Source organism: Spirochaetota bacterium (assembly GCA_017999915.1).
In the GTDB taxonomy this organism is placed as follows: Bacteria; Spirochaetota; UBA4802; order UBA4802; family UBA5550; genus RBG-16-49-21.
Map to the genome: position 1 here is coordinate 115,343 of JAGNKX010000001.1, position 57,671 is coordinate 173,013.

Below are 57,671 nucleotides of genomic sequence, written 5' to 3' on the forward strand. Positions count from 1 at the left end.
ATAGTTTTACCTGGTTCGTCAGTGCGAGGGAAGCGAACAATCCTGTCATTATTCAGGTAAAAAACCGCTATCTCATGATCCATTGCTTTGAGCATGGTCGAGATCGCTTCGTCGTGGAATTTATCCCGAGCCTGTCGAGGGACTCCTCGCGATGACCGTGGAGAGTAAAATTTAAGTCAGCGTCGTTTTTCTTCTTGCCACAATACCGGCAAAAGAAGAATCTGCTTTAAATTCATAAAGGAACCGCAATGTCCATTCTCGAAAACCTTAACGAAAACCAGAAAAAAGCCGTTTTGCATACCGAAGGCCCCCTCCTTATTCTTGCCGGTGCCGGCTCCGGCAAGACCAGGGTCATAACCCACCGGATCGCCTACCTGGTGGGAGAAAAGCGTGTTCCCCCCACCGCCATATTCGCCGTCACCTTCACCAACAAGGCAACGGAGGAGATGAAGAACCGCATCATCAGGCTCATCGGCCCCCAGGGGGCCAGCGTGTTCATCAAGACCTTTCACGCCGCATCCGTGTACATCCTGCGGCGCTACGGGGAGCGGATCGGCATCCCGTCTTCATTTTCCATTTACGACACGTCCGACCAGGCGACGCTGGTGAAGGAGATCCTTCTCCAGATGCGACTGGACCCGAAAAAGATCCGGCCCGAGTCGATCGTGTCAAAAATATCTGAGGTGAAGGACAAGGCCGAGCTGATCGACGGCGCCGACCCCGGTCTCCTGGCGCAGAAAACGCATTTCTATGATTTCCAGGAGATCTATGACGAGTACCACCGGCTGATGGCCAAGAACAACGCCCTTGACTTCAACGATCTCCTTATCAAGACCGTGCAGCTCCTCCGCTCGGACGCCGATGCCCTCGGGCGTCTCCAGCGCCAGTGGTCGTACTTCATGGTCGACGAATACCAGGACACCAACTACGCCCAGTACCTGATCGCCAAGCACCTGGCCTCGGCGAGCAGGAACATCTGCGTCGTCGGCGACGACGACCAGTCGATCTACTCGTGGCGCGGCGCCGATATCCGCAACATCCTGAACTTCGAAAAGGATTACCTGGGCGCCGCCGTCGTCACCCTTGACAAAAACTACCGGTCGCGACAGCCGATACTCTCCGCTGCGGCATCGGTGATCAGGAACAACGTGAACCGGAAGGAGAAGAACCTGAACGCGCACAAGGGCGAGGGAGAAGCGGTGGTGTGGTGCAAGACAAACAACGAGTACGGCGAGGCGGAATACGTGGTGAACACCATCATGTCGCTGAAGCACCGGGAAAACCTTTCCAGCGGCGACTTCGCCATCTTCTACCGCACCAACGCCCAGTCCCGCGTGTTCGAAGATCGCCTCAGAAAAGAGAACATTCCCTACCGCGTCGTGGGAGGCATGAAGTTCTACGAACGCAAGGAGATCAAGGACATCCTTGCCTACCTGAAATTCATCGTGAACCCCCTCGACCTGATATCCATGCTCCGCATCATCAACACCCCGGCCCGGGGCATCGGCAGGGTGACCATCGACAAGATCCGCGACCACGCCGCACGGGACGGCGAGCCGGAATGGAACGTGATTCGGGATAACCGGCTCGGCGAGAAGCTCCCCAAGGGGCTTGTCGACTTCAGAAGCCTCATGCTGAAATGCCAGGAATCGGCCCGGGAGATACCGCGGACCAAGCTGTCCGATTTCGTGAGCCAGGTCCTGGAGCTCTCCGGCTATGTCAAGACCCTCGAGGAGGATGACTCGATGGAGAGCCGCTCCCGCCTGGAGAACATAAGCGAGCTCGTGAACAGCATCTACGATTACGAGCAGGTGTACCCCGAGGCGACCCTCGACCAGTTCTTGCAGGACATCTCCCTGTACACGTCCGAGGAAAACCCGGAGGAAGACCCCGACAGCAGGACCGCCATGGTCACCCTGATGACCGTGCACAACGCCAAGGGCCTCGAGTACCCGGTGGTGTTCCTCACGGGGATGGAGGAGGACATCTTCCCCCACCGCCTTTCATCGGACACCGAGGAGGGGATCGAGGAGGAGCGGCGCCTCTGCTACGTGGGGATCACCCGGGCCATGGAGCGCGTCTACATCACCTGCGCCGAGCTGCGGCGGACCTTCCACGAGATATTCCACAAGGAGCCGTCGCGGTTCATCTTCGAGATACCCCCCGACCTCCTCAATATGCAGGAATTCTATTCCAGCAGCTACCAGAACGGCGCTTCCTTCCGCAATCCCTACGGCGTGAAGAAGACCTACGCCGAATCCCACTTTGACGCCGATGACGGCACCGGCGACGAAGCGGCTGAAGAGCCGGCAGCGGAGGACTCCGCGGCCGGACGAAGCGATTCGAAGTTCAGGATCAGGGACAGCGTGCTCCATCCGAAGTACGGCATCGGCCGGGTCCTCAGCATCGAGGGCTCCGGCGACAACGTGAAGCTCACCATCCTCTTCGGCAAGTCGAGCAAGACCTTCCTGGAGAAATACACTCCCCTGGAGAAGGCGGATTGATCGATGCAAGGATTAAGGCCTTGCTACAATACCCGCCACCCCGCAATAACCGAAAGAGACAATGACTGCAGCGGCTTACGGGCCGTTGAGACAATGCTGTAGCTCAGGTCGATTCCCACCAGGAAGCCCTTCCACGCATCGTAGTAACAGCCGGCGGAAACCCCGAAGACATTGAGGTTCTCGATGATGTTCCTTTTGAAAATGGGAAGATACGGGTCCCGGGACGTGTAATAAATCCGGGAAAGTCCGTCCCAGATGCGGCCGTACACGGTAAGGGTGTTGCGGGGAAGCTTGAATGGATACCGGTAAACTATCGCCGGATATACCTGCACCTGGGAAAGCCTCGCACGGTACCGCATCGGGTCATCCTTGTAATCCATTGCAGCGTACCGGCAATGAACTTCCGGAGAGAGGCCAAATAAATTAATATAATACACGCCGGCGGTGAAGGAAACCAGGTGGCCGGGTTTGTATGCACTTCCGTAATCGGCCACGGGAAAATAACCGCCGTAGCCCGCGAAAAGAGCGACATACTCCCTGCTTGTCGGATCGAAGAAGGCAGGGCTCCTCTTGGCGATTTTATTTTTCACGGGTCGTTGATCGGCATCTTCGGAAGTTTTATCTTGCCGCGCCGGTTCATTGGTCAATGGATCGTCAGGCTTTTTATCGTTCTTTTGCGGTTCGGCACCGTTCGTTTTTTCTTCCGCATCGTCGGCAACGCTCTTCACCTCCGGATCTTTTGCATGAGAACCCGGCAGCGCCATAATGACCGCGGCATTCAGCACAAGAAAGGAAATCAGCACCATGCCGCAAAGGCCTTTTTGTAAATTCATTTTTATCATGGTTCGGAGCACTTGAATAATCCTTATTTTTACATTGAAAAACGCCCACAGGTCCCTTTTCATATGAAAATATATGAAGGTTACGGGACAAATTTTGTTTTTCTAGGATGCCATAATAACGTATGCATCCATTAATTACTTATAATCCGATCCTTTCAAGCCGAAAATTAATGACAGAGATATTGATCCCATGATGCCAATGAAAAAACCATTATCCATCATCTTCATTTTATTATTAGGCGCCTCCTGCGGGACCGTGCAGTCGCCCGGGCCTGCCGGTGTTTCTCCATTGAAGAGCCTCTTTGAGCTGTGCGAATCCGACCTGGAAAAAGCGAAAAAAGTCATCATAGAACGGGACCTGGTCAAGATGCTTACTCACCTCCAGCTCATGGACAACGGCGGCGACAAGTACTATCTCCTTGAACGAGACAGCATCACCTCGATGATCAAGGCTGTCACCGCAGGGGTATATTCCGACTTCATCCTTATAAATAAGGAAGGGACCGTTGTGTATACCATGGAAAACAACGGGATCTTCGCCAAGAACGTCAGGACCAGCCTGGGCCGCACCGCCCTCCGCTCCTGCTACGTGAACCGCGATATTAAGCCGTTTATCGCCAGTGTCGCCTCGGCTCCATTCTACTGGGACGGCTATTATATAGCGATCTCATCCGAGGTAAACGCGCCGGGGACTCTGGCGGGGACCTTCATCCTCCTGATCGACATGGAGAAGGTGCAAAAGCTGGTCGGAGAAAAGTCGGTCATTGTCGGGTCCACGGGGACTTACGAGGTCGCCGGGGACCGGAATAAAATTCACACCGCCTATGTTGATTTTGACAGGATCGACCTTTCATCGCCGTGCAGCGACCTCGCCGTGCGCCGCTTCTCCCGCTCCACCGGCGGAAGCGCCGCGTACCGTCTCTTCAACTACAGCAACCTGCGGTGGATTATTATTACCGAGTAATCATTGTTTATTGCCCCGGACCGGGGCGAGGATTTTTGCGAGAGGAAGAGGGTGGCATCCCTCTTCCTCTCGCGCTCTTCATCACCCCGCTCGCTCAGGCGCCGCGAGGGGCTAGGCGATTAACTCAGCCGCATTCACTTCGCTGCGCTTCGTTCGGTGCGGCTTCAGACAACAATCGCCTATCAGAATCCGCCCTTCGGGCGGATGTTTTGATTGCCTAGATATTGTTAGTAAAAGAAAATTGTAAACCCGTAGCCTTAATACTGCAGGTATTCATAGTAACATCTATAACGAGTCGCCGGGCACGAGGACCGGCGTCGCGAGGATGCCCCAGGATGGGGCTTCCGGAGCGAAAGGAGCGAGACTCTTATAGACATCGCCTTAAAACGAACATTCACCGAAAGCATTCAAGAGCCGATAGAACTGAAAGTTATAAACAACATCAAGCCATAGCCCCCGCCGGCATTGAGGCGGCGCGGGGGGTGGGATCGAAAGGGCCACCTTTTTCTCGACATCCTGTCGAGTGGCGGCAGGCGGGCATCCTGCCCGCTCGATGTTGTGTCCGCGCTGACACCCCCTCCCTTTTATAGTACGCCGACCCGCCTCCGGGTCAAGACTTGGATTTGTCTTGAGAGACAATTTTATAAACTTTTTCATGGATATCGCTGAAGAGATGGGGAAACTCGAAGGAGTCGGAGAGGAGGACCACAAGCTTTTTCGCGTACTCCACAAGCTTCGCGTCGTTGATGCTCCTGATGTTCCCGTCGATGATGCCGCGCAGCACGCCGGGAAACAGCGCGGCCAGATCGGCAATGTTTTTTCGCACGAATTCGCGCACGCCCTTGCCCGATATCTCGTCCATATCCGGTTCCTCATCCTCCATGAAGGAGATGACGAACTGGCCGGGCCGGATCTTCCGGTATTCCTCGATGGTGAAGTTGTTTTTGAGCAGCACGGTGACGTCGGCGTTGCCGAAGATATTCTCCGCGGTGGTCGCCAGCCCCCCCTGGTTCTCCAGGGCCAGCATCGCCTTTTCGCTATTGTCGAACCCGAGGATCCTCCGGAAGCCGATCTTGTCCAGCACCCGGGCCAGGCGCACCGCGCTCAGGTCGATGCCGATGAAGCCGACGGTCGTTTCCTCGGCCTTGATGCGGTACTTCATCATGACCTTTATGATGAGAGCCAGCAGGAACAGCGGGATGTCGTCATGCTCCAGGGAAATCACCGGCACGGTGATGTCCGAAAAGAGCATGTCGTAGAGCATGATCGAGGCCTCGTCAATGCGGGTGACGCGGAGGGCGGAATAGTTCTGCTCGATTTTCTTCAGCACCTGGATCACGTCTTCCGGGTGCTCGAAGCGCACCGCCAGGGGAAACCCGTTCAGGCCCGCGAACCTGTTGATGATCACGGCATCCCGTTCGGCGCCGACAAATTCATGGAGGAGATGCACCCGGGAGCCTTCGTCGGTCGCCTTGATGCCTGAAATCAGGCCGACGTTCCGCACGATGCTGGTGTAGCGCCGTCCGTCCTCGCCCTTGATCTTCTCCTGCATCAGGTCGGCGGCGCCCAGCACCGAGGTGTTGAAATCGGTGACGTTCTCAACGGGCATCTTCCCGGAGACCGAGAGAAGGCCGCCCACGATCCTCTCCTCGATCACGTTCCTGACCGATATGAAGCGGTACTTGTCGCCGGCGCTGCTTATGATGGTGATGAACTCCTCGAACCGCTTCAGACTGTCTGAGGCGATGCGGAGGCTGTAGAGGTAGCCGTCGTCCGACTCCTCGATGTGCTGGAGCTCGAGGAGGTCGCATTCCCGCTTGTAGAGCTCGTCAACGAAGCTGGGAAAGCTCTTCTTCTTTATGATGACCGTGATCTCGTTGATCAATCGCATGGGCGGCGCCCCGTCGCTTTCAGTATTCTTTCAGCCTGGTGAAAATCATCCGCCCCGCCGTCGTCTGCAGCACCGAAGTGACCGTTACATCGACCTCGTCGTTCAGCCGCTTCCGTCCGTTCTCGACAACGACCATGGTGCCGTCGTCGAGGTAGCCGATGGCCTGGTTCTGGTCCTTCCCCTCCTTGATGAGCGCGACCCGCATCTCCTCGCCGGGAAGCACCACTGGCTTCAGGGAATTGGAGAGCTGGTTGATGTTCAGGACCGGAACCCCGTGGAACTCGGCCACCTTGTTCAGGTTGAAGTCGTTGGTGATGACCTTGGCGTTCATGATCTTGGCCAGCTTCACGAGCTTCGCGTCCACCTCGTTGATGTCCGCGAAATCCATGTCCGTGATCTTCACCATGATCGACTGGTCCTTCTGCATCTTGTTCAGTATGTCCAGGCCGCGCCGGCCGCGGTTCCTCTTGATCGAGTCCGCCGAGTCGGCGATCATCTGGAGCTCGTTCAGGACGAAGTTGGGGATCACCAGGATGCCCTCGATGAAGCCGGTGTCGCAGATGTCGGCGATCCGTCCGTCGATGATGACGCTGGTATCGAGGATCTTGTAGGCGATCTTTTCGTCCGAGTTCTCCTCGTCGGAGGACACGATCTTGTCCAGGAAGGATATCTCGTCGAAATTGATCACGAAGTACATCATCACGAAAAAGCCCGTCAGGTGATAGATGAGGGGCGTGATGATGTGCGAATACTCGTCGAGGGCCGTGATGTGCAGCGCCCCGTAGGCGAGGTTCAGGAGATGCCCCAGGGTGAAGCCGACGATCAGGCCGATGATCGCGGCGGCGAACATCCGCGCCGAAAAGGTATGGAGCACGTATTCCACGAGGATGAGCACGAGAAGCGAAACGACGCCGGCCACCGCCGCAGCGGCCATGATGATATAAAAGGCCTTATCGACAAAATAGAGCGAGGAAAAGAGCATTGATAATACGATAAATAATATCCGCAAAATAATAATCATGATGGACTCCTTGCATGACGAAATCTGATGCAGGATGCGCGATCCGCATCCATCGCCTCGCCGGGTCGACCAGGCCTCGTCTCGCGAAGACGCGACGCCGGCATGGGATGTACCCGGGAAATGCGGCACCTGAATCCGTTATAATAGTAATAACTGACTGCGGGCAGCTCGGCACCATTCGACTGATATGACCCGGCGCAAACCCGGAGGAAGGGTGTCGCAGGGGCATGGAGCAGGCTTGAACGGTGCGTTGTGCCCGGAAGGGAGCATCCTTGTATAGTGATGAACGGCTCCCTTATTTTTTCGGATGATGAGATGAGAGGGCCTCGGAAACCAGGTTACCGGCTTCCTCCAGGTCGACATTTTTAGACAGGGCAACTTCATGAGTGACAAGCTGATACGCGTTTTCGTAGAGCTTCCGTTCCATTATGGAAAGCTCCTTCTCGCGTCCCCGGCGGTACAGGTCCCGGGCCACCTCGGAAACCTCGTAGATGGAACCGCTTTTCACCTTGTCAATATTGTTCTGGTACCGTTCCTTCCAATCGTCCACCGAGCTTATTTCATTTTTAGTCAGAACGCCGAGAACCTTTTTAATATCCTTTTTCGGTATGATGCTACGTATTCCAATTTGTTCAGCGTTCTTTACCGGGATCATCACCTTCATGCCGCTGTTCAGGATTGTAATAATATAGTATTCGCTTCTCTTGCCTAAAATGACTTTTTTTTCGATGGCCTCTATTCTCCCCACGCCGTGCATGGGATAGACAATATTGTCACCGACCTTGAACATATGAATTCCCTATACCTCACCCTCTCAAATTAAGAGAATTATATCATAAAATTTAATAATTTCAAGAATAATTCTGCAGAAAACAGGTTACAATGCAAAAAATGATGATAAAATAAGAATACTATTGCCTGTACCTCCTTATTACACCGGTTTTTCAGCGTTTTAAGATGGCTTCTGTATACGGTTCCAACCTCCTGTTAAATTTATAGCAAACATGGTTCCCTCCCATGGGAGGGAGGGGCGATTATTAATAGTGTACGTATAAATAATAAAAAATCAAACGAAAATCTCCAAAAAAAGAAGATCAGCGGTCCTGAAACCGGTCACTGACTGCGGAATTTCCTTTCTTCTATGAATCCTTCAATTTCCATGTAGCGTTCCAGGACCGATTTCATGATATCATTGCCGTCGGTGCTGTAGTACTGCGACTGTGCGCCCTCCAGGCCGTACCCGGCCCCGATCTTGCACACGCCCGGTGGCATATCGGGAAACTGCGGGTCCGGCTTCCCTTTATAGAAGCCGTCCATGAAGCGCCCCCAGACAGGAGCCGCCACTTCCGACGCGGCCTGGTGAGTTCCCAGGGAAAGGAACGACTGGTCATAGCCGACCCATACAACAGCCGCGACATCGGGCGTGAAACCGCAGAACCACGCGTCCGACCAGTTGGAGGTGGAGCCGGTTTTGCCGGCGCCCTTCTTGGCATAGCCGCCCTTGATGCGGATCCCCTCGGTGGCTGTACCGCTATCCACGACCTTCATCATGAGCTGCGTCATGATCCAGGCGACGTCCTCGCTGATGACCTGTATCGTGCCGTTCTTGGCTTTCCGGGCGAGGATCTCTCCCACCTCCCGCTCGATATTCGCCACCTCGTTGCCGTCCCGGTCGACCACATAGCGCACGGCAAAGGGAATGACGTCCTTGCCCCGGTTGGCGTAAATTGCGTAGCCGGTGGCCATCTCGAAGGGCGTCAGCTCGGACGTTCCCAGTGCAATAGTCGGGTTCGCGCCGAATTCCGTGGGCGGCACCTTGGTCATCTTCGAGGCGTAGTCTATGATCCTGTCGGGCCCCAGCAGGTCGTAGAGCCTGATCGATATGACATTGATGGAGGCGGACAGGGCGTTGCTCACCGGCACCATGCCGCGGTACTCGCCCTCGTAGTTGCCCGGTGTCCAGGTGTTGCCGATGGCGTCCACATCGAGGATGGGCGCGTCGGGAAGGTTAGTCTCCGTGGTCACCAGCCTGTTCTCGATGGCGGCGCCGTACACGAAGGGCTTGAAGGACGAGCCGGGCTGCCGCCTGGCCTGGACGGAGCGATTGTACTGGTTCTGGACCTCGAACTTGGAGCCTCCCACCATGGCCTTGATGTAGCTGCTGAAGGGCTCGATGGCGATAATGGCCCCCTCGACGTTCATGACGGAGGAGAGTCCCGTGATCTGGGAATGGTACGCCTCCAGGGACTTGCTGCATCCCGGCGCCTCCGTGAAGAGGGACAGTATCTCCGCCGCGTCGAGGAGATCGTCGGCCATCGTCTGCTTGAAGGCGCCCTCGCCGTCACGGCTGATCGCAACCGACGGGAGAGGGAAAATCATCCGCAGGCCCTCGAAGGAGTCGATCATGCCCGTTTCCATGGCGATGGTCTTGGTCACCGCGCCTTTTACCGAAACCGAGTTCTGCTTCTTCAGGGCGTCTTTTAAAACCCTCTCGGCGATCTTCTGCTCGCGCAGGTTGAGGGTCGTGTACACGCTCAGTCCGTCGTTGTAGACCATCTCATTGCCGAAGCGCGACACGAGGATCTGCCGCACGTAGTCGGTGAAGTACGGGGCCTTGTCCTGAAACTTCGACCGCGCCGTCTTGGTCGGATAATCCATGATGATCGATTCGACGAAGGCGGGCCAGAACTCCTCGTAGATGTGGTCCGCCTTTTTCCTGTCGAGGTAACCCTGGTCAACCATGCGGTTCAGGGTGTCGCGGTTCTTGGCCATGGCCCGCCGCGGGTACTTGATGGGCGACAGGCCGTTGGGACGCGTCGGCAGGCCGGCCAGCACGGAGCTCTCGATGGCGTTGATATACTTGACGTTCTTGTGAAAGAAGAAGCGCGAGGCGGCGGCGACGCCATGGCACCCGTGGCCGAAATAGATCTGGTTGAAATACATCTCCAGGATCTCTTCCTTCGTGAAGCGCTTCTCTATCTGGAGCGCCAGGATCGCCTCCAGGGCCTTGCGGCCGAAGGTTCGCTCCCCCGAGGTAAAGAGCCGCTTGGCCAGCTGCTGGGTGATGGTGGAGCCGCCCTGGGAAATCACCGGCCTGAAGGATTTGATCGAGGCGATGATATTCTTGCCCATGGCCCGCGCAATGGCAGGCGGTGAAATGCCGAAGTGGTCGTAAAAGTCCTGGTCCTCCGCCGACAGGAAGGCGTTCACCAGGCAGGGGGGAAGGTCCTCGAAGGACACGGGATAGCGCCGCTGCTGGAACAGCTCAGCGATCACCTCGCCGTTTACGTCATAGATCCGCGTAGGGATGCTGGGCTGAAAGGCCTTCAGGTTCTCGATGCCGGAGTAGTTTTTGATCTCGGCGGTGACAAAGCCGAACATGAGCCCCCCCAGGAGGCAGAGGCCCATGAACACCTTCAGTGCGATCGTTTCTATCTTGAGTAAATCAATCTTTTCCATTAGACGCAATTCCTGAAAACACGATTCTTCACAAGCATCCGATTCAAATCAACACAAGACCCTATCAGGGCCATTCTAATCGGGATGATCACACTTCCTTCCTGATTATCTTTACCAGATGGGCCACCAGGAACAGGATCACGAAGGCTACGGCCACCCATATGAAAATATAAAACAGGACATGTAAAATGACACCGAGTACTTTTACGACAAAGGGTAATACGTAGAAAAATAACAGAAATAATGACGCCACAATCCCTATATAATAGAAGATCTTCTTAACTGAGTCATCCATAACAACGACCTCTGCAACAGATAAAATATGCACCACTAATTAATTTCACGCCAATAAATCAAATATTTTTTATAAATATTGATTTTTTCTTGATTTAATAGCTTAAAAACAAGGCAATCTTGATAACCTTTAAGGTCTCATTATAGCTATAGTAAAAAATGATGCATAAATCCGCCAATCCCTTCCCCTGGATCATAATCCACCTGGGGTGCGCCATTCTTATCACTCTCTTCCTCATAGCGGCAATAAACCATGTCGGATATGATATCATTGCCATATACCTCCGGACGTCCCGCCGATCCTACCCTGTTCTGTTCTTCTCCCTCTGCGGCGTGTTCATCATTCTGAACATCCTGCTGTCGGCCCGAGCAGCCGGAGCCTATATAAAAAAGAAACGATACATGAGTTTTCGGGCCGCGGCGGCGGTCACTGTCGCCATGGCGGTGATGTTCCTTTCCCTGGCCGAACCATTTCTCAGGATGCAGCGTCGGCCGGCGAATGCCGCTGAGTCATCGGCACGGGAGCGATTCTGGGCGGCCCTAGGGCCGGTGGTCCAGTTCGGCCCCTTTGTCGACCGGAGGACAGATTCGTCCTCCTCCATGGTGATCTGGTACTTTGACCCCTTGAGAAAAGAAGAGCCGGCGATACTGCGCTACGGCAGAAACCCCCTGCCGGCCGCCATGGTGTCATTGCCCGAGGCGGCCGGCGACGGAAAGCGCCACGAGTTCCATCTCACCGGGTTGTCGCCGGCCACCCGCTACTACTACCGGGTCCCCGCCTTCGGTGATACTGTACACTCCTTCATAACGGGCCCGCCTCCCGGGTCCGGCGCTCCCTTCAGTTTCATTGCCGTTGGCGATACCGACAGCTCACGGAAAGGCGGTTACGGCTACTCCTATCTTGAAAACGTGATGAAGGCGGCAGCCGCAACATACCGGGATCGCGGCCAGGAGCCTGCATTTCTGATACACGCCGGAGACATGGTGCGCACCGGGGCAGATATTGACGCGTGGCATCACTTTTTTTCAACGCTCCCCCTGATCGACTCGATACCCATGGCGGTGACCCCGGGAAACCATGACTACCTGGTGGACCGGGGCGCCAACTTCCATTACTTCTTCGGACAGCCGGATTATTTTACCGTCGATTACGGCGACGCGCGACTGTTCTTCATCCATCCCTTTGACGGCCCGGGAACCACCCTGGACGGGCCCGTCATCACCACCGGGAAGGAACAGTACCGCTGGCTGCGCCGGGAGCTGGCCCGCGGCTCCGGCAGGAAGTGGACCATCGTCGTCATCCACACCCCGATCCTTTCAACGGGAGATTACGGCGTGAACGAGCTCCTGGCGGCCCAGTATCTCCAGCTCTTCAGAGAGCACCGGGTCGACCTGGTCATCTCCGGCCATGACCACAACTTCGATTCGTATCACGTTGACGAAAGGGCCGATTGGGGAGGCACCCTTTACATTGTAACGGGAACCGGTGGGTCCACCGTCGACTCATACATCATGGATCGTCCGTCACGGCGCTGGCTCCACTGGCGCCATGACAGGAATTCGCCCCATGGCCTGTACCAGCGCGATCCTTACACCAGGGCCTATCACCGCTACGGTGAGCTTTCCTGGGGTTATACCGACGTTGAAGTTCGAAGCAACGCCCTGTCCGTGTCCTATTACCGGTGGCTCGATTTGGAATCATTCATAGGAATCACCGGCCAGGACAGACACCGGTGGGACATGGTCTATTTGAGCAATGACGAACTGGCACGGAACAACCTGCTTCAGGCGACCAGGGTAAAACAAATTGACAAGAAAAAATAAACCTGTCACTGAAACATCATACTGCAAGGAAGAGCCATAATGGAGCTGAAAACCATAACCGGCACCCCGGGACGGTGCCGCCAATTTATCCGTGACCGGCTCCCTCTCGACTTCGGATTCATGAGCGGCCTGACAGCCGCGCTCATGGCCTATTTCCTGTTCATGTTCCAGAGGCGCTACGGTATCAGGCCCTTCGATCTATCCTTTACGTCGGCATTCTACATATGTTACAGCTTCTTCACCGCATTCATAGCCGCACAGCTGATCAACCTGGCTTCGCACCGCCTGAGGCCGCTGCGCCTTGCCATGAACATCCTGTTCATGGCCCTCTTCGTGCTGATTCATTCCTACCATCTTATCACCCACATACCCCTGGACTCCGGCCTCATCATCGACAACTTTACCCTCGGCTTCTACGGAGAGTCCTGGTATACCATCATCGGGGTCTTTCCGCCGGCACTCTTCATCGGCCTCGGCATATTCATTGTTATCCTCCTTATAATCCACTGGAGGAAGGGAATCCTCTGGTCGCCCCGGCACTACCGCAATGGCGGTGTAAAAACCGCTGTCGCCGCCGCCCTCTATGCCCTGGTCCTGATCCTGCCCCTGCGGACCCATGACGAATTCACCGGCCTGCTGCGGGGTCTCGTGCGCTATCCCTTCCAGGACCCGATGTCCCATGTCAGCGTCACCGGTTATCCTTATTTGAAGAACTTCACGGCGACGCCGGGATTGCAAAGGGGTGCGGCCAAACCGAACATCATCCTGGTGATGGTCGAATCGTATAACGCCAATGTTATCATGAAAAAAACCCCGGACGGCAGGGAGATAACGCCGGTCTTCAACTCCCTTATCCGCAGCGGCGTGTACGCCGAGCGTTTTTACGGCAATTCCGTCCAAACCTGCAAGGGCCAGGCCGCAACGCTCCTTTCGGTCATTCCCAGCATCCGCGGAAAGATATTCACTTCCTTTCCGGAACTCTCCTTCAAGGCCCTTCCCGCGATTCTCGGTGATGCCGGGTATGAAACCCTGTTCATGCAGGGGGCGGAAAGCCTCGCCTTCGATAACACCGAGGCCGTCATGAGAAAGGCCGGCTTCAACGATATTCATTCAGCCTATGAATTCATTACCGATGGGGACAAGGGCCAGGTCTGGGGTTGGGGCCCCGAAGACAGCCTTTTTTACCGGATATGCCTCAGGCGCATGGATGAGATCCACGGGAAGAACGGCGGGAAGCCGATCTTCGCAACCCTGGCTACAACATCCAACCACATGTGGTTCGACCATGTGCCAAAAGACAAGCGCAAGATGTATCCCGATCCCCGGGACATTGCCCAGCGCTACGCCAATTCGATACATCTCTCCGACCAGGGCCTGCAGGAACTATTGAAGGGCATTGCCGCGCGTCCCTGGCTGGCGGACACGGTCCTGATCATTACGGGGGACCACAGCTTTCCCCTGGATGAGCATGGCATTTCGCATAATGAGATCGGCTTCTACGAGGAGCTCTTCCGCACTCCCTTGCTGATCCTCTGGAAGGACCGGCTCCGACCGCGGGTAATCAACGGGCCCTTTTCCCAGCTTAACATAGCTCCCACGGTCCTGGATATGGCGGGCATAGCCGGAGTAAAGACACATTTTCTCGGCCAGTCACTGCTTTCCCCCGGAGCTGTACCAAAACCGGTGTACCTTGTCCAGCCCTATAACGGTCAGTACCTTGGCGTGGTGGCCTATCCATTCAAGTATGTACGCCATACCGAAACAGGCAAAGAATACCTTTTCAATCTACAGCTTGATCCCAATGAAGAGAACAACCTTGTTGGCCGATCAAGCCGGAAGGTATTGGCATTATTACGCAGGGGACTCCGCGATATTTACGTGAACCAGAAGGTGCTTACCTCGAACAGGCTGTGGCCGCCAGGGAAAGGGGAATAAAACTGCACATTCCTTCTACTTAAGAACCAGCTTCACCTTTGTCCCTGCGGTAAGATGCTCCACTTTCTTACCATTGACCACCATAGAGCTCTTTTCCTCCGTCACCTGTACCACGGCAACGGAGCCTTTCAGGCTCTTGAGCTTGCCTTCAGCGGCATGAAGCCACCCGGTGGTTTCCATCCCGAATAAATTTTTAGTGAAAAACTTATAGACGCCGAGCGCCGCCCCTCCATCAATCACAGGCGCGCTGTCAAGCCGGACCGTCACGACCCGGCCAGCTTTCCCGACCACCGTGCCGGTATATTCAATAACCTGTGCGGCACTATTCGATCCTATAAGTAAAATGGTAATGATAGATGCTCCGATCAATCCAGATATCATTCTCATACTATTTCTCCTATGGGTTTTCATCATGGGTCCCGACCGATAAATCAAAAAGGGCTGTCTTAAAACCACACTCTGGAATGTGATATAAGACAGCCCGGAGTTCTCGTGAACTATCGCGCGATAGTCTACAGGTTCTTCTCCACATTGTTCTCGCGGTAAACGATCTTGTCGGGATAAATCTGTATATATTCAAAGGCCTTGAATTTCTTTCCCTTGATGACGGTGTCTTCGCCTAACTGGGCCTGAATGAACAAGACCGAGTACGTAGGCTTACCGCCCATGGTGCCGCTGGCCACACCGGGCTCTATGCGGGTCATGGCGGGAAGCTCCACTCCCATGACCTTATGCTTTTCATTTATGGTTATGACCGAGGGCATTTCAGGCTTTTCAAAAATGATGCTGTCATTATATTGCAGCAGCGTCCCCTTCTTAAAAACATAGGGGAAGGCCTTGCCGTAATTGATGTCCGCGACGGGCTGGTCCGCCCCCAGCGTAACAGTGGCCAGGAGACCCTTATCCTTCGTCTTAATTGCAGACCCGGCGGTAAAGGTGGTGCCCTGAATCACTTCACTTTTAGATAAAACACGTTCATCTCCCTGCTGGCCCCCTTTCTTGCAGGCCATAGCGGCAACCAAGACAACAATCGATAAAAGGAATAAACGTTTCAATACAAGCCTCCTTAATAATGTAGTATTATTTCTTAATTATCCATTTTGCACTATTTTATTAATAATTCAACAACTTTATAGGATGCATAACACAGATAGTCCCTTGAGATCATAGGGCCGGCATTTCGCGTGTGACGCCTGAAACATCCGCGATGTTACCAAACCGTCATGATTACAGAAGTTAGCTTGACTGAAAATTAAAAATCTGATATATTACATATAAAAGCACAGTTACAGACCGTGGAGGTATGATCATGCAATCGGCAGAAAAGAGCGCCTTTAAGATAAAAACCCCCAGCGGCCTGTCAGGGCGGGTCCAGTGGCTCCGGGACTATTATTTCCGCGGGGCGGACCGGCCCTGGACCAACGAACAGACCTCCTGGACCACCGGCGCGCCCTGGGACACGGTGTACAACGAGATGACCTATTACATCGTGCCGGAGACCTACATGCTCCAGCAGACCCTCCGCTCCTCCTTCAAGCTGGCGGCCCGCGAGGTGAGGCTCGTCCCCGAATTCTGGTCATGGAGCCTGCCGGAGCGCCGGGCCTGGTTCACCAGGGAGGTGATGGTGAATTATCTGCCGCAAGAGATACTCCCCGGCGACCTCATCGCCGGCGGCCGCTTCAACGTCCAATGCTCTCTCTGCCTCACAAAAGAAGAAAGCGACGAATTCGACTCGATGATCCTCGGGAAAAAAGGGGCCCGCGCCCTGGTTCAGTGGTTCCATGACCACGGCTACGGCAACGCCGGGGCCACGAGCGGCCACCTCATTCCGGGGTACGAGCGCGCCCTTCACCTCGGGTGGAAGGGAATCCACGCTGACCTGGTTTCCCGGTTCAACGCCCTGCCGGCGGAAGAGCACCGGGGCCCCAGGGGAGCCCAGCTCCGGGCCATGATGACGGCAGCCACCATGCCCCGGGACCTGGCCGCGAAATACGCCGCCCTCTGCCGGGACCTGGCGGCGAAGGAGACAGAGTCGGCTAGGAAACGTGAGCTTGGCCAGATAGCTGAGAATCTCGGCCGCGTTCCCTGGGAGCCGCCGGTCACGTTCTGGGAGGCGGTGCAGGCCCTGTGGCTTACCCACATGCTCGTCATGAGCGACGAGAACTATCCAGGTCCGGGCGTCTCCTTCGGAAGGATCGACCAGTACCTCCTCCCCTACTGGGAGCGCTCCCTTGCCGAAGGAATGGACCGGGAATTCGGCAAGGAGATCCTCAGGTGCTTCTGGATCAAGTGCAACCACGCCTACGACGCCATGATTCGGACCGGCAACAACGGGATCACGGCCGGCTACGGACAGCTCATAACGCTTTCCGGCATGGGGCGGGACGGGAAGGACACGACCAACGATCTCACCTACGCCATGCTTGAGGTGATCGACGAGCTCTCGCCAATCCTTGAGCCGAAGCCGAACGTGCGCCTCCACAGGCAAAGCCCCGATGACCTGCTCGACAAGGTCATCGATATGATCTCCTCAAGCCAGGGGGCGCCCTTTCTCCTGAACTTCGACGAGCGGTCCATGGCGGGCATGATGCTGGAAGGCCGCAGGGGCGGCCTCGGGCACCTCATCAACGAGCACGACGTCGCGGACTATGCCCCCGTGGGGTGCCTTGAAAACACCATGGCGGGCAACGACCGCTCCGGCACCGTGGACAACAACATCAATCTCCTGAAGGCCGTCGAGCTGGCCCTGACCGGCGGAAAGGACCTGCTCCCCCACGTGGATATCATGACCGGCAAGGTCGAAAAGATCCGCAGGGACGGACCCGATACCGGCGACGCGACACGCTTCACATCCTGGGAGCAGTTCTGGAAGGCCTATCTGCGGCAGACGGCCTATATCATACAAAAATGCGTGGAGGTCCAGGAAGCGTCCGAATCGGCGCGGGCGAAATTCTTCCGCACCCCCTATCTCTCCTGCCTGGTGAAGGGCTGCGCGGACAAGGGGAAGGACGTGACCCAGGGCGGCGCCGAGATCAGCTTCACCACCATGGAGGCGGTCACCTTCGCCACCACCGTTGACTCCCTCCTAGCGATCAGGCACCTCGTGTTCGAAGAAAAAAAATGCACTATAGCAGAGCTGATACAGGCCCTGAAGGACAACTGGGAAGGCCATGAAGTGCTGCAGGCCCTGGCAAAGAACCGGGCCCCCAAGTACGGCAGGGACGACGACAACGCCGACCGCCTGGCCCTCGATGTGATGAAGGCCTGGACCGATGAGACCTGGAAGCATAAGACAAAATCGACGGGACGGCAGTTCAGGCCCGGCATGCTCTCGTGGAACTACTGGGCCGGCGACGGCTACATCATGGCGGCGAGCCCCGACGGAAGGCCCCGGGGAAAGTTCCTCTCCAACGCCATCTGCCCTTCCAACGGCGCGGACATCAACGGCCCGTCGGCCAATGCCAATTCCGTGGGCAAGGCCCTGGGGGGAAAAGCCACCGGCGGAGCCGGCGACTGGGGCGGCTACCTGAACCTGCTCCCCAACGGAGCGAGCCACACCATCACCTTCAATCCCTCCATGGTGCGCGACCCGGAGCACCGCGGCAAGTTCAGGGCCTTTCTCCGGGGATACATTGAAAACGGCGGCACCGCCCTGCAGGTGAACATGCTTGACCCGGACGTCCTTCGCGACGCCCAGAAGCACCCCCAGGATTACCGGCACCTGCTGGTGCGCATCACCGGCTACAACGCCTACTTCGTAACCGTGGGCAAAGAGCTCCAGGACGAGGTGATCGCCCGGCTCAGCCACGCGCGGATGTGAACCGCGTGAAATTACCATTCGCGGTTTGGCGATGATGGGCCTCATTTCAACGAAGAGGTTATCCGGCACATGAAAAAAACACTCAGGCAGAGAATCCTGCTGACGCTGATGAACAGGTATATGCTGATTTTCATCAATGTCATACTTGTCAGCATCGTCCTGGCAATCATCATCAATGTGACGGCCATGGTGCTGACCCCGGAGAATGATACTGACGAAATGATCCACATGTGCAACGGCATAGCGGTCATTCTCTACGGCTTCGGCGTTGCCATCGAGTTCAGGGGGACCCTGATGAGGATATTCAACCTCTACCCGGCCTTTGCCTCACCCCTGCAGGAAGAGACCGACAGGATATGCAATTCCTACGGCATCTATTTTCTCCTGCTTGGCCTTGTCCAGGAAATACTGGTCCATCTCGTTGTCATGCCGCATCGTCTTTTTCATCTGCACGGCAGAGAGGAATACGTTTTTACAATCTGTGTCTTCATACAAACCATCGTGACCGTTCTCCTGATAATCCTGACCTGCCGGCTGATCTTGATTTCCAGGATGATCCGGCTTCGGGAAGAACGCGAGACTGAGCCGGAGGAGAGCCAGGACTGATGAAACCCGAAAAATCCGACAAGACTCTGACCGGCACCATCCTCGAGATACAGCGCATGTCCACCGAGGACGGCCCGGGACTGCGGACCACGGTCTTTTTCAAGGGATGCTCCCTCCGCTGTCTCTGGTGCCATAACCCGGAAAGCATTGACATGAAACCGCAGCTTCACTGGGTGGAACCGCGCTGCATCGGGTGCAAGCTCTGCATCGAGTTCTGCCCCCACGGGGCCCTGTCCTTTTCGGAGCGGGGCATCGTCATCGACCGCGAAATCTGCAGGGGATGCGGAGCCTGCGCGGACCAGTGCCCCTCCACGGCGCTGGAGCTTCTCGGCCGAACCTGGACCGTCGAGGCCCTGGCGGCGGAAGTCATCAAGGACGCTTCCTATTTCGGATCGACCGGGGGCGTCACCGTTTCAGGGGGAGAAGCCGCCCTGCAGGCGCCCTTCGTGTCGGCATTGCTAAAAGAGCTGAAGGCCCGGGGCATCCATACGGCCCTGGACACGAGCGGCCAGTGCAGCCGTGCTTACCTCGACATGGTGCTCCCGTACACCGACCTCGTCCTCTACGATATCAAGGAAATCGACCCGGAGAGGCACCGCCGGTTCACCGGCAGCGGCAACGAAACGATACTGGAGAACCTCATTCACGTGGCGGGATATATCGGCGCCCGCGTGCTGCCGCGGGAGCTGTGGATCCGCACCCCCGTCATCCCCGGCGCCACGGACAACGTGGAGACCGTCACCGCCATCGGCTCTTTCATCGCCCGCGCCCTCGGCGGGTCCGTGTCGCGGTGGGAGCTATGCGCCTTCAACAACCTCTGCAGGGACAAGTACCGGCGCCTCGGCATGGAGTGGACCTACGGCGGTGCCGGCCTCATCGACCGCGAGACAATGGAGCGGCTGGCCGGCGCTGCCAGGGCGTCCGGCGTCGATCCCGGCATCGTCCTCTGGACCGGGTCTACCTCTCTGGATGACACGGACAATGACGGCGGAAAAAACAGGAAGACCGTACGGGCTTGCTGATTCAACTAATTCAGACAGGGAGATAGCCATGGCTATGATCAAGGGAGAATTCAACCGGGAAGATATGGCGGCGCTGGAGCCGAACGAAAAGGTGGCCCTGGTGGCCACGGTCAATCCCGAGGGCCTTCCACACGTGTCTCTACTCACGTCGCTCCAGGCCAATGGTCCGAAGCAACTGATCCTGGGCGAGTTCTCCCGGGGGCTCAGCAAGGAGTTCATGCAGGAGAACCGCAACATCGGCTTCCTTGTCATGACCCTGGACCGCCGCCTCTGGCGCGGCACGGCGCGGTGGACGCACCTCATGAAGGAAGGCCCGGAGTACCGGATGATGAACGAAAAGCCGATGTTCCGCTACAACACCTATTTCGGCATCAACACGGTCCACTACTTCGACCTGGTGGAGACGACGGAGCGTGATGGGCTCCCCCTGGGATCCATCGCCCTGGCGGTCATAAAAACCGCCCTTGGACGGGGCGGCGCCCGCCGGGCAATCAGCCCGATCCTCAAGCCCTTTGCCCTGTCCATCGTGGACCGCATCGATTCGCTTAAATTTCTCTCATACATCGACGGGGACGGGTTCCCGCGCCTGGTTCCCCTGATCCAGTGCAGGGCCGCCGACAGCGGAAGGCTCGTCTTCTCCACCGGACCCTACGGCGCCGAGCTCGCCGCAATTCCGAAAGGATCGACGGTGGCCGTCTTCGCCATGACCATGAAGATGGAGGACATTCTGGTGCGGGGCGTCTACAACGGAACAAGGAGGCACCGCGGCATCCGCCTCGGTACCATTGACATCACCTGGGCGTACAATTCCATGCCGCCGGTCCACGGACAGATCTATCCTGAAACGGAGCTCAGGCCGGTAACGAGTTTCTGACATGGTGCGCATGGCCCTGATCATTGCCCTTCTTGGAGGAAGCGCCGGGTATGTTCCCAAAAACGATCTGGTCCTGACCATCACCATCTACGCCATCGACAGCCGGAAGCTCTGGACCTATGTTCTTGACACGCGGAGGATTTCCGTGACCCGTCATTTCACCCGGGGCGAGCCTGACCGGGTACTCCTTGAGCGTCCGCTGACCCTGCAAGAGATCAAAAAACTGGACCGTTTCCTCGGCCGCTATCCCTTCGACAGCCTGGAAAAATATTATATCAATGAACGCATTCACGGATCCACCGGAACGGTCTACCATATCAGGATCAACAGGAAAGGGAAGGATTCCTATGTCTTTTACGCCAGGCCCGAATCCCTCCTGGAGCTGAACCGGTTCATCAACAGGCTCCTGCCCAGGCAGTTCCATCTCTGGGATGACGTGCAATAGATTAGAATCCCAGGTAACCCGCCGCCTTGCAGATAAAGTACCCGATCAGGATGATGAACAGGACGATCAGCACAAGGTTCATCCCGCGAAACACCCTGTCCGGTATGTTGTGGTGGATCCGGTGGATTATCATGGCCAGGATGACAAGGTATCCCACAAGGCCCGTCACGCCGGAAACGACAAAGACCAGCCTGAGGATGAACGTCGCCTCGGAAAAAAGACCCAGGTCGATAAAGACCTTGAACCCCACGATCCACCAGAGGACGATGCTCGGGTTGGTGATGGCGAGGGTGAACCCTGTCATGAACCCGTAGGCATGGTTGTTCTTTTTCGCGTCAGGGCCGCCTTCGACCGCCGATGGATGGCCCCGGTACTCCAGGACCGACCGGTAGAGAAGGAACGAAAGGACGGCGGCCCCGAGCAGGTAAAAAACAAGCTGGAACCGGTCCGACATGAGAACGCCCCCCAGGCCGAAGAGGGTGAGAATTCCGTAAACCATGTCCGACGTGCCCGATCCCAGGGCGATCATGACGGCCGGTTTCCTGAGACCCTGCATCGCCTTCTTGACGACCTGGAGCTGCACCGCGCCGATGGGAATGGCGGAGAAGAAGCCGAGGACGATCCCGAAGAGAAGGACGATGGCGTAGCTGATCAGGATATTGTACTTCATCTTTTACTCCGACACCATATAATCCTATTGCCACCTGTCCCCCGGAGGGGGCATGCAGGAATAATTTATAGGCAGCAAAATTTTCAACTATCGCTGCATGGTTAATCAATTGTCGTAATACATGCCGATTAGTAGTTACAAAACGGATCTTATGGAAAGATCAACATCAGAATTATCATGCAAATAATAATTGTAATAAAATCATACTGATTTAGATTCCAGTGATAGATTAGACTTGTTGCGAAACTGCGTCTCGCGCTCGCAGGGGACCCCCTGCGGGGGGCTTTTAAGGGGCTACGCCCCTTAGACCCTTTAAAAAACTTAGTTTTGCAACAACTCTATTATATTACCTCTCAGAATTATACCACATGCCCCCTCCGGGGGACAGGGGGGTCTTCAGGATAAGTCAATGCGTATGGCGCCAGCGACATTCGAGCGGATGGTCCGCACCATTCACACCGGGGTGATGGAGGCCCTGGACCCCGACCTCCGCGCCAGGGCCGAAAAGGTGACCATCGTCATCGCCGACCGGCCTCCCCGGGGCGACGATGACCTCCTCGGCCTCTACGAGGGCATATCCCTTCCGGACCGACATATCGACGACATGGAGGCCGTCGCCGACCGGATCACGCTGTTCCGCCGGTCCCTCCTTGACGCGTGTGAAAGCATTGAGGAGCTGCGTGAAGAAATTCGTATTACCCTGCTCCACGAGCTGGGCCACTATTTTGGATTCGATGAGGACGAGCTCCTCAAACGCGGGTTATGATCGCAGAGGCGCCCGGTCAATCGGGCCGCTCGACCACTTTCACAAAGAGATTTATCGTTTTCCGCTGCCGCCACACGGTCAGCTTCAGGGTCTGACCGGGGGTCATCTCGCCCACTATCTTCAGGAGGTCCATGTACGTTGAGATGTCCCTGTCGTTGATCTTCAGGATGATGTCGCCGACCCTGACGCCGCCTCTCTCCGCCGGGCTTCCCTGGATCACCTCTCCGATGAAGGCGCCCTGGTTCGATTTGAGCCCCAGCTCCTGCGCGTATTCCTCGGTGATCTGGGCTATGCTCACGCCGATGTAGCCGCGCTTGATCTTCTTGTGCGTCTTCAGCTGCTCCAGGATCGAGCGGGCCGTATTGATGGGGATGGCGAAGCCGATGCCCATGTAGCCGCCGGTCTGGGAATAGATCATGCGGTTGATGCCGATCACCTCGCCGTAGATATTGATGAGGGGACCGCCGCTGTTCCCCGGGTTGATGGACGCGTCGGTCTGGATATGGGAGCCTCCCATCATGTCAACGTCCCGGCGGCCGATGGCGCTCACGACCCCGACGGTGAAGGTCCGGTCAAGGCCGAAGGGATTGCCGATGGCGACGGCCCAGTCGCCCACCTGCACCCGGTCCGAATCTCCCAGGTACACGGGCTTCAGTTTCGTCGGCGCGTTTATTTTCAGCAGGGCCAGGTCGGTTCGCTCGTCCGAACCGACGATGGTGGCCTTGTAGGTCTTTTCATTGATACCCACCGTGACCGTGTCGACGCCGGCCACGACATGATGATTGGTACAGACATATCCGTCCTCGGATATGATGAAGCCGGAGCCGAGGCCGCGGCGCCGCTCGGTGCGGGGACGGTTGGCACCGCCGCCGAAAAACTCCCTCATGAAGGGATCGTCGAAAAAGGGATTGGGCTGGACCCGCACCACCTGTTCCGTAGTGATAAACACGACCCGCTCCTTGTAGAGGTTGAAGATCTTCCGGAACGTGTCCTGTATTTCCACCGCCCCCGCGGATTCGGCTTCCTTGCGGAGGGGGGACTGTCCGATGTCGCCGAAGAGGGTTGAATCGCCCGATTTAAAACAGGAGAACTGGTACAGCGCGAACATGACGGTCAGGACCGCCAGGGGGACAATAAGCTTAAGTTTTTCCTTCATCATCTTCCTCTCCTCTGGTATCAGATAAACATTCGGTGCTCTATAGATGATGTTCCCGGCGGCTTGTCGGGACCATTCGGGCTTCCCTTAAAATTCTTTTTTCCTCTGTTTGTTCTCCCGCTCCCTGTCTTTCTCGATTTCCTCACGAAAGATATAACGGTAATCGTTTGAATCATCGGGATTGATCTGTTCCATCTCGACCTTATTTACCTCGGTCTTTTTCTTGCAGGCGTCAAAACCGAGGATCAGCACCCCGATCATCGCTATCTGGATAATACGCATGGCACCCCTTTTCCCTGTCACTTGGTATTGATTGATTGAGGTATTTATTCAAGTATTTTTTGGCATAGAGCAAAAAAATGGAGCCATAAAATTGTAATGCTTCAATATATTACATTTCATATAAAAATGTCATTGCAAGGAGCGAAGCGACAAAGCAATCATGTCATTATTATCACAAATATGCGAGAAAAGGTATAGTATTTTTCACAATTAAATGCACGATCGCTTCGCTTTGCTCGCGATGACAAAAGTAAGAAATAATTCTGATTAAAATTACATACACCAACAATAACAGGAGAGATTATATGATCACACGGATCGACCATGTTGCCATTGCGGTGCGGGACTACGATAGGGCCTATCGTTTTTTTTCAACCCTTCTCGGCGCGGTGCCCGGCACCAGCAGCCGCGTCGACTCCATGAAGTACCTGTGGCAGAACTTTTCCCTGGGAGACCTGAGCAGGCTCGAACTCCTGACCGCGACCGGGTCCGGCAGTTTCCTCGACGGCTTCCTTGCAAAAAAGGACGGGGGAGTCCATCATATCACCATGCAGACGCCGGACATAAAAAAAGCCGCGGCGGAGCTTGAGCGGAACGGCATTCCCTACTTCGGATACCAGGAGTACGGGGACGCGTGGAAAGAGCTCTTCATACACCCGAACCACGCCTTCGGCGTCCTGATCCAGATAGCGGAATTTACCGCCGATGACTGGCTCGCGCCGTCCGTGAAGATGCAGGAAGGGAAAAAATTCAAGGTCACCGGGAAAAAAGGCGGCTGCGACCTGTCTTTTTCCCATCCCGGGGGCGGAACCGTGACCATCACCCTGAGCGCGGAAGAAATGGACCGTTTAGGCAAAGAACTCGTTGACAAATCGTCTATTTCGTGATACTTTTTAATCAGCAGTGCAGGGAGGGGCGGGCCATGATCATCAAAACGGACGTAAAAAATCTATCTCTGGACAAGGCCGCGTATACCCGGAAAACCCCCGATATACCTTTGTACAGGAATATTCATGAGAACACTCCCCCGTCCACGAAGAGCATATCGGACAGGCTCAGCGTAGAACGCTCCCTCGGGGACGCCCTGAGCATAGCCCAGATGTCTCAGAATGTCATACAAAAAGCCCTTTCCATTTCCTCACGTCTCAAGGGGATTGCCGCCGCTGCGATGGCAACCGGGAGCGTCAACACGCAGGCGTTGAATGAAGCCCTTAATGATATACGCTCCACCATGGAAGTCTACGGCGAAAAGGTGCCGAGTCCGATGCAGCCCGGCGCAGCGCCATCGGCAAAAATCATAGAGATCCCCGACATGAGAGGAGCTCTTTCATCGGTCCGCGACATTGCCGGGACCCTGGAAAAAGGCGGCTACAATCAGTCTGACAGGATCGATGCCGCCGCCAGAAATCTGAACGAGCTTCTTACAAAATACAGAATTGCCGAGAACAGGATAACGGACATCATGAGGGAAACAGCCGCCGGGTATGCTCCTGCAACGCCTGCCAGATCCAGAGAACTGCTCGGGCAGATTACTGCCGCGATCACAAGCAATCCGGACTACGCTCTTTCAGTCCAGGGAAACATAAATCACACCGTGGCAGAACGGCTCATGGCCTGAAATGTAATAAGGATCGCCGGGAGATCGCGTTTATTCTAAATCATGCCAAACTGTTCGTTCATCACCGCAGATCATATCAAAATTCGGGATGCAACCTTCTGGGAATCCGGATTTGCAACAATTACGGGATCGATGTTCCTCATGAGCGTGAACGCGGTCTGCGAGACGCACTCCATATAAAAATTTTAAAAAAAAATAGATTTATCTTGACTTTAAATTAATTTTAATTTACATGATCATAATATAAGGTATTTTTTCTCACCTGATAATTCTTGTTACATAAAAAAAGAGATCGTGTAAAACTTGATTGAGTGTTGAAATAATTTCGAGGCAAATTAGGAGCTTCGTTAATTAATACGATGCATTTTATTACCGGATCATTGATATATCACAAATACGATTGAACCATAGCGATGACGAGCAAACAGGGAACACAACCAAACAGACCGCTTCACGATGAATATCCCCCTATTCATTCTAAAAACAGCAAATCATGCCTCAAAAATAGAGAAATCTCCCCGGACGGAACATCCAGCAGAGCACAGCTTGAATCAATAAGCCGGTATTATAATTACCTCGGCGCCACGAAGGATGATCCTTCGCCGCACAAAGACGTAAACGGCTGCTTCGCAGTCCGCCTGGCCCTGTTCTTGATTGAAACAATATCGAGCAGGCGTTACGCCCTCGATGATGAAGGCTGTTTGGGCGGCGATTTTTACCGTCACTGCATGAAGTCAGACCGGGACCTGGCGATGGAAATCAACGATCCCGACCTGCTCATCATATACATAAAACAGTGTCTCCGCATGATGGATTCCTGCGGCATACTGCTGAGGGACGGAAGTTTCGCGCGGATAAGCGCCCCTGAGGCATCGGCGGCGACGATATTCCACAGGCTCTTCAACTCCTTCTGGAACAGCACACCGTGGGAAGACCTGTTTCCTTCGGATACGGAATCAGCCCGGGAACTCAACGCGGTCAGGGCCATTCTCAAGGACCTGCTCCTTCGCCGGCACGCTTCCGTATCCATCGGCACACTGGCAAACGAATTCTTCGAGATGACCGGTTTCTCCAGCCGGAACAACCTGTTCATGATATCCTTCCTTGATTTCTACTTTTTTACATGGCTCAAACACTTCGGCATGATACGGTATTCGGGCGGAAAGGACCATGCACCGGTGCGCATTACCGTTACCGACCTTGGAAGAAACTCCCTGAAAACATTTTGATCTTGACTCCGGATGAACATTTCCATAATCATACCAGCGGCGGTCTTTAATCAGTCTACTTGAGGTACCATATGAAAAAATATTGGGTATTTGCAGTGGCTTTACTGTTCGCGGTCTCCTGCGGGAAGTACCACGTGAAAAATGAAATTAACAATGGATCCGCCCTGGGGAAACTGAAAAAAACCGGCATTATCATCCGCAAGACCCATAACACTCCCATTGCTTTCAAGCTCATTAAAAAAAACGTGTCCCAGTGGCTTGAGCCGTACAAGAAGGTCAATCAACTGGTGCTCATTGAAAAAACCAGCAAGGCCCTTGACACCGCGATGACGGAATCGGAACGATTTCTGCAATTTTCCGGGAAAGGCGACTTCCAGTTTTATCAGACCATCGGCATATTGACTCATTACTTGAATAAAAACAAGGATGAGCTGGATAAAATAAAGGCCGAAAACGATCTTGACAGTCTCCTCATATATGAATTGGACGCGGGATATTCGCTGGAACTGCAGTATACCGACTTCGGCTCCATGATCATTATCGTCGATAATAACAACAAGATTCTAAGCATGGACCGCCAGTATGATAAATACGAGACCTTTGAGATCGACAAGGATATAATGAAGGAAGAGCTTCTGGATCTGATAAGCAACCGGCTTATTGATCAAATAACGAAGCTCAAATACGTTAAGGAAAAGTGAGCAACTGTGGAGACGGCGGGAGTCGAACCCGCGTCCTACAATCCAGCCCTACAGCCTCTACATGCTTATCCTGTTCATTTAATTTAAGATATCCCACCGGGACCAGGCACCGTTAGAAATATCCGAGTTCCCTGTTGTTTCGCCCTCATTCCGGGATCCGAGAAATCGGACTATCCTCTGTTTATGACACTTTCAGCTGCCCCAGAGGAGCAGACCCTCTGAAAGCGTGACAGTTAATTAAGCTGCCAATGCAAAATTATCGTTTGCACTTACGTTAGATCTGCCATGTTTAACGAGTTGACAGCACACTCGGCATGCAACTGTAAAACTGATAATGCAGTCGAAACCAAAATCGTCCCCTGCAGGGATAATATATATAAAAACCTAATAAACGTCAATACTTTGTTCAGTTTTTATTGGATGTAAATCATTATAAAAAAGAAAATTTGTAAGACAAGTGGCCCAAAGGAATACAACCGAATTCGATTTTTCAAGGTTCTCTTGCATAAATAATGAATTTTTCTTTACACTGACCGGTCCAGACAATAATAATCATCCTATGAAAAACTTTACAATAATCGCCCTCACAATCGTCATATTCACTCTATTTTCATATCATGGTGGCGGCAGTAATTCCATGGCACCTGCCATAATGGCCGTCGCTGCCGACGCAGCAGAAGGAGAGATGCCCCTCTCATTCAAAAATGTCATCGGCACATGGAGCCTGATGTATTCGGGAAACTATGGCTATGCCTTCAGCCTCAGCCATAGTTACCGGGCAACGGTTATTCTCTACCTGAACATGGAAATTCTTACATTCAGGGGGGTATATACCATTGAAGAAGGGAACAAACTGCGCATCAACATCAACGAGATGAGGGAAGAACACCGTGGCGGCGGAAAGAACAGGGGCTTTGTAAAGGCCAAGTCTTCCTATTTCCTTTTCGGAGGATACAAAACCAAGAAAGGCGGGCGGGAAACGCTCTATCTCAAGCCCCTTGCCATCATTATCGACGGCAACAATTCCGAAGGGTATTTCGAGCCCCTCATCAAGCTGGCAAAAAGCTGATGATTTCAGTAGAAAGCATAACATTCAGCAACAATGTCGGCCGGCGCCTCGCCGGCAGGATATACCGTGACGACAAAGCCGGAGATACCGGCATCATATTCAGCCACGGACTTTTTTCCAGTAAGGACGGATATAAAATAACCAGGATGGCCGATGACCTCGCCGCGACGAGCCATCCCCTCATGACCTTCGATTTTTCCTGCGCCGGCGAGTCGGGAGGACCGATATCGGACCTTTCGATCCTCCAGGAAGTCGAGGACCTCGCCTCGGCCGTGAGCTATTTCAAAGAGCGGGGAATCAAACGCATCCACCTGATGGGCTCCAGCATGGGCGCCGCCGTCTCAATGCTGTACGCGTCACGGAAAGATCCCGCGATCGAATCCCTTATGCTCATCGCCGCGCCCGTCGATATTCTGGCCATATTCACCGGCGCCACCGGCATAACCGATCCGTCGACGCTGCCCCCCGACGGCATGACCTCCGTGGAGGGGATCGGCATCAAAAACGCCTTCTTCCTCGAAATACCGACGATCAACATGGTGGAAGCCATCCGGATGATCGGCGTTCCGGTCCTTGCCATACACGGCGGCCGTGACGCGGTGGTTGACCCGAAGAATATCGAAATTCTCGAGGACAATCTGGCCACATTCACAAAGACGGTCGTCATCGACGACGGCGACCACGAGCTTACGCGGGACAAGGATATACGGTTCATCAGGGACACGGTCGTCGCCTGGCTCGCGGAAGAATACAGTGCCTATGCTTGATATTGAACGAGGTGCGTCACTGACATGGTTACGGTTTATTTTCTTATCCTGGGGATCATCCTCGTCTGCATCGGCTCCGTCGAGATGATAGCCCCCCTGAGGGCCTTCGATTTCTGGAAGGCCTGGGTATCCAGACAGCAGTTTTTCCTGCACGGCGCGCTCCTCATCATCGCCGGCTTTCCCCTCACCATTTACCAGGGCCCCCTGTCAACGGTCCTTTTCATTTTCGGACTTCTTGCGGTCCTGGCCGGCCCCTTCGTGCTCATCTATCCCGATAAATTCAGGCAGATGTTCCTGGCCATGGCTGAGGAGATGAAGGATGGCGATCTAAAAAAGATAATCTACGCCGAGGGTTTGCTGAGAATGGCCGTGGGGGCCGTCTGCATCGCCAGTTACCTGATACGGTAACGGCCCGGATCCGGACCGGCCAAAAATAACGAAGGCGCGGCTCCGGCGCCGCGCCTTCCGGTTCTTTCATCCGCGACGGCTCTTACCAGAGCTTGATCTTCCCGGCCTTTTTCAAGAGCTGCTTGCCGCCGTCTTCGATCACCTTCTTGCCCGCTTCTTTTCCCGCTTCCAGCAGAACATCGCCGGCCACCTGCTTGATGATATCATCGAGCGACCCCAGCGCAGGATGGGTGAGGGTTGCCGTGGGCTTGCCCGTGGTGCCGGCCACCTTGAATTTCATGTAAACCATCCCATTCTTGTTCAGGAGGGGCTTCATCGCGGCATCTGCTATCTTATCGGGATTGGCGTATTTCTTTGCGCCCAGCTTCTTCAGGCCTGATTCAACCTGTTTACGAATGCCGACCTTCACGGCGCTGTTGCGCTCCTTCAGCAATTCAAGCTCGAGGTTCACGTCCAGTTTCTTGGACGCGGTGTTGTAGGCGCCGTCAAAGAGGAGGCGGCACTCCTTGAGCTTGAGGTTCCCGTTGGAAAGCTTTGCCAGGTTGTTTTTATACCACACGTCCACGTAGGCGAGCTTGGATCCCTTCCACGACTGTTTTCCCTTCAGGAAATTGAGGGAATCCCCGATGTACTTGCCCAGGATGTTGTTGCCGGCGATGGTGTTGAAAATCTGAAGCCCCGTGATCACCCCTTCCGGAGAGCCGGCATGGAGGGATACCTCCGGATCGAGCTTCCGCGTTTTCAGGTCGAAGGGCCGCACGTTGCCGTTCACATCCAGCGTGATATCGAAGGACTCGACGCTTCCCGACTTGACCGGGCCCATGGTACGTATCCCCATGAAGAGGGTGATCTTGGCGTTGTCTTTTTTATTCAGCTCCTTCGGATCTATGGCTATGTTGGATACCAGGGCCGTCATTTTGTATATCTGGAACCGCTGGTCAAGCTTTCCGTCGTAGTAGTTGATGGTCCCGTTCTTGAAGCCCACCTCGCCGATATTGATCGCGACGGGAATATCATCCGCCGTCAACGGTTTTGCGGGCTCTTTCGCCTCTTCGGCCTTCTTTTTCTCCAGCTCTTTCTGCTCCTCCCTGGTCAGCTTCTTCGGCCTGGTGAGGTCGTCAAAATTGAAGGCGCCGGCCTTGCTCTTCGCGACGTTGACCACCGGCGTGTACAGCACGCACTCCTTCAGCTGGAACTGCTTTTTCAGCAGCGGCATGAATTTGAGCTTCAGCCGGAGGGCCTCCATGCTGACGAAAACGTCATTGGCCGGGACCGGTTTCCCTTTCAGCGCTTCAAGCTGTTTTTCAGTCTTGTAGTTGGAAATCGATACCTTTTTCACCTCGATCCCCGATACCACTGAAAGAATGCCCACGTTGATGTCCTGGATCTGTACATGACGGTTTAAAGCCTTGATCATCTGGTTCTGCACGAGCTCCTTATTGACGATAAGAATGATTGCAACACTCGCGGCAACGATGAGCAGTATGATGAAAGCAACGAGTCCGCCCAGTATCTTGAAGATTTTTTTAACCATACAGCGCTCCTTACCATGTAGAATCTGGCAGAAAGAATTGTATATCTCCCTCCAGTGTGAGACGACTTTGTTTATATTTCACGCTGCGCGCCGGGAAATGGTATCCCGGCCCGCGCATTTCTCTCAATTCCAATTCGGCCGTTTCAACGCCGGCCGCCGCTACCATACCACGCCGAAGGTCACACCAGCATTGAACCCGTTATTGAAATAATAGGTGAAGGGGATGTCGATGATGACAGGACCGAAGTTAAGACCCGGCCCGCAGAATACTTTGGGCAGAAATTTGGTCGGCCCTTTTCCTCCCTGTCTTCCATAGGCGTAGGCCAGCCCCGACCCTGCCAGTGAGCCGTTCGTGACAAGTCCCGACGCAGAGTAGTTCATGCGGGAAGACCCGAAGGCGAAGTCGATCCCCACCCCGGCGTGTATGTTAAGGACCCAGAAGAGACGGACGGCCGTGGACATCTCCAGCGGTATCACATACGATTCCGTCTTCACGAAAAGGGTGAACTCCGGCCTCATGGTATAGCCATTGGACGACATCGAAGGCGCTTTGTAGTGGAACCTGGTATTGTTACGCTGCCAGTTCAATCCGGCGCCGATGGAGAGACCGCGCCACAGGACAAACTTGACCGGGGGAGACTTCGGCTGAACTATCTGGTAGTTGAGCATACCGCCGGCGGTGATACCGTTGAATTTAAAATACAGATACGAGTATTTCAGCATGCCGAACTTGGCAGAGATGGTGAAGTCGGCCGGAAGCTTGATTCCCACATTCAGGGCCCAGGCATTCCAGGCGACCCCGATATACACATCGCCCTCCTTGCGCAGCTGCTTGACCAGTCCCTTGTAATACCCCAGGTTCGTCGTGGTGGCCGGGACCTGCGCCGCTCCCATGGTGCCCAGCGTAACCGAGACCTTGTCAAATCCCTGGTAGCCCCGCTGGGTCGCCACCGCCGAGGAATAGGCGCTCGCGTTGGCAAAGCCCTTGACCAGTTTCGCCTGGCGCTGATACGGCAGGAGCGTCTGGTTTATAAACTGCTGAGCGGCTGCATTGTTGAGTGATGTGGTGCCGTAAATCCATGCCCGCGCATCATTGACGCAAAACATGGTCATGACAGCCGCGGCCATGATGATGATATATCTGTTTTTCATCTTCAAAAATCCTCCGTTTCTGAATTTGTTTAATCACGAAATCGATATATATAGTATACTAATATGGAAAAATATAATTCAATAATTTTTTACCGCCATATCTAAAAATTGGAATTTTCATAATAATTGCAATGAAAAATTCAAATTTTTTCAATGAAAGCGACTCCCATCTTTAAACCCCGCCAATGGCGACCTTTTCTTCGCTGCAGATTCGCATAAACTGAACGATGCGAATTATTACCGGGCACAAACAAAAGGGGCGGCGCCTTGCGGCGCCGCCCCCGTTATCTGCCAAATGCGATGCAATGCTATTTCAGGTTTTCTATCAGCACCGCGGCTCCCATGCCGCCGCCGACGCAGAGGGTCGCAATGCCCCACTGGACATCACGGCGCTTCATCTCATTGATGAGGGAGATGGTGATCCGCGCGCCGGTGCAGCCCACCGGATGGCCCAGGGCGATGCCGGAGCCGTTCACGTTGACGATGGAGCGGTCCAGTCCGAGGCCGCGCTCTACCGATACATACTGGGCGGCGAAGGCCTCGTTGCACTCGAAGAGGCCGATGTCGTCGAGCTTCTTGCCGGTCTTCTTCAGCAGCTTCTGCACCGCCGGCACCGGGCCGTAGCCCATCAGGTGCGGCTCGCACCCGGCAATGGCGTTGCCGGCTATGCGGGCCATCGGTTTTTTGCCGAGCTGCTTCGCCTTTTCCATTGAAGTGATGATCATTGCCGCCGCCCCGTCGTTCAGACCGGAGGAATTCCCCGCGGTAACCGTGCCGGCCTTCTTGTCAAAGGCAGGCTTCAGCGCTGCCAGGCTTTCCATGGTGATATCCCGGCGGGCGTGCTCATCGGTGGTGAACATCTTGGGTTCGCCTTTCCTCTGGGGTATGGGCACCGGAATGATCTCGTCCTTGAATTTTCCGCCGTCGATGGCGGCGATCGCCTTCTTGTGGCTCTCGAAAGCCACCTGGTCCTGGTCCTGGCGGGTTATATTGTATTTCTTCGCCAGGTTCTCGGCGGTCTGGCCCATGATGAAGGCCTCACCGAGGAGCTGGCTTCCGGAGTGGAGGAGCTCCCACATGGAGTCGGTGAATTCGCCGTGGGTGAGGCGCAGGCCCCACCGGGCGTTGTGGACCACGTAGGGCGCGTTGCTCATCGACTCGCATCCGCCGGCGAGGACGATGTCGGAGTCTCCGGCGATGATCTGCTGGGACGCGAAGATGGCGGCCTGCATGCCGGAGGCGCACTGGCGCTGGATCGTGGTCGCCGGCACTTCCATGGGGATGCCCGCCTTGAGCGCGGCGGTGCGCGCCGTGTTGGCCTCCATGCTCGTCTGTACACAGTCACCGAAGATGACATCATCGAGCATGTCCCCGGTAACGCCCGCCCTTTTCATCGCCTCCCCCATGACGAGGGCTGCCAGCTGGTATGCCCTGATATCCTTGAGCGATTGGCCGAAGCTCGCGATGGGTGTTCTGCACCCTGATAAGATAACAACCTCTTTGTTCGACATAACAATTCTCCTGAATGATGATGTGCGTTGAAGATTAACAGAGCCGATAGAGTATTTCTACCCGCCACGGTAACGATATGGCATGATATGCCGCTTATCCCCTGTTAAATCCAAACAAGCATCATGGGAGTTATATGTCAAGACAGATAGGAGCCCCGGCCGAGGTATTTGCCGGAACCTGACAGGATGTTCTATGACCCTGCACGCCCTGGTCTTAGCGCAGACATTTGGACGAAAGCCAGCAGGATCCCAATGATATGGGGGAAACCATCGCGGCCCCCGCCGGAGACGGCGGGGCTGCTGCGGCGATCACTTGCCGTAGGTGAGCTTCTTCCCGTCGGAATCGACCTTGACCTTCTGGTCCCCGAGGGATTCGCCGGAAAGGAGCCGCACGGAGAGCGGATCCAGGAGGTGCTTCTGGATCGCCCGCTTGAGGGGACGGGCCCCGAACTGCGGATCGAACCCTTCCTCGACCAGGAACTCCAGCGCCTTCTTCGTGAGCTCCAGGGAAATGCCCCGCTCCCTGAGGCGCGCCGCGACCTGGGCCAGCTGCAGCTTGACGATCTCCCCGATGTTGTTCCGGGAGAGCGGGTTGAATATGATGATCTCGTCCACCCGGTTCAGGAACTCCGGCTTGAAGTGGCCCTTGAGTTCCTGCTCGACGCCGAGCTTCCGCTTTTCGTACGGTATCGACGCGTCGCTGATATAGGACGTCCCGATATTGGAAGTCATGATGATGAGGGTGTTCTTGAAGTCGACCACCCGCCCCTTGGAATCGGTGAGGCGTCCCTCGTCGAGGATCTGCAGAAAGATGTTGAACACGTCGGGGTGCGCCTTCTCGATCTCGTCGAAGAGGACAACCGCGTAGGGACGGCGCCGCACCGCCTCGGTGAGCTGGCCCCCCTCCTCGTATCCGACGTAGCCCGGAGGAGCTCCGATGAGACGCGCCACCGCGTGCTTCTCCATGTACTCGGACATGTCTATGCGGACGATCGCCTTTTCGTCGTTGAACATGAACTGCGCCACCGCCTTGGCGGTCTCGGTCTTGCCCACGCCGGTGGGGCCCAGGAAAATGAAGGAGCCGATGGGCCGGTCCGGGTCCTGGATGCCGGAGCGGGACCGCCTCACGGCGTTCGATATGGCCGTTATCGCCTCATCCTGTCCCACGACGCGCTTCTCCAGAAGCGCTTCCATTTTCAAGAGCTTCTCCTTTTCCCCTTCGAGCATCCGCGACACCGGTATGCCGGTCCACCGGGACACCACGGCCGCGATCTCCTGTTCGGTCACCTCCTCCTTGAGGAGGGTCTTGCCGCCCTGCATCGACTTGAGCTTTTCATTGGCGGCCCCGAGCTGCTTTTCTAAATCTCCGATCTTGCCGTAGCGAATCTCGGCGACAAGGTTAAGGTTGCCCTCCCGCTCGGCCCGCTGCTCCTCCATGCGGAGATGCTCGATCTGCTCCTTGATCTTGCGTATCTGGGTGATCACTTCCTTTTCGTTCTTCCACTGCGCCACCAGGCCGCTCTTGCTCTCGTTCAGGTTCGCCAGCATCTCCTTGATCTTCTCAAGGCGCTCCCGCGACGCCTTGTCCTTTTCCTTCTTGAGGGCCTCGGTTTCAATCGTGAGCTGGCGCACCTTCCGCTCGATCTCGTCGATCTCGATCGGCATGGAGTCTATCTCCATCTTGATGCGCGAGGCCGCCTCGTCCACCAGGTCGATGGCCTTGTCCGGGAGGAAGCGGTCAGTGATGTAGCGCTCGGAAAGGACCGCGGCCGCCACGCAGGCCGAGTCGGAGATACGCACACCGTGGTGCACCTCGTACTTTTCCTTCAGTCCCCGGAGGATCGCGATGGTGTCGTCCACCGTGGGCTCTTTGCACAGTACCGGCTGGAAGCGCCGCTCCAGGGCTTTATCCTTTTCTATATATTTCTGGTATTCGTTGATCGTGGTGGCGCCGATGCAGCGCAGGTCGCCGCGGGCCAGGGCCGGCTTCAGCATGTTGGAGGCGTCGACGGCCCCCTCGGCGGCCCCGGCACCCACCAGGGTGTGGAGCTCGTCGATGAAGAGGATCACGTCGCCGGCCGATTCCTCCACCTCGGTGATAACGGCCTTCAGGCGCTCCTCGAACTCCCCACGGTACTTGGCGCCGGCGATGAGGGCCCCCATGTCGAGGGCGACCAGGCGCTTGTTTTTTAAATTCTCCGGCACGTCCCCCTCGACCATGCGGCGCGCCAGGCCCTCCACGATGGCGGTCTTGCCCACGCCGGGCTCGCCGATCAGGACCGGGTTGTTCTTCGTGCGCCGCGTCAGCACCTGCATGACCCGCCGGATCTCCTCGTTCCTGCCGATCACCGGGTCGAGCTTGTTCATGCGGGCGAGCTTGGTCAGGTCGCGGCTGAACCGCTCCAGGGCGTTGTACTTGTCCTCGGCGCTCTCGTCGTCGGCGCGCTTCGATCCCCGGATGTCCTTGAGGACCTTCAGGATGTTCTCCCTGATGAAGCCGTGCTCGTTCAGGATCTTCCGGGCCTTGCCGCTCCCCTTGGAGGAGAGGGCCAGGATCATGTGCTCGGTGCTCAGGTAGTCGTCCTTCAGGCCGACCGCCTCGTTCCACGCCTCGTTCAGCACGTCCCTCATCGACGCCGACAGGGCGCCGCCGCCGGGACCCGCCCCGACCTGCCGCGGCAGGCCCTTGACGGCCTCATCGGCCTCGTTTCTCAAATCGTTCAGGCGCACGCCGATCTTCTGCGCGATGGAGCCGAAGATGCCGCCTTCCTGGTCGATGAGGGCCAGAAGCAGATGCTCCGGCTGTATCTCGTAATGATTCATATCGGTGGCTATATTCTGGGCCGTGTTCACGGCCTCCTGGGCCTTCAATGTCAATTTGTCCATTCTCATCTCAATTACTCTCCAATAAAAATATCCGCTCCCGATAGGCGCGCAAGCGCTTGCGCGCCTATCGGGAGCGACGCGCCTATGGCACACCTTTTCAATTAATAATGCAAGGATTAAAAAGCAACAGGAAAGAAACACATACAGGATAGAATAAAAATAAAGAAAATTGTTCGGATCGTCAAGGGGATGTGATAAAAAAACCGACGCCCATAAAGGCGGCGCCCATGGCCGACGCCTTTATAGGTTCTTCAAACGCTCTTCAATCATTTTCGCCAGGTTCTGTATATAATGGAAATTCTCGATATCATCGACGAAAAGGATGACGCCCAGGTTGTCCTTGGTGAGAACCAGGGCCCTGTCGTTGTTATAACCGGCGAATTCCGTCATCTTTCGGATCTCCCCCTGGGCGTCCTTCATGGTATTATAAAGGATCATATAGCAGACGATATCATCCCCCAGGGGCGTCTTCTTATTGGTAATGATGGAAACATAGATGCCGGCGATCTTGCTGTAATCCCCGCCTGGATATATCTTATCGGCTAGGCGCTTGATGGCGGCCCTGTCCATCATCCAGGGATTGTCCTTCAGCGTGCTCCGGTAGGGGCCGGGGATTGTGCCGTACATGAAGCCTTCCAGTATATCGGAGTTGGTGATTTTTATCATGTCGATGACGTCCAATTTCAACTGGGAGCTCCCCTTCGATTCGGTTATCAATATCAACGACAGGAGAATACAGGTGGATAATATGGCTTTTTTCATGGCGGGTCTCCCGATTCTGAATAATTCCGCAGGCCGCAAGATAACGCACTGCTTCATCTAGTATATCGGAATATCCGGGCGAAGTCTAAAGAATTTTTTTCATGATGCCCCCGGACCGGATAGCCGGGGAGTCGGTCCTGTTCTCATTGATAGTTATTGACTTTTTCATCAGCGCCGCGCACACTTCACACACTACTTTTCCGGTTGCCGGAGTAATGGCCCTATGGACAGCACGGATTTCACCCTGATGAAAAAAAAGTACCGCCTCAATTACATCGCCCGCATCGTATGGAGCGCGGTGATGCTGGCCTTCGTCTATTATAACTTCGGCGGACCGCTCCTTGTCTTCACCATTACCCATCTTGCCCTCAGCGCCGTCTGGATCGCCCTGGTGGAGTTCGAGTCGCCCCTCATCCTCAACGAGGACCTGCGGTACGTCCGCATCGCCATGGACGCCTTCCTGTACACCCTGGCCATCTATATCACCGGAGGGGCCTACTCTTTCTGCCTGTTGAGCTACATCATCTTCATCATGCTCACTTCGCTCTACATCACGAACCGCTACGGGATATTCGCCATCGTGGCGTGCGTGTCATTCTACAACGCCATGCTTTTGTCGATCCACCTGGGGTATCTCCCCCCGGTGAACATACTTTCCGGCGAGGGCGACGTCCCCGTGAAGACCACCCGCGCCGCCATGCTTATCTCCAATTTCCTGCTGGTTCTCGTGTCGGTCATCATGAACAGGGTCGCCCATACGCTCTATGCGAACCTCATGGAGAGGACCGAAGAGCTCCAGACCGAGCGAAATCACCTGCGCAACCGCAACGAGGTCATAGAGAACGATATGAGGCTCGCGCGCAGGATCCAGGAACAGCTCATTCCCCAGGCGAGTCCCTATCCGTTCATCCGCGCCCTCTACAGGCCAACGGAAGCGGTGGGCGGCGACTTTTTCGATTTCATCGGATTCCGCAACTCGTCGCGGCTGGGAATATTCGTGAGCGACGTGTCGGGCCACGGGGTCCCGGCCGCCTTCATCACCTCCATGATCAAGACCATGATCCTTCAGTCGGGAATGCTGCGAGAGGATCCGGCAGGCCTCCTGATGTACCTCAACGATTTCCTCTTCGGGAAGACGGCTGATAATTTCATAACCGCATTTTACGGTATTTACGATCCCGACGCCCGCTCCATGATATACTCCAACGCGGGACACAATCTTCCCTACCTTCTCTCGGCAAACGGCGTGGGGATGCTGGAGGGAGGGCGATCCATGCCGCTGGCAATCGCCGACAACACCTTCCTCCGCGCCGGCGCCAGTGAGTATCGAAACGCGTCACTTGACATGCAGAGGGGCGACCGCGTGATCTTTTACACCGACGGGCTCACCGAGGAGCGCGGTTCAGACGATTCTCCGGACGTTTTTGAGGAGCCGATGGTGACCCGGCTGCTTCCGGGGGTGCGGGGCTTCTCATGCGGCGCCATCGTCGACAGGATCTACGAGGGCCTGAAGGAATGGAGAGGCTCGGATCGATTCAGGGATGACGTGTGCATCATCTGCATGGAGGTTGACTGAAGGGACCCACGGCCGAGGTTATCCCGGCGCGATACCGCGGTAGAATTCCCCATCTCCACCATCCGACTCCCGGCATCTCATGGTCAAAGACTCTGGACGCTCTGATATTCAATGGCCGATGCCCGGAGCAGCCTTTCGATATCCCCGGCGTTTTCACTCTTGATTCGCACGCAATAGCCGCAATCCGAGCTGAGGTGGCTGGGGACCGGGATCATGGCGTGGGGGAATCCTTTTTTCTTCAGAAGATTTGCAGTCCAGATGGCGTGATTTGTCGAATGAAAAAGAATGACCGAGTACTCCATCGCTCCGTGCCCCTTGAGACAGGATACCTTCATGAATGCGCATCGATACGGCCGCCGCGTCTCCCGCCGGATGCCCGATGGAAGACACGGCGCGTCGTCACTCGTTGCAGCCTAAATTTTTTCAATAAACGCCTCGATCCTGGTCTTCAGCTGCTCCATGTCGCCGGAAGAATAATCGGTCTCGATGGCCAGGAACTGCATGTTCCTGCTGTCGCACAGGTCCTTCACTTTCTTGGACTCCACGAGGTAGGGAGTGCAGAACTGGAGCGAATAGTGGATCACCCCGTCGGCTCCGGATGATGCATAGAGGGCGCTTATGTCCTCGATCCGCTCCTTGTTGGGGGTGAAACAGGCGCAGTTGATCTTCATGTAGCGGTCGACGATATTGTCAAGAAGCTGATCGACACTGCTCCCCGAGTCTTTCACCGCATTCCTCGTGTTGCGCTCGCCCACGCAGGATTCCTCGGCCACTATGGTGGCGCCGCTCGTTTCGACGACAAAGGGAACCTTCCAGTTGGGCACCGCCATGGGGCATCCGGAAACGAGGATTTTTTTCGCGCCGGCCTCTCCGATGGATATCTTTTTCTTGCCGCGCTCTTCCAGCTCATCGCAAAGCTTGGCAACCGAATCGGTGAAGCGCTCGGGATTATCATAAAAAGAGACCTGGTTGACCAGGAGGGCGTCCCGTCCTGAAATGACGAAGGGGTATTTATACCTGATCGCCGCCAGGCGCTGCAGGACGGCGCGCTTTTTGTTCACTGTCTGTATTCCCTTTTTAAGCGACTCGGCGGTGATTTTTCTCCCGGACCTTTTTTCAAGCTCCGCCGTGAACCGCCCGATCTCTTTTTTCCAGAGGGCGCGGTCTGCATCGTTTTTCATCTGGGGGATTTCCATCACATAGACGTCCTTCATTTCGCCGAAGATCTCGTAGGCCTTTTTCTTGCCGTCACAGGTGGTCTCTCCCACGACGAAATCGGCCGCCTGGGTATAGGGGCAGAGCCTCCCGAGCCTGAAGCCCAGGGACGACTTGATCAGTGCGCAGGTGTTGCGGGGAAGGTATTCCTCGACCTTTTCGAAGGCGATCTCGGCGCCGGCGCAGAGTCCGATCTGGACGCCGCCGACGGCGAGGACCAGCTCCTCGGGAACGTACACGCAGAAGGTTCCCACGATGATGTTCCCCTTCGCCTTTTCCTCCATTATTTCCCGTATCCTGAGGCCGTGGACTTCCGATACGACAAAATCGAAATATTTCATGCCTTCGGGCCTGTTTTTCTGCGAAAGAAAAATATCACCGTAGGCCTGGCCAAGAACCGAAAGAAGCTGGTCATGGGATTCGAGGTCCAGTCCCAGTTCCTTCCACATATTTACATATTCACCGCTCATGGTTCCTCCTTTTTTTTCGAAGTAGTATATTATTTTAAGGCTTTAATGATGAAATCATCGCCTGCGCTTCGCACTTCAGCCTTCATGCCGCTCTTATTCAGGGTCCGCAGCACATTTTCCCGCGCCACATCGCTGCTGACCATTATCTCAAATGAAGAAAGGCCCTCGCTGATCGCCTTGCGGGCCAGCACAACCGGCTGGGGACATGACAGTCCCCGTGCATCGATCATATGTTCCGACATGATTTTCTCCTTGGGTTTTAATGATGCGGACAAATCCGCTCAGGATTGCTCATTTTTTTCAGGCTTTCACCGTCATTTTTTCGCGCATGGTGAATCCTATGATTAGGCAGAATATGATCCCGACAATCACGGCCGCCTGCCCGTAGAACCCCGGCCCGCCCACTGTCAGGACTTCTTCGATCATGGCGTCAGGTTTGGCAGCAAAGGCCAGGTTATGGGCAAAGGCGGCGCCTGTCACCATGCCCATTACGAAAACGCCGGCGTCCGCGTCACCTTCGCCGGAAAGAATGAGCTGCCGCCCGGGACAGCCGCCGGCCAGGGCGAAGGCAAGGCCGGCAAGGGTCATGCCGAGAAAATTCCAGAGATGGTTGCTGTGCGCAACGGGCTGGCCTGTAAAGCCGGGTTTAAACGTGCCGAGAAGGAGGTTCCCGACAAAGGCCGTTACGAGTAGGGCCGCCACGCCGCTCATGAGGTGGAAGTCCCTGGCGAGGACAATGTCGCGGATCGAGCCCATGGTGCAGAAGCGGCTGCGCTGCGCTATGACGCCGAATACGAGACCGGCCGCGAGGCTTATCCAGAGGCTTGCATGCATGGAACCCGGGCCCTTGGTGCTGGAGAATATGGGCCCGCCCTCGGAGAAGGATATGCCGAAGGCATTGAACAGCACCAGGGCCGCCATGAAGGCCGGAAATACCCATCCACTGGCCGAGCGGTTCCCGTAAGACCGTCCCAGGCTGTATCCCTTGTTCAGGAACAGAACGCCAACGGAGACGCCGCAGGCAAGACCGAGAAGGCCCAGCAACGAGTTGAGATCGCCGCCGGCCAGGCGGAGCAGGGCCCGCCAGGGACAACCGAGGAACGCCAGGGCTCCGATCATGGCGAAGATGCCGAGGAAGAACCGTATCAGCGTCGATGATCCGGACCTCGGCCTGTATTCCTTCATGACAAGGGAAACAATGAAAGAGCCGAGGACGATCGCCGGAATTTCCGGCCGCAGATACTGAACGACATCGGCCCGGTGCAGGCCGAGGGCCCCGGCTATGTCACGCTCGAAGCAGGCGACGCAGATCCCCATGTTGGGCGGATTGCCGGCCGCCTGCAGCAATACCGCAATAATGCCGATAACAGAGCCGCTAATTATTATGCCGATTTTCGAGGACAGAAAGTTTTTCATGCAGTGCTCCTTTGATGAACAATTAATCAAGGATTCACGCATCCTATTTTTATGTCAATAATTAATAATATGCATAATAAGCATTTATTTTATAGATAATTATGAGCGGGCATTTCCCCTGGAATATTGGATTCGGCCGGAGGATCATCATAGATTCATGGAGATATGCTTTTGCTGTCCCTGCTGCTGCATCGCCTTTCGAAATTTCATGCAAATGCCGCGGGAAGTCACAAGGCGCTTCAGGCACACAGGATGGACTGCCTGCGAAGTGATCGAGTGCGCCCTGTGCGGGAAATGCCTGAAGGTCTGCCCCGTACGGGCGCGGAGCATTGAGAACGACTCTGTCCGGGTCAATGAAGGTTGCATCGGCTGCGGCATATGCGCTGTTCAGTGCCCACAGAAAGCTATAGCCATGAGGCAGATAGCCCAGATGAAAAATGATATTAAAGACTATTTTGAGGGATTGAGCCTGGAATTATGACAGGCAATTCAATGCATCCTCAGCTCGGACCCGGCGGAGGCTGAAGTTCCTGGATGCCTACATGAAACGCTCAAAACGGTCTTTGTCTGCCTTGCAGATGGGGCAGACGCCGGGAGGCTCCTCCCGGGCGCAGAGATAACCGCAGACCTTGCAGCGCCACACCGGCAGGCTCAATTCACGGGCAGGGCCAGCGGCGCCGGCCGATTCCTTTTTCGCCGCCCGTTCCTCCTCCGTCGGTCTCCGCTCCGGTATGGGGGCCAGCTTTTTTTCGCCCCTCGCGATCCTCTGCGATACGTAGAGGCCGCAGTAACACGCGTCATACTCCTCGAGGTCGCTGTCCCGATAGTCGCAGGGGCAGATGATATCGAGATCATCGGGCTTCCGGCCGGAGGCGAGGCGGCAGGGGCAGGCACGGTATCCGTATCTCATCTCATTGACAATGAGGCTCCTCACCAGGTCCCTGGTGAATTCCTCATCTGGTCCGAGGTGGTATCCCGAGGCCTCTGCTTCTTTACGGAGCCTCTGGTAGAGCCTGTCAACGTCTTCGTCGGTGATATTCAGTACCTGCGTCATTTAAGGAGCCCCCGGATCTTTTCCTCGTCAAATCCAACTATGCACTTTTCATTGTTTATTACCAGGGTCGGAAAAGAACACTGGGGATTCCATTGTCGGATGTCATCCTTCACCAGGGCGTTTTCACCACTCTCCAGGAGATCGACATAAACATAGGAATATTCAATTTTTAACTCATCCAGGAGTGTTCTCGCTTTTTTGCACCAGATGCAGGTGCTGAGGGCGTACAGAACTATGGAACCTATGTTTTTTCCTTCAACATGGATCAGTTGGGCCATGAAATGGCTCCTCCTTTTTAGTGTTATATTATCTTTAATAAATAAGAATTTTAATATAATCTGTCTACTATAGTAAACTCTTATAAGATATCAATTATTATATCACACACTGCTTTAATTCTTTTAATAGTTTTGCTGCAATGCTTAATAATCAACGATATTTACCGCCGTCACCGAAGGCGGAGGGGTAAACGTGAGTAATTACAAGTTGTTGTAAAATGTCAAATATTTAACACAGGTTTATTTTTTGATCAGATCTGTCATCATCGCCATGAATTACAAAAATTTTTTATGGCGACATAATATTTTTAATTGACTTTTTATTATGAGCGGCTATATAAGATTAATAGCAAATTAACTATATTATGTTACATTAGATCATCTCTTCCCGAGACGAGATTTTTTTCATTGTTTTTCCATATTTATTTTATTTTGTACATACAAATTAAATCGTATTTAATTCCGGAGATTCTACATGGCTGACGGTACACAATCCAATTTCATACGAAAACGGGATGGAAGGATAGTCCCTTTCAATCCTGAAAAGATAACCGGCGCCATTTACAAAGCCGCCCAGGCGGTAGGCGGCAGCGACCGCACCACCGCCCAGGCCATCTCCGACTCCATAATTGGCATTCTGACCATCATCTATAAGGACGGCCGTATCCCCACGGTGGAGAATGTCCAGGACCTGGTCGAAAAAATGCTCATCGAGCGGGGCCACGCCAAGGTCGCCAAGGCCTACATCCTCTACCGGGAGCAGCACCGGAAGATCCGCGAAGGCAAAAGCCTCCTCACCGAGGGACTGGAACTCATAGAAAGCTACCTGGACCGCTCCGACTGGCGGGTCAACGAGAACAGCAACATGAGCTATTCCCTCCAGGGGCTCAACAACCATATCGCCACCGCAGTAACCGCCAAGTACTGGCTTGAGCGCATATACCCGCCGGAGATCCGAAACGCCCATGTCAACTGCGATTTCCATATCCACGACCTGGGGCTCCTCTCAGCCTACTGCGTGGGATGGGATCTGCGGGACCTCCTGATACGGGGATTCGGCGGCGTCGCCGGCAAGGTGGAGAGCAGGCCGGCCAAGCATTTCCGCAGCGCCCTGGGCCACGTGGTAAATTTTTTCTACACCCTGCAGGGCGAATCGGCCGGCGCCCAGGCCTTCGCCAACTTCGATACCTACCTGGCCCCCTTCATCTGGTACGACAAGCTTTCCTACAATGAAGTCAAGCAGTGTCTTCAAGAGTTCATCTTCAACATGAACATACCCACCAGGGTTGGGTTTCAGACGCCCTTCACCAACGTGACCCTGGACCTCACGGTGCCGTCCAACATCGCCGGCGAATACGTCATCATCGGCGGCGAGGCCAGGGAAAAGACCTACGGCGAGTTCCAGGACGAGATGGACATGTTCAACATCGCCTTCGCCGAGGCCATGTCGGAGGGGGACGCCAAGAACAGGATATTCACCTTCCCCATCCCCACCTACAACATAAGCAGGGATTTCGACTGGGACAACGCCAAGCTCGACCCGATGTGGGAGATGACCGCGAAGTACGGCATTCCCTACTTCGCCAACTTCATCAATTCCGACATGGACCCGGAAGACGCGCGCTCCATGTGCTGCCGCCTGCGCCTCGACAACCGTGAGCTCCGCAAGCGGGGCGGCGGCCTCTTCGGCGCCAACCCCCTCACCGGGAGCATCGGCGTGGTCACCATCAACCTGCCGCGCGTCGCCTATTCCTCGAAGAACGAGGGCGATTTCTTCGAGTCCCTTGAGCGCCTCATGGTCCTGGCGAAGAACTCCCTGGAGATCAAGCGCAAGGCCCTGGAGAATTTCACGGAGAACAACCTCTACCCGTACACAAAGCACTACCTCTCCGCCATCTACGAGCGGAGCAAGAAATACTGGATCAACCACTTCTCCACCATCGGCCTCATCGGCATGAACGAGACGTGCCTCAACATGCTCAACACGGACATCGCCACCATCGAGGGGAAGGAGTTCGCGCTGAAGGTCCTCGACTTCATGCGCAACCGCATCATGCAGTTCCAGGAGGAGACCGGCAATTTCTACAATCTCGAAGCGACGCCGGCGGAGGGCGTGAGCTACCGCTTCGCCATGCACGACCGGAAGCTCTTCAACGACATCAAGACTTCGGGAACACGGGAGCCCTACTACACCAATTCCGTCCATCTGCCGGTGGGGCACACCGACGACCTTTTCGACGTCCTCGACCACCAGGACGAGCTCCAGACGAAATTCACCGGCGGAACGGTTGTTCACCTGTTTCTCGGCGAAAAGATCAACGATATCGGATCGGTCAAGATGCTGGTGAAGAAGATAGCCGAGAACTACTCGCTGCCCTATTTCACCATTACGCCCACCTTCAGCGTATGCCCGGTTCACGGGTATATCCCGGGGGCGCATAAATTCTGTCCCTACGACCATTCCCAGGACGAGCTTATTGAACACGGTATTGAAGTTGACGGCGCCTAATGCCGATATATAAACCAGGGAATCCGACATAATTCAGATCCCTGGAGCCTTTCCCTCCCCGTTCGGGAGGAGGTTATTTTTAATTCATATGTGGGAGATGTGCGATGAACAAAAAAGAATTAAAGGTTCCGGTTGAAGTCTATTCGCGCGTAGTAGGTTATTTCAGGCCTGTGAACCAGTGGAACAAGGGAAAGCAGGAAGAATTCCGCGAAAGAAAGGTCTACCACGTAGAACAGGCGCCGGTCTATGAATATCAGAGGAATATATAAGACATCGCTGATCGACTACCCCGGGAAGATCAGCGCCGTCCTCTTTACCGGCGGATGCAACCTGCGGTGCCGGTACTGTCACAACCCGGACCTTGCCGGCAACTGGCAGGAGATGGCCCACTCGACCGACGAGGAGGCAATTGACCTCCTCAGGAAGAGGAAGAACCTCATCGACGGCGTCACCATTTCCGGCGGGGAGCCCACTCTTTCGAAAGACCTTTTTTCCTTCGTGGAAAAGATAAAAGAGCTCCAGCTGGCGGTAAAGCTTGACTCCAACGGCCTTCAGCCGGAGGTCCTCCGGAATCTCATAGCCGGCGGCCTCCTTGATTACGCGGCCATTGACATCAAGACCTCCCCCGAAAAGTACAGGGTCCTGACAAACTCGGACGTCGATTTCAGCTGCATCGCCCGGAGCATCGACATTCTGAGGGCCAGCGGGATCGACTACGAGGTGCGCACGACCTGCGTGCCCGCCTATGTCACCATGGATGACCTGACGAGCATCAGGGACGCCATCGGCAGGGTGAAAAAATATTTCCTCCAGCAGTTCCAGAGGGAGACGCGGCTCCTGGACCGGTCGTGGGAGATTATCGAGCCGTACCCTGTTGACACGCTTCGCCGGTTCAGGGAATTCATCCTCACCTTTGCGGATCGGTGCGAGATCCGGGGCATCTGAAAGACCGGCTGCCCCGCGGCACGGGCATTACGATTATGCCCTGCTCATGTCGGAGAGGCCCTTGCTGATTTTCACGTGGGTTTCGCTCCATGCTTCCTTCAGGATTTCCAGCTTCTTCCCCAGAACCCCGCTTTTGTCCAGCGGGCTATTGACAACTTTATATGATGTATCCACAAGGGCGCTCCTGACAGCGGCGCTTGTGATCTTTACCGATTCTATCAGGTCCCGGGCCAGTTGCCGCGAGATAAACTGCTGGGAGCCCTTCCGGTCCGTGGTCTTGTTCTTCGGGTGTTCCGATATGTCAAGGGCGGACGCGTACAGCTTTACGAACTGCCGCACGGCGGGGACCATGACCATCATGGGATCAAGGAGCCTGAACGAGGGCAATCCCTTCTGAAATTCCTTGTTTAAAAAATCGAAGACCAGGATCAGGGAGTTCCGGGCATACTCGGAAACGAACTTGAGGGAAATGTTGAAGGTGCCCGGAGAGTGAAAGAGGTATCGATCCCTTTCCTCCATGACGAGGTCCACGGGTGAAACGGCCGGATGATGGATCGGCTTTTCAAGGGGGTCCCCCATATAGCACAGGTCCTCCAGGATACTCACGATGTCCTGGGTCTTCTCCTGGGCCTTGCCCGCCCTGTCTTTCTCCATGGATCGTATCGCATCTAGGGCGCCCTTGGACGTGCCGGTATATTGCCTGGACAGCTCCTTGAGGCTCCAGTCGCTGATGATCCCATCAATAATGATGCTGAACTTTTCCGGTGTCATGTTCCGCGAGTGCGTAATGATGCCCTTGAGACCCATCTGATGAAGCATCTCCATGACCAGGTTCACGATCTCCTTGGCGGCCATGGGCTTGCGATTTATTTTTATATTCATCTCGAGGCAATAGCCGAGGCTTGCCTTGAAGTTCATGAAGGCCTCGCCGCTCGTCTCGAAGGTATTGTCCCGGGAAATGAGACCGCCCATGATGGAGTTGATCCGGTGAAAAAGATAAATGTCATTCACCTCGTTCAGAAAGGCCCGCAGCAACGGTTCCGCACTGTAAAAGAACGTTTTTTCCCATATCCTCAGGTCCTCTTCAAGCCTCATGGCATGGGTGTTGACTTTCCGCGAATGCCCCGTTGACGCGTATTTCGGATTCTCTTCCTGGTTTTTCTTCTCCTGGTCGGCCATTTCCTTGCGCAGGGCGTCAATCATAACGGAAAGCCTGTATTTTTCCAGGTAACTCTCGTTGAAAAAAACCAGTATCTCCTGATAGGCATAGGTCTCGCCCCCCTTGGCGCTGGCAAAGGCCCGTGTCATCCGGTAATACTGCTCCACCTCTCCCGTCATTTCCGACAGATACTTTCTTATGACGACATCGCCTGCCCTGGTTCCCTTGTCGTACGACAGCTCGGCCAGCCGGTTGATGATATCCAGCAGCTTGTCCCGCTTTTCATCCGCCGACCTGACCTTTCCGCTCAGGTAGGCGCCGGCATGGTAGGTGTCGCCTGACTGTCTCATTTTTTCCCGGATAATGACATCATCTCTTTCATGACCCCGGTGAAAGCCAGGGCGAGGTTGGCGTCTCCCTGGAGCTTCAGGGAGCCGTTCTGGAGGGCGCCCATGAAAGCCTTGTTGTCACCGGAAGCCATGACCTTGAACGCCGTGGCTGCGTCTTTCCAGATCAACGAAATTTCTGCGCCGGGGAAATCCCCGCCGCTTGAAATGACATCCCCATCTTTAAAGGTAAAGAAACGTCCCCTCTTTCCGTCCTCGGTCCTTATGACGAGGGTATAGTTCTTTTCCATAAGCTTCTTTTTAAATTCCGGATATTTTTTCGCGGCCTTTTTTAATTTGGTTTTTAGAATGAACAGCAACAGTGAAAAACGCATACCAGTCTCCTTACTATTTATAATAACCATAGGCGACCCCTCGGTCTACCGTTTCCATTCTGGTTTTTGTGAAAAATTTAATCAAGTTTATTCAAGTTTAAATATGAAAAAAAGCTCTATTTCCACCCAAAACCGCCATCCGCCAAGGAACTTCCCGGCGGGGGGGCCAAACCTGAGGCCATGCGTGAAAAAAAAATTTATCTTTTTCCTTGACTACCAAACATAACATTGTTACGTTTGGCTTAATTAAGCCTATGGGCCAACGGTTCAAACACCGCCATAACAACGTACAACTTCACCATAAAGGAGGACCCCCATGTCAATCGTATCCTGGTCAAAAGATGAAAATGTCGCCATCATATCCATGAACAACGGCGAAAACAGGCAGAACCTCGACTTCGCCATAGCGATGAACAAGGCCATTGACGAGATAGTAGCCGATACCTCAGTACAGGCCCTGATCCTCACTTCGAGCGATGAAAAGAATTTTTCCCAGGGGGTCGATGTCGCGTGGATGGGCCCGCTGTACATGAAGAAAGACTTTCAGCCGATCAAAGACTTCATGTACAAGATGAATGACGTGTTTAAAAAACTGATGCTCTCCCCCATGCCGACCATAGCGGCCATCAACGGCCACGCCTTCGGGAACGGCGCCATCATATCCTGCGCCTGCGACTTCAGGTTCATGCGCGCTGACAAGGGCTTTTTCTGCTTCCCCGAGGTGAACGTGGGAATCCCCCTCCTCTACGGCATGAACGCCTTTGTGAAAAAGGCCGTTCCGATTACCAAGCTCGTGGAGATGCAGTTCGGCGGAAACCGGTACGGCGCCTCCGAGCTGGAGCAGTTCAACATCATAAAGAAGGCCTGCGCGAACCATGAAGAGCTGATGAAGGAGAGCCTGGCCTTCGCCAGGACCTTCCAGAAGAAGCGCGGCATCCTGGGCGAGATGAAAAAGCGCATGTACAAGGACGTCATCGATGTCATGGACGCCATGGACGCGAAGTTCTCCATCGAGCCGGTCTTCCTCATGATCCCGGATTAATACCCGGTGAAAGAACGAAAGGGCCGGGCACACCGGCCGCGGAATAGACCATGAGAAAGAACAACAGGGAGCGAATCCTCAAAACGGCCCGGCAGCTCCTCCCCCGCTACGGCTATAACGGCATCTCCATACGCGCCATCGCGGAGAAGGCAAAGCTCACCACCGGCGCCATCTACTTCCACTTCAAGGACAAGATGGACATCTACAAGACCATCTGCTTTGAGGCCATCGACATTCTCGCAGGCAATTTCCGCGGACGTATGGATAGCAGGAAGACCCCGAGCCAGAAGCTCATTTCAATCTACGATTCGTATATCGACTTCTTTTATAACTACCGTGATCACTACAACATCCTGATGGAGTACAAGGCGCACTATGACCAGGACGTGAAGGACGACTACATCGAGGTGACGAAGAAGCTGAGCGAGATGTACGATCCGATGGAAGAGACGATCCGGGAGGGCATGCAGGACGGCTCGTTCAGGGCCATCGACCCCCGCATGCTCTCGGTGCTCCTGATGGCCGTGACCGAGGGGATGCTGCAGCTCAAAAAGCTGGGGATTTTCGACTACATGAAAATCACCGACAGCGATTTCAGGAAGTTCATGGGTGACACCATCGGAAGGGGCATCATAAGCGATCGGACCAAATGAAGGGGACTTGCAATCATTACAAGAAGCACAGGAGTGTTGATGATGAAAACAAAAATAACCGAAATGTTCGGAATCGAATACCCGATCATCTGCGGCGCCATGATGTGGCTGTGCAAGCCGAAGCTCTGCGCCGCGGTGTCGAACGCCGGAGGCCTGGGAAACCTCACGGCCGGGAACTATGAGAACGAGGAGCAGTTCCGCGAGGCTATCCGGGAGACACGGAAGCTCACGGACAGACCCTTCATGGTCAACGTGACCATTCTCCCCTCGGTGCATATTACCGCCGAGCACCACAAGATGTACCTGCGGGTCTGCGCAGAGGAAAAGGTGGCGGGCCTCGAGATATCCGGCACGCCCCTGGACAAGGCCGCCGGCAAGGATTACATCGAGATGCTCAGGAAGGCGGGCGTGAGGCTCTTCCACAAGGTTGGATCCGTGCGCCACGCCGTGCACGCGGAGAAGATCGGCTACGACGGCATCTACGCCGCCGGCATCGAGGAAGGGGGCCATCCCCTGAACGATGACGTGACCACCATGGTGCTCACGCCGCGCATCGCCGAGGCGGTAAAGATCCCCGTGGTGACCGTGGGCGGCGTCGCCAACGGACGCACCATGGCCGCGGCCCTCGCCCTGGGAGCCCAGGGCGTGATGATGGCTACCCGCTTCGTCGCCACGAAGGAGTGCGAGGTCCACGACAACATCAAGCAGGAGATCGTCCGGCGCCAGGAAAACGAGACGACCCTGATCTGCAAATCCATCGGCCTGCAGGGAAGGGCCATCAAAAACAAGCTGGCCGAGGACGTCCTGTCCCTGGAAGCGCAGCACGCCGGCCTAGATAAGCTCATCCCCCTCATGTCGGGAAAGCGCGTCAAGGAAGCCTGGGAGACCGGGAACGTCGATATCGCTCCGATGATGATGGGCCAGTCGGTGGGACTGGTGAAGGACATCCCCACCTGCAAGGAGCTCATCCAGCGCATGGCGGCCGAAGCGAAAGAGGAGATCGAGCGGGTAAGGAAGATTTTCTGAATAATCTCCCCTCCCTTGATGGGAGGGGCCGGGGGAGGGTGAGTGACCCAACACCCCCTCCTCGTTCCTCCCCCATCAAGGGGGAGGATGTAATATTGCAACTAAAATCAAACCAGGAGAATATATCATGCAAACGAGAATCACGAAGCTTTTCGGAATCAAATATCCGATCATCCTGCCGGGAATGAGCTGGATCAGCGTGCCCGAGCTGGTGGCGGCGGTCTGCAACGCCGGCGGCATCGGCTGGCTCGCCACCGGACCGCTCAACACCGATCAGACCAGGGAATCGATCAAGAAGATCCGCAAGCTTACGAACAAGCCCTTCGGCGCCGGCGCGACCCTGCTCATGCCGGGAGCGCGGGAGAACGCCGAGGTCCTCCTCGAGGAGCAGGTCCCGGTCATCAACGTGTCCCTCGGGAAATGTGACTGGATCGCCCAGCGCGCCCACAAGTACGGCGGCAAGGTCATCGCCACGGTGACGACGGAGAAGCACGCCCTCGCGGCGGAAAAACAGGGCGCGGACGCCCTGCAGGTGACCGGGAACGAGGCAGCGGCCCACGGCAGCCAGGTGACCACTCTGGTCCTTACTCCGGCCATTGCGAAGATCGTGAAGATACCGGTGGTATCCATCGGCGGGTACGCCGACGGTCACGGACTGGCCGCGGCCCTGGCCCTGGGAGCCGACGCCATCGGCATGGGCACGCGCCTTTCAATGACAAAGGAAAGCCCGGTCCACGAGACCACCAAGAAGGCCCAGCTGGAAGCGAGCATCGACGACACCATCTATTCAAACCGCTTTGACGGGCTCTACTGCCGCGTGCTCAAGACGCCCCAGGCGGAGAAATCGATCAAGCAGGGCATCAACCTGTTCAGGGCCATGGTCGCGGGACCGCGGATCGCGAAGGAGATGAAGCTGCCGCTGTTCAAGCTCATGCTGGGGATGCTGGCCCAGCCGGAAAACATGATGAAGCTCGCCCACATGGCCACGGCCTTCGACAAGATCAAATGGGCCACCGAGAAAGGCGACCTGAAATACGGCGTGCACCTGACCGGCCAGATACAGGGACTCATCAACGATCTCCCCACGGTCAAGGAAGTCATCGAGCAGACCGTCAAGGAAGCTAAAGAAGTATATAAAAAAATGGGAACACAATTGAAATAACCTTTCACACGGCAGACCATTAAGGAGGATGTATGTTTGACAATCTTTTCAGCCCCATCACCATCAACAAGACCGTTATAAAGAACCGGATAGCCTACCCGTCCCTGGGACTCATGTATTCCTACGACGGGAACCTGAACGACAGATATTTCAATTTTTATGTCGAGCGCGCCCGCGGGGGCGCCGGCATTGTCACCGTGGGGCCAGTCGGTTTCGATGTGGTCGGGAGCGGAAAGGTGATCCTGGTCCTCGATTCCGACGACAAGATACCGGCCTACGCCAAACTCGCATCCGCCATCAAACAGGAGGGCTCCCGCTCGTGGATACAGCTCTTCCACGCCGGCGCCTATTCCTACTCGAAGTTCATGGGAGGGCCCGACCCGATTGCTCCCTCCCCGATTTATTCCAAGTATTCAAAGCTCGTGCCGCGCGAGATGACGATCGAAGACATCACGGTGGCCCAGGAAGGGTTCGTGGAGGCCGCCCGCCGCGCCAAGGAGGCCGGCTTCGACGGGGTGGAGCTCATCGGCTCGGCCGGGTACCTGATCACGCAGTTCCTCTCGCCCCTGAAGAACCAGCGCACGGACCGGTATGGCGGAAGCTTCGAGAACCGGACCCGCTTTCCGCGCGAGATCCTTGAGATGATGCGTGCGAAACTCGGCCCGGACTACCCGATATCCGTCCGCATGGCGGGCAACGATTTCGTGCCAGGGAGCAACACCAGCTCGGAAACGCCGGCGATCGCGAAGATGTACGAGCAGGCCGGCGTGGACATGCTCAGCGTTACCGGCGGCTGGCATGAGGCGACCATTCCCCAGCTTCCCATGGACGCGCCCCGGTCCGTGTTCTCCTACCTCGCCATGAATGTCAAACGGGAGGTTTCTGTGCCGATAAGCGCATCGAACCGCATATCCGATCCCTACTCTGCCGAGCAGCTTTTGAAAGACGGGTGCTGCGACATCATAAACCTGGGACGGGTGCTCATCGCCGATCCCTACTGGCCGAAGAAGGCCGAGGATGGCCTGGTGGACGAGATCAGGCCCTGCGTGGCCTGCAACCAGGGCTGCACGGACAGCATCTTCAGCGGCAAGGCGATTTTCTGCATCGCCAACGCCAGGGCCGGTTACGAGGGCGAGCGCGCCATCGCGAAGACCTCGTCACCGAAAAAGGTGATGGTCATCGGATCGGGTCCCGGCGGCCTGGAGGCAGCGGCCTGCGCGGCCGAGGCGGGCCACACGGTGGAGCTCTACGAGAAGGCTGACCGGATCGGCGGCCAGCTCTGGATAGCCGGTACGCCGCCCCACAAGCATGAGCTATGGGAGCTCATCGCCTACTACGACGCCATGCTGGACAAGTACGATATCGAGGTGAACCTCGGTCAGGAAGTGACCGTGGATTTAATAAAAGAGAAAAAACCGGACCATGTCATCGTGGCCGAAGGAGCGGAGCCGCTGAAGCCCCGCATCGACGGCATCGACGACCCAAAGGTGGTCTCGGCCTGGGACGTGCTGACCGACGACCCGATGCTCGGGACCAACATCGCCGTCATCGGCGGCGGGGCCGTGGGCCTGGAGACCGCCGAGTTCCTGGCGGTCAAGGGCACCCTCACGCCGGAGGCGATGCATTTTCTCTTCATGTACGAAGGTGAAACGACCGAGCGGCTCCGCGAGCTGTGCACCCGCGGCACGAAGAAGATCACCGTCTTCGAGATGCTGCCCAAGGCCGCGGCGGAGGTGGGCCGGTCAACGCGGTGGGTCCTCATGAACGGCGTGAAGCGCTACGGGATCGAAGTCATAACAGGCGCCAAGGTCACGTCGCTGAAAGGCGGCACGGTCGTGTACGAGCACGGCGGCGCGACCGAATCCCGCCGGTTCGACACCATCGTGAACGCGGTGGGCTCGCGGTCGGTGCGGAAGGTAGCGGACGCCCTCGCCTCGACCGGCATCCCCTGCACGGTCATAGGGGATGGGGACAAGCCGGCCCGGATCGACAAGGCGATCCATGACGCCTTCCTGGCGGTCATGAACCTGAAATAGCCGTCCTATTCATAGGCCTGGTACACGACATAGAGGGCGGCGGCTATAACGAGCTCCACGGAAAGGACGAGAATCCAGACCGAAAAGAAGGGGCGGAAGTGAACGCCGCCGCTGCCGATCGACAGGCCCCATACGAACTTGGAGAGGATTATCCGCAGCACCCAGAAGAAGAACACGACGATGCTTGCCGTGGCGATGGCTTTCTTCCGGGCAAAGGTGATGAGGCCGATGATCATGATGATCCCGCATATCAGCTCGACAACGCCGAATATGATCTCAAGGTTGTAATTGTCGTTCAGGGAGAAGACGCTTTCCTGGAGATGCGGAATGACCCCGATGATCCCCAGTACGATGAAGAACAGGCCCAGCGCGAGCCTCATGATCTTGACGGATACAACTCTGTTCATGGTGCCTCCAGATTGTGTGATTGATGGACTGCTTGATCCTGACGTATGATGTCTGTTTATTGCTTTTTCCGTTGAATAATGTGCCATAGACTCAATAAAATGCACAAGCTTTTTTTATAATAATAGATGGAGGCTCACGGCAGCAGTCGTAAATAGGGGGGCATGGGCCATACCGCTCGTCCGCCTCGTATAACATCCATGTTGACTCGGCGGAATCGGCAACGTCCATGTCGCCTGCTCGCTGGGATGGCCCATGCCCCCTCTAAAATTAAACTGCTACCGGACTCACCGCCACGGATATCGATACCATGCCGGAAGAAACAACCCTTTCATCACGGATCACGCAGAATAGCGCGGGCCAACGGCTCATAGACTTTCTCTGCGGTCGTTTCAAGTACCACGGCCGCGACCGGTGGATAGAAATCATCACCGAAGGCCTTGTGACCGTCAACGGAGCTTCCTCCGATCCCGGCTATGCCCTTAAAAAGAATGACACGGTCTCCTATACGGTCGTTCTGCGGGAGCCTCCCGTCGACAGCGCCATCGCGATCATTCATGAGGAAGAGTCCTTTCTGGTGGCAACCAAGCCGGGAAACCTTCCCTCTCACGCCGACGGCAACTTCATCAAGAACACCTTCATTTACATTCTCCGGCAGCGCATGGCCGGCGGGGGATACAGCGGCCCGGTCAAGCTGGCGCACCGTCTGGACAGGGAGACAAGCGGCATCATGGTGGTGGGGAAGACCGACAGGGCCCATCGGAACCTGGCGAGCCAGTTCGAGGAAGGAACGGTTGAAAAAGAATATCTCGCCGTTGTCCGCGGCCCTGTCTCAGAGGATTCATTCGAAGTGGGAGACGCCATAGGGACCGACGCAGGAAGCGCCATATCGATCAGGAAAAAGGTGGTCCCCCCCGGAACACCCGGCTCGCGCCCCGCCTTCACCCGCTTCGAGGTGATGGAGCGCTTCGCCGAGGCAACCCTGCTTCGCTGCCTGCCCGCAACGGGGCGCACCAACCAGATCAGGGTTCACCTGGACCACGCCGGCCATCCCCTTGTCGGCGACAAGCTCTACGGCAGGAGCGACGAGCAGTTCCTGGAATTCGTCCGGAGGGCCCGGGCCGGAAAGTTCGAACCCCTTCCCTGGATGGAGGCGCCGCGGCATCTCCTCCACGCGAGCAGGCTTTCCTTCTGCCATCCCCTTACCGGGGAGCGTCTCACCTTCTCCTCCCCCATGCCGGACGACATGGCGTTATACATGGAAAAAATCAGAAAACCTCAGGGGTGAAACACGGCCACATCGGTGAGCCCGTCAGCGAGGACATAGGCCCGCACGTCAATCTGGAAGATCGCCATCGCAGGCGATTTAAAAAAATCGGCCAGTCCCGGCAGGCGGTCCGCGTGGTCTTTCAGCCTTCTCGACTTATCCTCGCCGGCGAGCTCGCGAGCCTCTCCCATCGCGGTGATGGCAGCGGTCCGGCTGAAATCCTTCGGATTGCAGATCCTGCTGTCGATGGTGAGGGAGATGTTAGGGTTTTCCGCCAGGTTGCGGTACTTGGTCGTATCGTTCGGCGTGGCGAAAAATATCTTTTTCAGGTCGGGGGAATAGGAAAAAGCGACCAGGCTCCCGTAGGGCTGGCGGTCCGCGGCGGTCGCAAGCACCCCCGTCGCCTGCGATTCGATCATAAGCCGTATCTTGTTCTTCACCGCTTCTTCACGCATGGTTCCTCAGCTTGAGCTCCAACGGATGCGGATCGAGATAATACTGGCCGGCCAGGTATTGCTCCCCCTGTTTCCGCACATGGTGCCTGACAAGCGTAACCGGCACGATAAGGGGAACGAGTTCCCGGCGGTATTGACCGATCACCTCCACGAGCTCCTTTTTTTCATCGGCTCCCAGGCGGTCCTTGAAATAACCGGCCAGGTGCTCGAGAACATTCGCGTTTTTTTTCACCGTCGACCGGCTTCGGAGGGCTTCCATGAAGAGCTCCT

General features: G+C 55.5%; 55 protein-coding genes and 1 other RNA gene (1 of these 56 cut by a window edge). 28 read left to right on the forward strand and 28 right to left on the reverse strand.

The genetic code is table 11. The features are described from left to right. The first annotated feature begins 248 nt into the window (after window positions 1-248). Window positions 249-2,504, forward strand: a complete 2,256-nt coding sequence (locus KA369_00440; protein MBP7734414.1) for a UvrD-helicase domain-containing protein — start codon at window positions 249-251, stop codon at window positions 2,502-2,504. 23 nt (window positions 2,505-2,527) lie between these two features. Here the strand turns inward: KA369_00440 and KA369_00445 are convergent, their stop codons facing one another. After that, complete coding sequence (locus KA369_00445) at window positions 2,528-3,337, reverse strand: hypothetical protein (GenBank protein ID MBP7734415.1); 810 nt, start codon at window positions 3,335-3,337, stop codon at window positions 2,528-2,530. A gap of 208 nt (window positions 3,338-3,545) precedes the next feature. Between KA369_00445 and KA369_00450 the strand changes: the two genes are divergently transcribed. Continuing rightward, window positions 3,546-4,310 carry a hypothetical protein gene (locus tag KA369_00450; GenBank protein ID MBP7734416.1) on the forward strand — a complete coding sequence of 255 codons (765 nt, stop codon included), beginning with the start codon at window positions 3,546-3,548 and terminating at the stop codon, window positions 4,308-4,310. Window positions 4,311-4,920: 610 nt separating this feature from the next. Here KA369_00450 and KA369_00455 read toward each other — a convergent pair. The 5 genes from KA369_00455 to KA369_00475 all read right to left on the reverse strand — a co-directional run bounded on the left by KA369_00455 (window position 4,921) and on the right by KA369_00475 (window position 10,976). Further along, complete coding sequence (locus tag KA369_00455; protein MBP7734417.1) at window positions 4,921-6,201, reverse strand: hypothetical protein; 1,281 nt, start codon at window positions 6,199-6,201, stop codon at window positions 4,921-4,923. Between the two features lie 19 nt (window positions 6,202-6,220). Further along, a complete protein-coding gene (locus KA369_00460) occupies window positions 6,221-7,222 on the reverse strand; it encodes a TRAM domain-containing protein (GenBank protein MBP7734418.1) in 1,002 nt (333 codons plus the stop codon). A 295-nt stretch (window positions 7,223-7,517) separates the two neighbouring features. Further along, entirely contained in the window at window positions 7,518-8,012 is a 495-nt protein-coding gene (locus KA369_00465; protein ID MBP7734419.1) for a transcriptional regulator, read from the reverse strand. 323 nt (window positions 8,013-8,335) lie between these two features. After that, window positions 8,336-10,681 carry a PBP1A family penicillin-binding protein gene (locus KA369_00470; protein ID MBP7734420.1) on the reverse strand — a complete coding sequence of 782 codons (2,346 nt, stop codon included), beginning with the start codon at window positions 10,679-10,681 and terminating at the stop codon, window positions 8,336-8,338. An 88-nt stretch (window positions 10,682-10,769) separates the two neighbouring features. Continuing rightward, entirely contained in the window at window positions 10,770-10,976 is a 207-nt protein-coding gene (locus KA369_00475; GenBank protein ID MBP7734421.1) for a hypothetical protein, read from the reverse strand. A 158-nt stretch (window positions 10,977-11,134) separates the two neighbouring features. Between KA369_00475 and KA369_00480 the strand changes: the two genes are divergently transcribed. Continuing rightward, entirely contained in the window at window positions 11,135-12,799 is a 1,665-nt protein-coding gene (locus tag KA369_00480) for a metallophosphoesterase family protein (protein MBP7734422.1), read from the forward strand. Window positions 12,800-12,838: 39 nt separating this feature from the next. Beyond that, complete coding sequence (locus KA369_00485) at window positions 12,839-14,734, forward strand: sulfatase-like hydrolase/transferase (protein ID MBP7734423.1); 1,896 nt, start codon at window positions 12,839-12,841, stop codon at window positions 14,732-14,734. 15 nt (window positions 14,735-14,749) lie between these two features. Here the strand turns inward: KA369_00485 and KA369_00490 are convergent, their stop codons facing one another. Together KA369_00490 and KA369_00495 are read right to left on the reverse strand one after the other, a co-directional pair. Continuing rightward, window positions 14,750-15,121, reverse strand: a complete 372-nt coding sequence (locus tag KA369_00490; protein ID MBP7734424.1) for a hypothetical protein — start codon at window positions 15,119-15,121, stop codon at window positions 14,750-14,752. A gap of 125 nt (window positions 15,122-15,246) precedes the next feature. Then, the gene (locus KA369_00495) at window positions 15,247-15,789 is read right to left on the reverse strand and encodes a hypothetical protein (protein ID MBP7734425.1); all 543 of its coding nucleotides are present in this window, start codon (window positions 15,787-15,789) and stop codon (window positions 15,247-15,249) included. Window positions 15,790-16,043: 254 nt separating this feature from the next. Between KA369_00495 and KA369_00500 the strand changes: the two genes are divergently transcribed. The 5 genes from KA369_00500 (at window position 16,044) to KA369_00520 (ending at window position 21,501) form a co-directional block, all read left to right on the forward strand. Further along, window positions 16,044-18,554 carry a hypothetical protein gene (locus KA369_00500; GenBank protein MBP7734426.1) on the forward strand — a complete coding sequence of 837 codons (2,511 nt, stop codon included), beginning with the start codon at window positions 16,044-16,046 and terminating at the stop codon, window positions 18,552-18,554. A 69-nt stretch (window positions 18,555-18,623) separates the two neighbouring features. Beyond that, window positions 18,624-19,160, forward strand: coding sequence for a hypothetical protein (locus KA369_00505; protein MBP7734427.1), 537 nt, complete (start codon window positions 18,624-18,626; stop codon window positions 19,158-19,160). Then, window positions 19,160-20,182, forward strand: a complete 1,023-nt coding sequence (locus KA369_00510; GenBank protein ID MBP7734428.1) for a glycyl-radical enzyme activating protein — start codon at window positions 19,160-19,162, stop codon at window positions 20,180-20,182. The genes KA369_00505 and KA369_00510 overlap by 1 nt, the downstream gene beginning before the upstream one ends. 28 nt (window positions 20,183-20,210) lie before the next feature. Beyond that, window positions 20,211-21,056, forward strand: a complete 846-nt coding sequence (locus KA369_00515; protein MBP7734429.1) for a hypothetical protein — start codon at window positions 20,211-20,213, stop codon at window positions 21,054-21,056. 1 nt (window position 21,057) lies between these two features. Then, the gene (locus tag KA369_00520) at window positions 21,058-21,501 is read left to right on the forward strand and encodes a hypothetical protein (GenBank protein ID MBP7734430.1); all 444 of its coding nucleotides are present in this window, start codon (window positions 21,058-21,060) and stop codon (window positions 21,499-21,501) included. A gap of 1 nt (window position 21,502) precedes the next feature. On the opposite strand, the gene KA369_00525 is transcribed toward KA369_00520, so the two are convergent. Beyond that, window positions 21,503-22,171 carry a LysE family transporter gene (locus tag KA369_00525; GenBank protein MBP7734431.1) on the reverse strand — a complete coding sequence of 223 codons (669 nt, stop codon included), beginning with the start codon at window positions 22,169-22,171 and terminating at the stop codon, window positions 21,503-21,505. A gap of 415 nt (window positions 22,172-22,586) precedes the next feature. Between KA369_00525 and KA369_00530 the strand changes: the two genes are divergently transcribed. After that, complete coding sequence (locus tag KA369_00530; GenBank protein MBP7734432.1) at window positions 22,587-22,937, forward strand: metallopeptidase family protein; 351 nt, start codon at window positions 22,587-22,589, stop codon at window positions 22,935-22,937. Between the two features lie 16 nt (window positions 22,938-22,953). On the opposite strand, the gene KA369_00535 is transcribed toward KA369_00530, so the two are convergent. Together KA369_00535 and KA369_00540 are read right to left on the reverse strand one after the other, a co-directional pair. Beyond that, entirely contained in the window at window positions 22,954-24,096 is a 1,143-nt protein-coding gene (locus KA369_00535; GenBank protein MBP7734433.1) for a trypsin-like peptidase domain-containing protein, read from the reverse strand. A gap of 84 nt (window positions 24,097-24,180) precedes the next feature. After that, on the reverse strand, window positions 24,181-24,375 hold the full coding sequence (locus KA369_00540) for a hypothetical protein (GenBank protein ID MBP7734434.1): 195 nt from the start codon (window positions 24,373-24,375) through the stop codon (window positions 24,181-24,183). Between the two features lie 305 nt (window positions 24,376-24,680). On the opposite strand from KA369_00540, the gene KA369_00545 reads away from it, so the two are divergent. From KA369_00545 to KA369_00560, 4 genes are all read left to right on the forward strand, one after another. Further along, the gene (locus tag KA369_00545; protein ID MBP7734435.1) at window positions 24,681-25,262 is read left to right on the forward strand and encodes a VOC family protein; all 582 of its coding nucleotides are present in this window, start codon (window positions 24,681-24,683) and stop codon (window positions 25,260-25,262) included. Between the two features lie 35 nt (window positions 25,263-25,297). After that, window positions 25,298-25,993, forward strand: coding sequence for a hypothetical protein (locus KA369_00550; protein MBP7734436.1), 696 nt, complete (start codon window positions 25,298-25,300; stop codon window positions 25,991-25,993). Between the two features lie 413 nt (window positions 25,994-26,406). Then, a complete protein-coding gene (locus KA369_00555) occupies window positions 26,407-27,222 on the forward strand; it encodes a hypothetical protein (GenBank protein ID MBP7734437.1) in 816 nt (271 codons plus the stop codon). Between the two features lie 71 nt (window positions 27,223-27,293). Continuing rightward, window positions 27,294-27,923 carry a hypothetical protein gene (locus tag KA369_00560; protein MBP7734438.1) on the forward strand — a complete coding sequence of 210 codons (630 nt, stop codon included), beginning with the start codon at window positions 27,294-27,296 and terminating at the stop codon, window positions 27,921-27,923. A 4-nt stretch (window positions 27,924-27,927) separates the two neighbouring features. Here the strand turns inward: KA369_00560 and ssrA are convergent. Next, window positions 27,928-28,283: a transfer-messenger RNA gene (gene ssrA / locus KA369_00565) on the reverse strand. Between the two features lie 277 nt (window positions 28,284-28,560). Between ssrA and KA369_00570 the strand changes: the two genes are divergently transcribed. From KA369_00570 to KA369_00580, 3 genes are read left to right on the forward strand one after another with little or no spacing between them, the layout of a single operon-like run. Beyond that, window positions 28,561-28,992 carry a hypothetical protein gene (locus tag KA369_00570; GenBank protein ID MBP7734439.1) on the forward strand — a complete coding sequence of 144 codons (432 nt, stop codon included), beginning with the start codon at window positions 28,561-28,563 and terminating at the stop codon, window positions 28,990-28,992. Next, on the forward strand, window positions 28,992-29,759 hold the full coding sequence (locus KA369_00575) for an alpha/beta hydrolase (GenBank protein ID MBP7734440.1): 768 nt from the start codon (window positions 28,992-28,994) through the stop codon (window positions 29,757-29,759). Before KA369_00570 ends, KA369_00575 begins: the two co-directional genes overlap by 1 nt. Window positions 29,760-29,783: 24 nt before the next feature. Continuing rightward, window positions 29,784-30,167: a DUF2065 family protein gene (locus KA369_00580; GenBank protein ID MBP7734441.1), complete on the forward strand. Its 384-nt coding sequence runs from the start codon at window positions 29,784-29,786 to the stop codon at window positions 30,165-30,167. An 82-nt stretch (window positions 30,168-30,249) separates the two neighbouring features. On the opposite strand, the gene KA369_00585 is transcribed toward KA369_00580, so the two are convergent. From KA369_00585 to KA369_00605, 5 genes are all read right to left on the reverse strand, one after another. Next, complete coding sequence (locus tag KA369_00585; protein ID MBP7734442.1) at window positions 30,250-31,701, reverse strand: AsmA family protein; 1,452 nt, start codon at window positions 31,699-31,701, stop codon at window positions 30,250-30,252. 159 nt (window positions 31,702-31,860) lie between these two features. Further along, the gene (locus tag KA369_00590) at window positions 31,861-32,853 is read right to left on the reverse strand and encodes a hypothetical protein (protein ID MBP7734443.1); all 993 of its coding nucleotides are present in this window, start codon (window positions 32,851-32,853) and stop codon (window positions 31,861-31,863) included. A gap of 308 nt (window positions 32,854-33,161) precedes the next feature. Continuing rightward, complete coding sequence (locus tag KA369_00595; protein ID MBP7734444.1) at window positions 33,162-34,364, reverse strand: acetyl-CoA C-acetyltransferase; 1,203 nt, start codon at window positions 34,362-34,364, stop codon at window positions 33,162-33,164. Window positions 34,365-34,673: 309 nt separating this feature from the next. Continuing rightward, the gene (clpB, locus tag KA369_00600; protein MBP7734445.1) at window positions 34,674-37,256 is read right to left on the reverse strand and encodes an ATP-dependent chaperone ClpB; all 2,583 of its coding nucleotides are present in this window, start codon (window positions 37,254-37,256) and stop codon (window positions 34,674-34,676) included. A 234-nt stretch (window positions 37,257-37,490) separates the two neighbouring features. Beyond that, a complete protein-coding gene (locus KA369_00605) occupies window positions 37,491-38,012 on the reverse strand; it encodes a hypothetical protein (protein MBP7734446.1) in 522 nt (173 codons plus the stop codon). A gap of 223 nt (window positions 38,013-38,235) precedes the next feature. Here KA369_00605 and KA369_00610 point away from each other — a divergent pair, with 223 nt between their 5' ends. Beyond that, window positions 38,236-39,588, forward strand: a complete 1,353-nt coding sequence (locus KA369_00610; GenBank protein MBP7734447.1) for a PP2C family protein-serine/threonine phosphatase — start codon at window positions 38,236-38,238, stop codon at window positions 39,586-39,588. Between the two features lie 83 nt (window positions 39,589-39,671). On the opposite strand, the gene KA369_00615 is transcribed toward KA369_00610, so the two are convergent. The 4 genes from KA369_00615 to KA369_00630 form a co-directional block, all read right to left on the reverse strand. Further along, the gene (locus tag KA369_00615; GenBank protein MBP7734448.1) at window positions 39,672-39,923 is read right to left on the reverse strand and encodes a DUF3343 domain-containing protein; all 252 of its coding nucleotides are present in this window, start codon (window positions 39,921-39,923) and stop codon (window positions 39,672-39,674) included. A 78-nt stretch (window positions 39,924-40,001) separates the two neighbouring features. Continuing rightward, a complete protein-coding gene (locus KA369_00620) occupies window positions 40,002-41,273 on the reverse strand; it encodes a 2-hydroxyacyl-CoA dehydratase (protein MBP7734449.1) in 1,272 nt (423 codons plus the stop codon). A gap of 29 nt (window positions 41,274-41,302) precedes the next feature. Beyond that, window positions 41,303-41,503, reverse strand: coding sequence for a sulfurtransferase TusA family protein (locus tag KA369_00625; protein ID MBP7734450.1), 201 nt, complete (start codon window positions 41,501-41,503; stop codon window positions 41,303-41,305). Window positions 41,504-41,573: 70 nt separating this feature from the next. Continuing rightward, window positions 41,574-42,689 (reverse strand): YedE-related selenium metabolism membrane protein, encoded by a 1,116-nt coding sequence (locus tag KA369_00630; GenBank protein MBP7734451.1) that lies wholly within the window; start codon window positions 42,687-42,689, stop codon window positions 41,574-41,576. 157 nt (window positions 42,690-42,846) lie between these two features. Here KA369_00630 and KA369_00635 point away from each other — a divergent pair, with 157 nt between their 5' ends. Continuing rightward, entirely contained in the window at window positions 42,847-43,170 is a 324-nt protein-coding gene (locus KA369_00635; protein MBP7734452.1) for a 4Fe-4S binding protein, read from the forward strand. Window positions 43,171-43,227: 57 nt separating this feature from the next. Here KA369_00635 and KA369_00640 read toward each other — a convergent pair whose 3' ends face one another. Then, complete coding sequence (locus tag KA369_00640; GenBank protein MBP7734453.1) at window positions 43,228-43,743, reverse strand: ferredoxin:glutaredoxin reductase; 516 nt, start codon at window positions 43,741-43,743, stop codon at window positions 43,228-43,230. After that, window positions 43,740-44,021 carry a glutaredoxin family protein gene (locus tag KA369_00645; GenBank protein ID MBP7734454.1) on the reverse strand — a complete coding sequence of 94 codons (282 nt, stop codon included), beginning with the start codon at window positions 44,019-44,021 and terminating at the stop codon, window positions 43,740-43,742. Before KA369_00645 ends, KA369_00640 begins: the two co-directional genes overlap by 4 nt. A 475-nt stretch (window positions 44,022-44,496) precedes the next feature. Here KA369_00645 and KA369_00650 point away from each other — a divergent pair, with 475 nt between their 5' ends. From KA369_00650 to KA369_00660, 3 genes are all read left to right on the forward strand, one after another. Further along, entirely contained in the window at window positions 44,497-46,530 is a 2,034-nt protein-coding gene (locus KA369_00650) for a ribonucleoside triphosphate reductase (GenBank protein ID MBP7734455.1), read from the forward strand. Between the two features lie 104 nt (window positions 46,531-46,634). Beyond that, window positions 46,635-46,799: a hypothetical protein gene (locus tag KA369_00655; GenBank protein MBP7734456.1), complete on the forward strand. Its 165-nt coding sequence runs from the start codon at window positions 46,635-46,637 to the stop codon at window positions 46,797-46,799. Beyond that, window positions 46,777-47,475, forward strand: a complete 699-nt coding sequence (locus KA369_00660; GenBank protein ID MBP7734457.1) for an anaerobic ribonucleoside-triphosphate reductase activating protein — start codon at window positions 46,777-46,779, stop codon at window positions 47,473-47,475. The genes KA369_00655 and KA369_00660 overlap by 23 nt, the downstream gene beginning before the upstream one ends. Window positions 47,476-47,508: 33 nt before the next feature. Here the strand turns inward: KA369_00660 and KA369_00665 are convergent, their stop codons facing one another. Together KA369_00665 and KA369_00670 are read right to left on the reverse strand one after the other, a co-directional pair. Then, the gene (locus KA369_00665) at window positions 47,509-48,984 is read right to left on the reverse strand and encodes a hypothetical protein (GenBank protein ID MBP7734458.1); all 1,476 of its coding nucleotides are present in this window, start codon (window positions 48,982-48,984) and stop codon (window positions 47,509-47,511) included. Further along, window positions 48,981-49,355, reverse strand: a complete 375-nt coding sequence (locus tag KA369_00670; protein ID MBP7734459.1) for an SCP2 sterol-binding domain-containing protein — start codon at window positions 49,353-49,355, stop codon at window positions 48,981-48,983. The genes KA369_00665 and KA369_00670 overlap by 4 nt, the downstream gene beginning before the upstream one ends. A gap of 316 nt (window positions 49,356-49,671) precedes the next feature. On the opposite strand from KA369_00670, the gene KA369_00675 reads away from it, so the two are divergent. The 5 genes from KA369_00675 (at window position 49,672) to KA369_00695 (ending at window position 55,274) form a co-directional block, all read left to right on the forward strand. Further along, on the forward strand, window positions 49,672-50,397 hold the full coding sequence (locus KA369_00675) for an enoyl-CoA hydratase/isomerase family protein (protein ID MBP7734460.1): 726 nt from the start codon (window positions 49,672-49,674) through the stop codon (window positions 50,395-50,397). Window positions 50,398-50,447: 50 nt separating this feature from the next. Next, complete coding sequence (locus KA369_00680) at window positions 50,448-51,050, forward strand: TetR/AcrR family transcriptional regulator (GenBank protein MBP7734461.1); 603 nt, start codon at window positions 50,448-50,450, stop codon at window positions 51,048-51,050. A 39-nt stretch (window positions 51,051-51,089) separates the two neighbouring features. Continuing rightward, on the forward strand, window positions 51,090-52,076 hold the full coding sequence (locus KA369_00685) for a nitronate monooxygenase (protein MBP7734462.1): 987 nt from the start codon (window positions 51,090-51,092) through the stop codon (window positions 52,074-52,076). A gap of 124 nt (window positions 52,077-52,200) precedes the next feature. Then, window positions 52,201-53,238: a nitronate monooxygenase gene (locus KA369_00690; protein ID MBP7734463.1), complete on the forward strand. Its 1,038-nt coding sequence runs from the start codon at window positions 52,201-52,203 to the stop codon at window positions 53,236-53,238. 32 nt (window positions 53,239-53,270) lie between these two features. Then, the gene (locus tag KA369_00695; protein MBP7734464.1) at window positions 53,271-55,274 is read left to right on the forward strand and encodes an FAD-dependent oxidoreductase; all 2,004 of its coding nucleotides are present in this window, start codon (window positions 53,271-53,273) and stop codon (window positions 55,272-55,274) included. Between the two features lie 5 nt (window positions 55,275-55,279). Here the strand turns inward: KA369_00695 and KA369_00700 are convergent, their stop codons facing one another. After that, window positions 55,280-55,681 carry a hypothetical protein gene (locus tag KA369_00700; GenBank protein ID MBP7734465.1) on the reverse strand — a complete coding sequence of 134 codons (402 nt, stop codon included), beginning with the start codon at window positions 55,679-55,681 and terminating at the stop codon, window positions 55,280-55,282. Between the two features lie 308 nt (window positions 55,682-55,989). Here KA369_00700 and KA369_00705 point away from each other — a divergent pair, with 308 nt between their 5' ends. Then, window positions 55,990-56,967, forward strand: coding sequence for an RluA family pseudouridine synthase (locus tag KA369_00705; GenBank protein ID MBP7734466.1), 978 nt, complete (start codon window positions 55,990-55,992; stop codon window positions 56,965-56,967). Here KA369_00705 and KA369_00710 read toward each other — a convergent pair. Next, entirely contained in the window at window positions 56,958-57,401 is a 444-nt protein-coding gene (locus KA369_00710) for a pyridoxamine 5'-phosphate oxidase family protein (protein MBP7734467.1), read from the reverse strand. The genes KA369_00705 and KA369_00710 overlap by 10 nt on opposite strands. Then, window positions 57,394-57,671 carry the end of a DUF523 and DUF1722 domain-containing protein gene (locus tag KA369_00715; GenBank protein ID MBP7734468.1) on the reverse strand. The gene runs 673 nt beyond the window's last position, so 278 of the gene's 951 nt are visible here — the last part of the coding sequence; its start codon lies beyond the right edge, outside the window — the gene reads right to left on this strand; it ends in the stop codon at window positions 57,394-57,396. Before KA369_00715 ends, KA369_00710 begins: the two co-directional genes overlap by 8 nt.

Coding starts and splice junctions, on each gene's coding strand:
- KA369_00685 (MBP7734462.1), top strand. CDS start 51,090: ATGATGAAAACAAAAATAACCGAAATGTTCGGAATCGAATACCCGATC.
- KA369_00455 (MBP7734417.1), bottom strand. CDS start 6,201: ATGCGATTGATCAACGAGATCACGGTCATCATAAAGAAGAAGAGCTTT.
- KA369_00620 (MBP7734449.1), bottom strand. CDS start 41,273: ATGAGCGGTGAATATGTAAATATGTGGAAGGAACTGGGACTGGACCTC.
- KA369_00675 (MBP7734460.1), top strand. CDS start 49,672: ATGTCAATCGTATCCTGGTCAAAAGATGAAAATGTCGCCATCATATCC.
- KA369_00515 (MBP7734429.1), top strand. CDS start 20,211: ATGGCTATGATCAAGGGAGAATTCAACCGGGAAGATATGGCGGCGCTG.
- KA369_00465 (MBP7734419.1), bottom strand. CDS start 8,012: ATGTTCAAGGTCGGTGACAATATTGTCTATCCCATGCACGGCGTGGGG.
- KA369_00505 (MBP7734427.1), top strand. CDS start 18,624: ATGAAAAAAACACTCAGGCAGAGAATCCTGCTGACGCTGATGAACAGG.
- KA369_00470 (MBP7734420.1), bottom strand. CDS start 10,681: ATGGAAAAGATTGATTTACTCAAGATAGAAACGATCGCACTGAAGGTG.
- KA369_00695 (MBP7734464.1), top strand. CDS start 53,271: ATGTTTGACAATCTTTTCAGCCCCATCACCATCAACAAGACCGTTATA.
- KA369_00540 (MBP7734434.1), bottom strand. CDS start 24,375: ATGCGTATTATCCAGATAGCGATGATCGGGGTGCTGATCCTCGGTTTT.
- KA369_00575 (MBP7734440.1), top strand. CDS start 28,992: ATGATTTCAGTAGAAAGCATAACATTCAGCAACAATGTCGGCCGGCGC.
- KA369_00705 (MBP7734466.1), top strand. CDS start 55,990: ATGCCGGAAGAAACAACCCTTTCATCACGGATCACGCAGAATAGCGCG.
- KA369_00555 (MBP7734437.1), top strand. CDS start 26,407: ATGACGAGCAAACAGGGAACACAACCAAACAGACCGCTTCACGATGAA.
- KA369_00520 (MBP7734430.1), top strand. CDS start 21,058: ATGGTGCGCATGGCCCTGATCATTGCCCTTCTTGGAGGAAGCGCCGGG.
- KA369_00655 (MBP7734456.1), top strand. CDS start 46,635: ATGAACAAAAAAGAATTAAAGGTTCCGGTTGAAGTCTATTCGCGCGTA.
- KA369_00480 (MBP7734422.1), top strand. CDS start 11,135: ATGATGCATAAATCCGCCAATCCCTTCCCCTGGATCATAATCCACCTG.
- KA369_00700 (MBP7734465.1), bottom strand. CDS start 55,681: ATGAACAGAGTTGTATCCGTCAAGATCATGAGGCTCGCGCTGGGCCTG.
- KA369_00580 (MBP7734441.1), top strand. CDS start 29,784: ATGGTTACGGTTTATTTTCTTATCCTGGGGATCATCCTCGTCTGCATC.
- KA369_00635 (MBP7734452.1), top strand. CDS start 42,847: ATGGAGATATGCTTTTGCTGTCCCTGCTGCTGCATCGCCTTTCGAAAT.
- KA369_00545 (MBP7734435.1), top strand. CDS start 24,681: ATGATCACACGGATCGACCATGTTGCCATTGCGGTGCGGGACTACGAT.
- KA369_00445 (MBP7734415.1), bottom strand. CDS start 3,337: ATGAATTTACAAAAAGGCCTTTGCGGCATGGTGCTGATTTCCTTTCTT.
- KA369_00510 (MBP7734428.1), top strand. CDS start 19,160: ATGAAACCCGAAAAATCCGACAAGACTCTGACCGGCACCATCCTCGAG.
- KA369_00485 (MBP7734423.1), top strand. CDS start 12,839: ATGGAGCTGAAAACCATAACCGGCACCCCGGGACGGTGCCGCCAATTT.
- KA369_00660 (MBP7734457.1), top strand. CDS start 46,777: ATGAATATCAGAGGAATATATAAGACATCGCTGATCGACTACCCCGGG.
- KA369_00585 (MBP7734442.1), bottom strand. CDS start 31,701: ATGGTTAAAAAAATCTTCAAGATACTGGGCGGACTCGTTGCTTTCATC.
- KA369_00570 (MBP7734439.1), top strand. CDS start 28,561: ATGGCACCTGCCATAATGGCCGTCGCTGCCGACGCAGCAGAAGGAGAG.
- KA369_00670 (MBP7734459.1), bottom strand. CDS start 49,355: ATGCGTTTTTCACTGTTGCTGTTCATTCTAAAAACCAAATTAAAAAAG.
- KA369_00605 (MBP7734446.1), bottom strand. CDS start 38,012: ATGAAAAAAGCCATATTATCCACCTGTATTCTCCTGTCGTTGATATTG.
- KA369_00560 (MBP7734438.1), top strand. CDS start 27,294: ATGAAAAAATATTGGGTATTTGCAGTGGCTTTACTGTTCGCGGTCTCC.
- KA369_00475 (MBP7734421.1), bottom strand. CDS start 10,976: ATGGATGACTCAGTTAAGAAGATCTTCTATTATATAGGGATTGTGGCG.
- KA369_00665 (MBP7734458.1), bottom strand. CDS start 48,984: ATGAGACAGTCAGGCGACACCTACCATGCCGGCGCCTACCTGAGCGGA.
- KA369_00640 (MBP7734453.1), bottom strand. CDS start 43,743: ATGACGCAGGTACTGAATATCACCGACGAAGACGTTGACAGGCTCTAC.
- KA369_00610 (MBP7734447.1), top strand. CDS start 38,236: ATGGACAGCACGGATTTCACCCTGATGAAAAAAAAGTACCGCCTCAAT.
- KA369_00710 (MBP7734467.1), bottom strand. CDS start 57,401: ATGCGTGAAGAAGCGGTGAAGAACAAGATACGGCTTATGATCGAATCG.
- KA369_00650 (MBP7734455.1), top strand. CDS start 44,497: ATGGCTGACGGTACACAATCCAATTTCATACGAAAACGGGATGGAAGG.
- clpB (MBP7734445.1), bottom strand. CDS start 37,256: ATGAGAATGGACAAATTGACATTGAAGGCCCAGGAGGCCGTGAACACG.
- KA369_00490 (MBP7734424.1), bottom strand. CDS start 15,121: ATGAGAATGATATCTGGATTGATCGGAGCATCTATCATTACCATTTTA.
- KA369_00615 (MBP7734448.1), bottom strand. CDS start 39,923: ATGAAGGTATCCTGTCTCAAGGGGCACGGAGCGATGGAGTACTCGGTC.
- KA369_00530 (MBP7734432.1), top strand. CDS start 22,587: ATGGCGCCAGCGACATTCGAGCGGATGGTCCGCACCATTCACACCGGG.
- KA369_00630 (MBP7734451.1), bottom strand. CDS start 42,689: ATGAAAAACTTTCTGTCCTCGAAAATCGGCATAATAATTAGCGGCTCT.
- KA369_00450 (MBP7734416.1), top strand. CDS start 3,546: ATGAAAAAACCATTATCCATCATCTTCATTTTATTATTAGGCGCCTCC.
- KA369_00535 (MBP7734433.1), bottom strand. CDS start 24,096: ATGATGAAGGAAAAACTTAAGCTTATTGTCCCCCTGGCGGTCCTGACC.
- KA369_00460 (MBP7734418.1), bottom strand. CDS start 7,222: ATGATTATTATTTTGCGGATATTATTTATCGTATTATCAATGCTCTTT.
- KA369_00680 (MBP7734461.1), top strand. CDS start 50,448: ATGAGAAAGAACAACAGGGAGCGAATCCTCAAAACGGCCCGGCAGCTC.
- KA369_00625 (MBP7734450.1), bottom strand. CDS start 41,503: ATGATCGATGCACGGGGACTGTCATGTCCCCAGCCGGTTGTGCTGGCC.
- KA369_00550 (MBP7734436.1), top strand. CDS start 25,298: ATGATCATCAAAACGGACGTAAAAAATCTATCTCTGGACAAGGCCGCG.
- KA369_00440 (MBP7734414.1), top strand. CDS start 249: ATGTCCATTCTCGAAAACCTTAACGAAAACCAGAAAAAAGCCGTTTTG.
- KA369_00500 (MBP7734426.1), top strand. CDS start 16,044: ATGCAATCGGCAGAAAAGAGCGCCTTTAAGATAAAAACCCCCAGCGGC.
- KA369_00595 (MBP7734444.1), bottom strand. CDS start 34,364: ATGTCGAACAAAGAGGTTGTTATCTTATCAGGGTGCAGAACACCCATC.
- KA369_00590 (MBP7734443.1), bottom strand. CDS start 32,853: ATGAAAAACAGATATATCATCATCATGGCCGCGGCTGTCATGACCATG.
- KA369_00645 (MBP7734454.1), bottom strand. CDS start 44,021: ATGGCCCAACTGATCCATGTTGAAGGAAAAAACATAGGTTCCATAGTT.
- KA369_00525 (MBP7734431.1), bottom strand. CDS start 22,171: ATGAAGTACAATATCCTGATCAGCTACGCCATCGTCCTTCTCTTCGGG.